General features: G+C 73.4%; 33 protein-coding genes. 10 read left to right on the forward strand and 23 right to left on the reverse strand.

Annotated features, from left to right (window positions below; translation table 11 throughout):
- The first annotated feature begins 399 nt into the window (after positions 1–399).
- The 3 genes from ettA to ACZ4EF_RS15955 are packed head-to-tail and all read left to right on the forward strand — an operon-like array spanning position 400 to position 3,180.
- Positions 400–2,064, forward strand: coding sequence for an energy-dependent translational throttle protein EttA (gene ettA, locus ACZ4EF_RS15945; protein WP_355337137.1), 1,665 nt, complete (start codon positions 400–402; stop codon positions 2,062–2,064).
- 16 nt (positions 2,065–2,080) lie between these two features.
- Positions 2,081–2,500: an acyl-CoA thioesterase gene (locus ACZ4EF_RS15950; RefSeq protein ID WP_355337139.1), complete on the forward strand. Its 420-nt coding sequence runs from the start codon at positions 2,081–2,083 to the stop codon at positions 2,498–2,500.
- Complete coding sequence (locus ACZ4EF_RS15955; RefSeq protein ID WP_467347201.1) at positions 2,497–3,180, forward strand: DUF8010 domain-containing protein; 684 nt, start codon at positions 2,497–2,499, stop codon at positions 3,178–3,180. Before ACZ4EF_RS15950 ends, ACZ4EF_RS15955 begins: the two co-directional genes overlap by 4 nt.
- A 151-nt stretch (positions 3,181–3,331) precedes the next feature.
- Here ACZ4EF_RS15955 and ACZ4EF_RS15960 read toward each other — a convergent pair whose 3' ends face one another.
- From ACZ4EF_RS15960 to ACZ4EF_RS15975, 4 genes are all read right to left on the reverse strand, one after another.
- Positions 3,332–4,384 carry an ABC transporter ATP-binding protein gene (locus tag ACZ4EF_RS15960; protein ID WP_467504924.1) on the reverse strand — a complete coding sequence of 351 codons (1,053 nt, stop codon included), beginning with the start codon at positions 4,382–4,384 and terminating at the stop codon, positions 3,332–3,334.
- Entirely contained in the window at positions 4,381–7,137 is a 2,757-nt protein-coding gene (locus ACZ4EF_RS15965) for an FtsX-like permease family protein (protein WP_467504925.1), read from the reverse strand. The genes ACZ4EF_RS15960 and ACZ4EF_RS15965 overlap by 4 nt, the downstream gene beginning before the upstream one ends.
- A 217-nt stretch (positions 7,138–7,354) precedes the next feature.
- On the reverse strand, positions 7,355–10,873 hold the full coding sequence (locus ACZ4EF_RS15970; RefSeq protein WP_467504926.1) for an ABC transporter permease: 3,519 nt from the start codon (positions 10,871–10,873) through the stop codon (positions 7,355–7,357).
- Positions 10,874–11,005: 132 nt separating this feature from the next.
- Complete coding sequence (locus ACZ4EF_RS15975) at positions 11,006–11,410, reverse strand: globin (protein WP_355337149.1); 405 nt, start codon at positions 11,408–11,410, stop codon at positions 11,006–11,008.
- Positions 11,411–11,645: 235 nt separating this feature from the next.
- Here ACZ4EF_RS15975 and ACZ4EF_RS15980 point away from each other — a divergent pair, with 235 nt between their 5' ends.
- A complete protein-coding gene (locus ACZ4EF_RS15980; protein WP_467504972.1) occupies positions 11,646–12,716 on the forward strand; it encodes a methyltransferase domain-containing protein in 1,071 nt (356 codons plus the stop codon).
- A gap of 91 nt (positions 12,717–12,807) precedes the next feature.
- Here ACZ4EF_RS15980 and ACZ4EF_RS15985 read toward each other — a convergent pair whose 3' ends face one another.
- From ACZ4EF_RS15985 to ACZ4EF_RS16055, 15 genes are all read right to left on the reverse strand, one after another.
- Complete coding sequence (locus ACZ4EF_RS15985; protein WP_467504928.1) at positions 12,808–13,524, reverse strand: N-acyl homoserine lactonase family protein; 717 nt, start codon at positions 13,522–13,524, stop codon at positions 12,808–12,810.
- On the reverse strand, positions 13,521–14,672 hold the full coding sequence (locus ACZ4EF_RS15990; RefSeq protein ID WP_467504930.1) for an FHA domain-containing protein: 1,152 nt from the start codon (positions 14,670–14,672) through the stop codon (positions 13,521–13,523). Before ACZ4EF_RS15990 ends, ACZ4EF_RS15985 begins: the two co-directional genes overlap by 4 nt.
- 106 nt (positions 14,673–14,778) lie before the next feature.
- Complete coding sequence (locus ACZ4EF_RS15995) at positions 14,779–16,125, reverse strand: vWA domain-containing protein (protein ID WP_355337155.1); 1,347 nt, start codon at positions 16,123–16,125, stop codon at positions 14,779–14,781.
- A gap of 14 nt (positions 16,126–16,139) precedes the next feature.
- The gene (locus tag ACZ4EF_RS16000; RefSeq protein WP_467504933.1) at positions 16,140–17,783 is read right to left on the reverse strand and encodes a PP2C family serine/threonine-protein phosphatase; all 1,644 of its coding nucleotides are present in this window, start codon (positions 17,781–17,783) and stop codon (positions 16,140–16,142) included.
- 14 nt (positions 17,784–17,797) lie between these two features.
- Positions 17,798–20,413 carry a serine/threonine-protein kinase gene (locus tag ACZ4EF_RS16005; protein WP_355337159.1) on the reverse strand — a complete coding sequence of 872 codons (2,616 nt, stop codon included), beginning with the start codon at positions 20,411–20,413 and terminating at the stop codon, positions 17,798–17,800.
- 139 nt (positions 20,414–20,552) lie between these two features.
- Complete coding sequence (locus tag ACZ4EF_RS16010; RefSeq protein ID WP_355337161.1) at positions 20,553–21,848, reverse strand: hypothetical protein; 1,296 nt, start codon at positions 21,846–21,848, stop codon at positions 20,553–20,555.
- A 57-nt stretch (positions 21,849–21,905) separates the two neighbouring features.
- Positions 21,906–22,880, reverse strand: a complete 975-nt coding sequence (locus ACZ4EF_RS16015; protein ID WP_402712350.1) for a glutamate ABC transporter substrate-binding protein — start codon at positions 22,878–22,880, stop codon at positions 21,906–21,908.
- Between the two features lie 107 nt (positions 22,881–22,987).
- Positions 22,988–24,394: a hypothetical protein gene (locus tag ACZ4EF_RS16020; RefSeq protein ID WP_467504935.1), complete on the reverse strand. Its 1,407-nt coding sequence runs from the start codon at positions 24,392–24,394 to the stop codon at positions 22,988–22,990.
- Positions 24,395–24,595: 201 nt separating this feature from the next.
- On the reverse strand, positions 24,596–25,618 hold the full coding sequence (locus ACZ4EF_RS16025) for an N-acetylglucosamine kinase (RefSeq protein WP_355337163.1): 1,023 nt from the start codon (positions 25,616–25,618) through the stop codon (positions 24,596–24,598).
- Complete coding sequence (locus tag ACZ4EF_RS16030) at positions 25,615–26,877, reverse strand: 6-phospho-beta-glucosidase (protein ID WP_467504938.1); 1,263 nt, start codon at positions 26,875–26,877, stop codon at positions 25,615–25,617. The genes ACZ4EF_RS16025 and ACZ4EF_RS16030 overlap by 4 nt, the downstream gene beginning before the upstream one ends.
- Positions 26,874–27,788, reverse strand: coding sequence for a carbohydrate ABC transporter permease (locus ACZ4EF_RS16035; protein WP_391160398.1), 915 nt, complete (start codon positions 27,786–27,788; stop codon positions 26,874–26,876). The genes ACZ4EF_RS16030 and ACZ4EF_RS16035 overlap by 4 nt, the downstream gene beginning before the upstream one ends.
- A 2-nt stretch (positions 27,789–27,790) precedes the next feature.
- Entirely contained in the window at positions 27,791–28,741 is a 951-nt protein-coding gene (locus tag ACZ4EF_RS16040) for a carbohydrate ABC transporter permease (protein ID WP_355337169.1), read from the reverse strand.
- Positions 28,741–30,072 carry an ABC transporter substrate-binding protein gene (locus ACZ4EF_RS16045; RefSeq protein WP_391160396.1) on the reverse strand — a complete coding sequence of 444 codons (1,332 nt, stop codon included), beginning with the start codon at positions 30,070–30,072 and terminating at the stop codon, positions 28,741–28,743. The genes ACZ4EF_RS16040 and ACZ4EF_RS16045 overlap by 1 nt, the downstream gene beginning before the upstream one ends.
- A gap of 264 nt (positions 30,073–30,336) precedes the next feature.
- A complete protein-coding gene (locus tag ACZ4EF_RS16050; protein ID WP_355337173.1) occupies positions 30,337–31,572 on the reverse strand; it encodes an ROK family transcriptional regulator in 1,236 nt (411 codons plus the stop codon).
- Between the two features lie 170 nt (positions 31,573–31,742).
- Entirely contained in the window at positions 31,743–32,810 is a 1,068-nt protein-coding gene (locus tag ACZ4EF_RS16055; protein WP_391046747.1) for a mechanosensitive ion channel family protein, read from the reverse strand.
- Between the two features lie 232 nt (positions 32,811–33,042).
- Between ACZ4EF_RS16055 and ACZ4EF_RS16060 the strand changes: the two genes are divergently transcribed.
- Positions 33,043–33,579 carry an HNH endonuclease gene (locus ACZ4EF_RS16060; RefSeq protein WP_075016193.1) on the forward strand — a complete coding sequence of 179 codons (537 nt, stop codon included), beginning with the start codon at positions 33,043–33,045 and terminating at the stop codon, positions 33,577–33,579.
- Positions 33,580–33,714: 135 nt separating this feature from the next.
- On the opposite strand, the gene ACZ4EF_RS16065 is transcribed toward ACZ4EF_RS16060, so the two are convergent.
- Positions 33,715–37,218, reverse strand: coding sequence for a beta-N-acetylglucosaminidase domain-containing protein (locus ACZ4EF_RS16065; protein WP_467504942.1), 3,504 nt, complete (start codon positions 37,216–37,218; stop codon positions 33,715–33,717).
- Between the two features lie 373 nt (positions 37,219–37,591).
- On the opposite strand from ACZ4EF_RS16065, the gene malQ reads away from it, so the two are divergent.
- Together malQ and ACZ4EF_RS16075 are read left to right on the forward strand one after the other, a co-directional pair.
- Positions 37,592–39,805, forward strand: a complete 2,214-nt coding sequence (gene malQ / locus ACZ4EF_RS16070) for a 4-alpha-glucanotransferase (protein ID WP_467504944.1) — start codon at positions 37,592–37,594, stop codon at positions 39,803–39,805.
- Positions 39,806–39,853: 48 nt separating this feature from the next.
- On the forward strand, positions 39,854–40,105 hold the full coding sequence (locus ACZ4EF_RS16075) for a hypothetical protein (protein ID WP_188282296.1): 252 nt from the start codon (positions 39,854–39,856) through the stop codon (positions 40,103–40,105).
- Positions 40,106–40,291: 186 nt separating this feature from the next.
- Here the strand turns inward: ACZ4EF_RS16075 and ACZ4EF_RS16080 are convergent, their stop codons facing one another.
- Positions 40,292–40,807, reverse strand: a complete 516-nt coding sequence (locus tag ACZ4EF_RS16080; RefSeq protein ID WP_355337179.1) for a MarR family winged helix-turn-helix transcriptional regulator — start codon at positions 40,805–40,807, stop codon at positions 40,292–40,294.
- Between the two features lie 137 nt (positions 40,808–40,944).
- Between ACZ4EF_RS16080 and ACZ4EF_RS16085 the strand changes: the two genes are divergently transcribed.
- Complete coding sequence (locus tag ACZ4EF_RS16085) at positions 40,945–42,273, forward strand: MFS transporter (protein ID WP_467504946.1); 1,329 nt, start codon at positions 40,945–40,947, stop codon at positions 42,271–42,273.
- Between the two features lie 242 nt (positions 42,274–42,515).
- Here ACZ4EF_RS16085 and pepN read toward each other — a convergent pair whose 3' ends face one another.
- Positions 42,516–45,089 carry an aminopeptidase N gene (gene pepN / locus ACZ4EF_RS16090; RefSeq protein WP_355337183.1) on the reverse strand — a complete coding sequence of 858 codons (2,574 nt, stop codon included), beginning with the start codon at positions 45,087–45,089 and terminating at the stop codon, positions 42,516–42,518.
- A gap of 416 nt (positions 45,090–45,505) precedes the next feature.
- A complete protein-coding gene (locus tag ACZ4EF_RS16095; RefSeq protein ID WP_467504948.1) occupies positions 45,506–45,805 on the reverse strand; it encodes a hypothetical protein in 300 nt (99 codons plus the stop codon).
- Between the two features lie 588 nt (positions 45,806–46,393).
- Here ACZ4EF_RS16095 and ACZ4EF_RS16100 point away from each other — a divergent pair.
- Together ACZ4EF_RS16100 and ACZ4EF_RS16105 are read left to right on the forward strand one after the other, a co-directional pair.
- Complete coding sequence (locus ACZ4EF_RS16100) at positions 46,394–47,260, forward strand: ABC transporter ATP-binding protein (protein ID WP_467504950.1); 867 nt, start codon at positions 46,394–46,396, stop codon at positions 47,258–47,260.
- Positions 47,257–49,845 carry an ABC transporter permease gene (locus ACZ4EF_RS16105; RefSeq protein WP_467504952.1) on the forward strand — a complete coding sequence of 863 codons (2,589 nt, stop codon included), beginning with the start codon at positions 47,257–47,259 and terminating at the stop codon, positions 49,843–49,845. Before ACZ4EF_RS16100 ends, ACZ4EF_RS16105 begins: the two co-directional genes overlap by 4 nt.
- The last annotated feature ends 214 nt before the right edge of the window (positions 49,846–50,059 follow it).

A 50,059-nucleotide genomic window follows, 5' to 3' on the forward strand; every position in this document is an offset into this window, starting at 1 on the left:
CACACACAACCCCCCCCCCCCCCCCCCTCCCCCCCCCCCCCCCCCCCCCCCGCCCCCCCCCCCCCCCCCCCCCCCCCCCCCCCCCCCCCCCCCACACCCGCCCCCGTCCGGTCCGCGCCGCCTACCGCGACGCTCGCGCGAAGATCGGCTTCCGCCGGCGCTCAGCAGGCACGCGAGACGTACACGACGTACACGTGGTCAGAACCTTCTTCGTCAGCGTGCTGATACTGGGCGGCGTCGTGCTGACCCACCGGGAGGCCAAGCGCCGGGCGGCCGCCGGGCGGGGGCGGGGGAGGGACCCGTTCGCACGGATGGGTGGACGTACGGCAAGATGGGGTGTATCTGCCCTCACGCGGCGGTGCCGCACTGTGGCCCTACTCGATTGCCGGACGGTTTCTCTTGGCTGAGTTCATTTACACCATGCGCAAGGCCCGCAAGGCCCACGGCGACAAGGTGATCCTCGACGACGTGACGCTGAGCTTCCTGCCGGGAGCGAAGATCGGCGTCGTCGGGCCGAACGGCGCCGGTAAGTCGACCGTCCTGAAGATCATGGCGGGCCTGGAGCAGCCGTCGAACGGTGACGCGTTCCTGTCGCCCGGCTTCTCGGTGGGGATGCTGCTCCAGGAGCCGCAGCTCGACGAGTCCAAGACCGTGCTGGAGAACGTGCAGGACGGCGCCGCCGACACCATGGCGAAGCTCACGCGGTTCAACGAGATCGCCGAGCTGATGGCGACCGACTACTCCGACGCGCTGCTGGACGAGATGGGCAAGCTCCAGGAGCAGCTCGACCACGCCAACGGCTGGGACCTGGACGCGCAGCTCGAACAGGCCATGGACGCGCTGGGCTGCCCGCCCGGCGACTGGCAGGTCACCACGCTCTCCGGCGGCGAGAAGCGCCGCGTCGCGCTCTGCAAGCTGCTGCTCGAAGCGCCCGACCTGCTGCTCCTCGACGAGCCCACCAACCACCTGGACGCCGAGTCGGTGAACTGGCTGGAGCAGCACCTGGCGCAGTACGCCGGCACCGTCGTCGCCGTCACCCACGACCGGTACTTCCTGGACAACGTGGCCCAGTGGATCCTGGAGCTGGACCGCGGCCGGGCGCACCCCTACGAGGGCAACTACTCCACGTACCTGGAGAAGAAGGCGGCCCGCCTGAAGGTCGAGGGGCAGAAGGACGCCAAGCGCGCCAAGCGCCTCAAGGAAGAGCTGGAGTGGGTCCGCTCCAACGCCAAGGGCCGTCAGGTGAAGTCCAAGGCCCGCCTGGCCCGTTACGAGGAAATGGCCGCCGAGGCCGACAAGGTGCGGAAGCTGGACTTCGAGGAGATCCAGATCCCGCCGGGCCCGCGCCTGGGATCCATCGTGGTCGAGGTCAACAACCTCTCCAAGGCGTTCGGCGACAAGGTGCTGATCGACGACCTGTCGTTCACGCTCCCGCGCAACGGCATCGTCGGCGTCATCGGCCCGAACGGCGCGGGCAAGACCACGCTGTTCAAGATGATCCAGGGCCTGGAGACCCCGGACTCCGGCTCCATCAAGGTCGGCGAGACGGTCAAGATCTCCTACGTCGACCAGAGCCGCGCCAACATCGACCCCAAGAAGACGCTGTGGGCCGTCGTCTCCGACGAGCTGGACTACATCAACGTCGGCCAGGTCGAAATGCCGTCCCGCGCCTACGTCTCGGCCTTCGGCTTCAAGGGCCCGGACCAGCAGAAGCCCGCGGGCGTGCTCTCCGGCGGTGAGCGCAACCGCCTCAACCTGGCGCTCACCCTCAAGGAGGGCGGCAATCTGCTGCTCCTCGACGAGCCCACCAACGACCTCGACGTCGAGACCCTGTCGTCGCTGGAGAACGCCCTGCTGGAGTTCCCCGGCGCGGCCGTCGTGATCTCCCACGACCGGTGGTTCCTCGACCGGGTGGCGACGCACATCCTGGCGTACGAGGGCGAGAGCCGCTGGTACTGGTTCGAGGGCAACTTCGAGTCGTACGAGAAGAACAAGGTGGAGCGGCTCGGCGCCGACGCGGCCCGGCCGCACCGCGCCACGTACAAGAAGCTGACCCGCGGCTGAGGGCACGGTATCTGTGATGGCACGGCACATCTTCCTCTGCCCGCTGCGCTGGGCGGACATGGACGCCTTCGGGCACGTCAACAACGTGGTCTTCCTGCGGTATCTGGAAGAGGCGCGGATCGACTTCATGTTCCGGCTGGCGCCGGGCGAGGGAAGCGTGTCGTTCACCGGCGGGTCCGTCGTGGCCCGCCACGAGATCGACTACCTGCGTCCGCTGGTGCACCGGCACGAGCCGGTCACCGTCGAGACGTGGGTCTCGGACATCAGCGCGGCGTCGCTGACCGTCCACTACGAGGTCAAGGACGGCGAGACGGTGTACGTGCGGGCCTCCACGGTCGTCGTCCCGTACAACCTCGCCGCCGGACGGCCGCGGCGGATCACCGCGGAGGAGAAGCTGTTCCTCCAGCGGTATCTGGACGGGGCCGTCACCGTATGACCGCTCCCGCGCGGTCGACGCTGACGCTGGCGCGAGCGGGGGAGGCGGCCGATCTGGCCGCCTTCCTCGGCCGGCTGATCCGCTGGGACAAGGCGGCGGTCGTACGGCTCAGGTCCGCCGAAGGGGAGGCCGCCCTCGGGGTCTTCGGCCACCCGCCCTTCGGGGGCGTCCTCGCGGTCCGCACCGCGGCGCTGGCCGAGGACGGGGTCGGGGCGTCGGTCGACGCGACCGTGTCGGCCGGGCAGCTCCTCGACGCCGTGCCTCCGCCGGAGGGGGGCGAGTTGGTGCTGCCCGGGTCCGTCACCGGGCCCTCCTGGGCCGGGCTGCTGCCGCCGCGCGGCGGCTGGCTTCGGGTCACCGAGGTCGACGGTGACGCCGTGCGGGCGGCTGCCGCCCGTGTGATCGGGGAATTCCGTACGCGTACGGAGGAGTTGGGCGAGGCCGGGCGTACGCGGGCCGGACTCGACGCGCTCGCCGAGGAGTTGTGGGCTCGGCCGCTTCCCGGTACCGGCTTGCCCTTGCGGGCGGTGCACGCCGCCCATGCCCTCGGGTTTCTGCGGGGAGCCGAGGACGCCGTGCTTCTGTCGGCCGGGCCCTGGCTGCGGCTGCGCACCGCGCTCGGTTCCGTGGCCGTACGCGCTGCCGCGCCGGCCTCCGGTCTGACCGTCACTCCGGCCTAGGGCCTGACCCTCTTTTTCCCACCCGCCCACCCGTGCAGATGCTTCCACCCCTGCGGGTGCCGCCCGCGGGCCCCACCCGCCGTCGGGGCGGGCCGTGCCGCGTTCGGCCCCCATTGGTGCTCCCCGTCGCGTGTGCGGGTGTGGGTGACCGTCAGCCGTCCTGGGGCTCCTCCGTCCGCTGAGGGGGTTGGGAGGGGTCGGGCCAGAGGGAGATGTGGTCGGGTTCGAGTTCGAGGAGGACGCGGGAGCGGATGGAGAGGGAGTCGGTGTAGTCGCGGGGGAGTTGGAGGCGGCCGGCGCGGTCGACGGTGGCGTATTCGCGGGCCACGACGGACTCCTGGCCGTGTTCGTCGACCTCGGTGTGGCGGACGACCTCGGATGCGGTACGGCCGTCGCGGATGGCGACGGTGCGGCGGACGGCGTTGGCGACGGCGTGGTCGTGGGTGACGACCACGACCGTGGTGCCCAACTCCTCATTGGCGGTGCGGAAAGAGGTGAAGACCTGCTCGGCGGTGGCGGAGTCGAGTTCGCCGGTGGGCTCGTCGGCGAGGACGACGGACGGGCTGTTCGCCAGGGCGACGGCGATGGCGGCGCGCTGCTGCTCGCCGCCGGACATCTGGCCGGGGTGCCGGTCGTGGCAGTAGCCGACGCCGAGCATGCCGAGCAGTTCGGTGGCCCGCGCGGTGCGCTGCCGCTTCGTGCGCAGCCCGCCGGTGCGGCCGGCGAGCTGCATCGGCAGGACGACGTTCTGCGCGGCGGTGAGGTACGGCAGCAGATTGCGGCCGGTCTGCTGCCAGACGAACCCCACCACCTCCCTGCGGTACCGCAGCCGCGACGCGGCGTCCATCGCCAGCAGGTCGTAGCCGCCGACGGACGCGGCGCCCGCGGTCGGCACGTCGAGCCCGGCCAGGATGTTGAGCAGCGTGGACTTCCCGCTGCCCGACGCGCCGACCAGGGCCATCAACTCGCCCTTCCCGACGAGCAGATCGAGCCCCTGGAGGGCCTGCACCTCCACCCCGTCCGCGGTGAAGATCCGCACCAGCCGGTCACAACTGATCAGCGCGTCCTTGCCGTACGCGGGCCGCTCCCGCCGCTCGGCGACCGCCCGCTCCAGATCCGCGAGACTGCTGACGGGAGCGCGGTCAGGTCCCGTCACCGGACCCGGCACCGCTCCGCGCACCTCGCCGCCCGCTTCGCTCGTCATACCCGGTCCCCCACTCTCAACTCCGCGCTCTCCCGCCGCCGTCCGCTCACCCACACCTGGATCAGCAGCACCGCACAGGCCAGTATCAGCAGCCCCGCCGACGGCAGGGCAAGGGACCATGGATCGGCCCGCAGGCCGAGCCCGAAGTCGGCCGGTTCCACGCCCTGTTCGCCGCCGCCGAAGGTGAGCGCCCGCAGATCGACGCCCGGTCCGAGCAGCGGGACCACCGCCAGGCCCACCAGGACACCGCCGACGGCGGCGAGCAGCGTCTGCGGCAGCATCTCCAGCAGGACCAGCCGCCGTGACTGCCGCCGCGTCATGCCCATGGTGCGCAACCTGGCCAGCAGCGTGGCCCGTTGCGGCGCGGCCTGGAGCAGCGACAGCAGCAGGGCCAGCGCGCTGAAGGCGGCGCCCGCCGCGACCGCCGCCAGATAGATCGAGCGCGCGCCGCGCTGCAAGGGGAAGTCGCCCAGCCGGGAACGCTGTTCGGCGCGCGTCAGCACCGTCACGAAGGACGCGGGCTCCTTGGCGACCGCGCGCAGCGCCCCGCCGTCGATGTGACTGCCCGGCGCGTTCATCGCCAGCAGCACCGTAGGACCGCTGTACTGGCTGTACGCGGCCAGGTCCGGGTGTCTGGCGGCCAGTTGCGCCGCGGAGACGATCACGAACTCGGCGCCGGGCGCGGCCGGGGTGCTGGTCAGGACGGCCGCGGTCCTGACGGTGACGGCGCCGACGGCGGCGTCCACCCGGGCCGTTCCGTCGCCGAGCAGCGAGGCGAGACCGGGGCTGAGCACGGCGGGCAGCGTCCCCCGCCCCGGATCGTGGTCGAACGCGCGCGCGGGGAAGGCGGGCAGCCCGATGTCGTGGGTCAGTCGCGCGTACGCGGCAGGGTCGACGATCACGAGCGAGTAGGACTGGCCGAAGGGCGCGGTCGGGCTGTTCGGCTCGACGCGGGCGGTGACGACCCGGCCGACGCCGGGCACCTTCTTCCGTACCTCGTCGGGCAGTTGGCGGGGGAGCCCGAAGCGGGAGTCGACCCGCGCGTCCGCGCCGACCAGGACGCTCGCCGCCCGGTCCCTGCCGTGGTCGATACCGGCCAGCACCGAGCCGCCGAAGGACGCCACGGTCAGGGCCACCAGCAGCGCCAGCAGCGGCAGTTGGCTGGTGGCGGGGGAGCGGCCCGCGCGCGCCAGGCCCAGATGGGTGACCGCGCCGGGCAGCCGGGCCGCGGGGCGCGCCAACAGCCGTAGCGGCAGCGGATACAGGCGCAGCAGCACCAGCGCCGCCGCGACGGCGACCAGCACGGGGGCCGCCGCCAGATACGGGTCGCCGCCGCTGTCGGTGCCGCGCCGCCGCAGGGTCAGTACGGCGCCCACGACCAGGACGGTGACGGTCAGTTCCGCGACCAGTCTGCGGCGCGACGGCCGGGCAGCGGTGACGTCCTCGCGGCCCGCCGCGTGTGGCCGCCGGGCCGCCGCCACGGCCCGGACCGGCAGCGCCAGCGCGGCGACCGCGGTGACCGCCGCGCCCAGCAGCAGCGACGTGCCGTAGCGCGAGGCCGGCAGCGCCAGCAGCGCCAGGGCGACGCCCAGGGCGCCGCCCGGCACGGCGGCGGCCGTCGTCTCGCCGAGCAGCCGCCGGAAGACGCCGCGCAGGGCGGCGCCGCGTGAGCGCAGCAACGCGATCTCACCGCGCCGCCGCTCGGCGGCGAGGCCGCCCGCCATCAGCAGCACCGCGAACGCCGTCGTGCCGACGCCGACCGCCGCGATCAGCACCAGCGGCGACACCGCCCGCCGGTCGTCGGAGTAGCCGTCCAGCACGGTGCCGAGGCCGCCGGTGAGCCGGATGTCGGGGTCGGTGGCCTGTTGCAGGGCCACCGAGTCGGGCCCCGCGTTGAAGGACGCCAACTGCCTTTGCAGCGCGGGCACATCGTGCGCGGCCAGGCCGTCGGTGGCCAGCGGGTGGTGCCAGTACCGGGTCACCAGCGTGCCCAGCAGCGGCATCGAGCGCGCGGCCGTACGGTCGACGAGCAGCGAGAAGTGCCAGTACGTCTTGGGCTCGCTGCCCGGCGGGGTCGGCGGCGCGGACAGCTGCGGGGTCAGCAGGTCGCTGTTCTCGGTCCAGAAGTCGTCGGCGGGGTCACGGGGTGCGACGATGCCCGAGATCCGGACGGTCAGCGCGGTCGCGGTGCGGCCGTGCAGGTGCACGGTCTGACCGACCGTGAGACGCATGACCTCGGCGGTGCGTACGGTGACGGCGGCCTCGACCGACAGCGGCGCCGGAACGCCCCCGTCCGGCGCGGGAGCCGGCAGCCGCCCGGCGACCAGGCGCCCGTGCCCGGCCAGTCCCGCCTGCGCCACCAGGCTGGCGGCCGGGAAGAGTTCGGAGGTACGGGGCAGCCCCTGGTCGGGCACCGGCGCCTCCGAGGCGCGCACCCCGATGACGGACCGGTCCTTCCGCAGCCGCAGCGGCGGCTTCGCCATCCGCTGGAAGACCGTCTCCACATGGTCGACGGCGGTGGGGTCCAGCAGCTCGGTCGTCGTGAACTCGGGCCTGTAGGGGCCGGTCAGGCTGACACCGCGGTCGATCGGCGCCGCGTCCCGGACGGCCTGCCGCAGCGCGGTGTCCTCGTAGCGGTCCACCGCGCGGGGGAGCGCCGCGGCGAGGAAGGCGGTGACCAGGACCAGGACGGCCGTCGCGAGCGCGGCGGCGGGCGCGGACCGCAGCCTGACCCGTACCCAGGAGGTGTCCACGCGCGCGCCACCGTCAGCACCGGGCACCGGCGTGCCGACAGAAGCCCGCCCCGAAGCCGGCCCTGAAGCCCGGTCCGGAACCCGCCGCCCCGAAGCCCGCTCCGAGGACCGTTCCCGAGCCCGGTCCGGAGCCCGCCGCCCCGAGGCCCGTTCCGAAGAACCCCCCGACGCGCCCTCCGAAATACCCCCGCCCTCACGCGAGTTGTCGTCCGGCATCTCAGTCCTCCCCCTGCCGCCGCAGCGCCGCCGCCGGATCGCCGCGGCGCACCGCGGTGGCGAGGACGACGACCAGCGGCGCGATCAGGACGACGCCCAGCAGTTCGGCCAGCGGCCCCGCGGGCATCTCGACCAGCAGATCGGGGACGGGCCGGGCGGCCTGCGAAGTGAGCACGACCAGCGGGGTGATCAGCCGGGTCAGCAGCGCGCCCAGCACCACGCCCACGACGAGCGAGATCAGCACGAGCGTCCCCTGTTCCGCGGCGATCATCCGGGCCAACTGGCGGCGCGGGGTGCCCAGGGCGCGCAGCACCGCGAATTCGCCGTTGCGCTCCCTGATCGCGCCGACCGCGCTGACCGCGAAGCCGACCGCGGCCAGTACGGCCGCGGCGATCACCGCGGCGGGCAGCGCCGACTGCGGTCCCGCGCCCAGCGGATCGGCCCGCAGATCCGCCGCGGTCTCGTCCCGTACGAGCACCACGTCGACGTCGGTTCGGGCGCGCAACGCGGCGGCGACCCGCGCGGTCGTGCCGGGCCCGGTGGCCAGCCACCACTCGGTGGGCTCCATGGAACGCGCGTCCTGCGACTCCAACAGCCGGTCGACGGACCGGAGATCGAGCAGCAGGGCGCCCGCGTCCAGGTCCTCACGGCTCTGCGTGTCCTGCGTACCGTCCGCGGCGGCGGCGCTCCGGTCCGCCGTGCCGGGGATCGCGCGGACGGCGGCCGTGACGCGGGCGACGATGTCCACACCGTTGAGCTGGAGCCGGACGGTGCCGCCGACCTTCGCGCCGACCGCCTTGAGGTACGAGTCGGTGGCGACGGCCGGGAGTTCGGGCGGCACGAGCGATTCGACGCGGGTGCGTACGGTGGCGGTCGGCGGCGCCTGCCAGCTGTCCGGGACCACCTCCGTGGAACCGGTGGCGTACTCCAGGCCGAACAGCGCGGGGCCGGCCAGCACGGGCGGTTCGGCGGACGGCGGCACCGCACCGGGATCGCCCGCCAGGCTCGGGTCGTCGAAGTCCGCCCGCGCGTCCCACGAAGCGGCGCCCCGCTCCGTACCGGTACCCGCCGCGCTCAGCGCCTCGCCGCCGCCGTCCGGCCCGACGACCCGCGCGGAGGAGATCGTCAGTCGGTGCGTCTCTTTCACGCCCGGCAGCGAGAAGACGGTGTCGATCCGGGTCAGCCGCAGCGGTCCCGCAGGCCCGCCGCCCGCCGTGCCCGCCGCAGAGGCCAGGTCCAGGGTGAGCCGGTGCGGGGCGCCGTCCGGTGGCAGGTCGCCCAGCTCGAACTCGTACACCACACCCGTGGCGTCCGTCAGCGCGGCGGTCAGGTGGTCGGGGCCGTTGGCGGACGCGATCGGGCGGCCGTGCCGGTCCACCGCCCGCAGTGAGGCGGTGAACTCCACCCGGCGCGCGTCACCGGGGACGGCGAACCCGCCCGAATCCCCAGCGGCCCCGCCCGAATCCCCTGCGCTCCCGGCGGCCCGGCCCGAATCCCCAGCAGCCCGGCCCGAATCCCCGGCGCTCCCAGTGGCCCGGCCCGAATCCCCGCCACTCCCCGCGGCCCCGCCCTTCTCTCCCGCCCTCAGCGGCGCGAGCAGCTCCGCGACCGGCCGCCCCGCCGTGAGGTCGGAGCGGAACCGCATCGCCCTGCCCGCCTGCTCGGTGTCGATGGCCAGGACCGTCGCGTGCCGCTGCTGGGTCAGCAGCACCTCGTCGCGGGCCGCGGGGGCCACCGCGGTGATGCCCGGCACCTTCGCGTAGATCCCGGCCTGCCCGAACGGCGGGGTCGTCATCCCGGTGACCCTGATGTCGGAGCCGACGGTGAAGTCCGCCTGGTCGCGCTGCGAACGGTCCCAGCTCGCGCCCTGCCCGATCGCGAACATCCCCATCGCCACGGCCAGCACCAGCAGCAGCACCGCGCTCGCGCCGCGTCGCGGACGGCGGGCGAACTGCCAGCCCGCCAGGGCCGGCGCGAGCCCGCGACCGCGCGCCGCCCGCCGCTCACCGAGCCCGGCCGCCAGCGGCAGCAGCCGCAGCACCAGCACCGTGCCCGCCAGCAGGCACAGCGCGGGCGCGGCCACCAGGACCGGGTCCACGCCGAGACCGCCCGCGCCGTCGGCGCTCAGCACGCCGCCGCCGGACGCCCGGCGCTGCAACTGCCAGTACGCGACCCCGGCGACCACCAGCAGCCCGACGTCCGCCCCGGCCTGGAGGGCGCCCGGCAGCGCGCCCCGCCGGGACCGTGCCGCGCGCCCGGCCGTGAAGGAGCCGCCGCCGCGCACCGCGGGCACGATCACCGCGAAGGCGCAGGCCAGCGCCGCGCACACGGCCACGAGCCAGGCCGCGCCGCCACTGCCGCCGCCGAGTGTGACGCCGGTACGGGCCAGCGCGCCGGTCCCCGCCAGGAGTCGCGTGACGGGACCGGCGAGCAGCGGCGCGATCAGCGCGGCGGGCACCGCCAGCAGCAGCGCCTCCCCGGCCGCCAGCCGGGCCACCCGCGAGCGGGAGCCGCCGCGGGCCCGCAGCAGCGCGGTCTCCCCGGCCCGCTCCTCGGCCAGCAGTTGCGCGACCAGCAGCAGTGCGAAGCCCGCCAGGATGACGAGCTGGAGCGCGCCGATCAGCAGCGTCGAACGGGTCACCAGCAGGCTGCGGCGCAGCCCGTCGAGCAGTGTCGGCAGCTCGCTCGACACCTGCGCGGAGCCGGTCGGCTTCGCGTCATGGAGGTCGGCGACGGCCGCTTTCGCGCTGCGCTCCAGCGCGTCCATCCGGCCCACGCCCACGCCGCCGAAGTCCGCCGTGCCCTGCCAGGACATCTCGGCGGGCGCCACCCGCCCCGAGCCGAAGGTGCCGCCGTCCACGAGCATCGGCCCGTAGGTGGTGAACGACAGCGTGTGGATGCCGCGTCCGTGCAGCGGGTCCAGGTGCCAGTACGGCGCGGCGGGGTCGGCGGGGCGGTAGAGGCCGGTCACGCGGATGCGCAGCGGCGGCCCGCCGAGCCGGTCGGTGAGCGTGAGGACGCTGCCGGTGCGCACGGTGAGCGCCTGGGCCGCGACCACCGGCATGGCGACCCGCACCTCGGCGGAGCCCTTGGCCGCGGGCGTCGGCCAGGCGCCCTCGGTGATCGTGACGCGCGAGCGGTCGAAGGTGGCCAGCAGCGTCAGATCCGGGTCCCCGCCCTTCGGCGACCCGGCGGGGCGCAGCGCGAACGGCAGCCCGTACGGGCCCGACCTGGTGCTCGACCTGACCGTGGCCGGGAGCCCGTCGAAGGCGTCGGGCACGATGCGCCGTACGGCCGAATCCAGCCCGTCCCGCGTCGGCCCGCTGACCGATGCCTGCACCTCGACCGTCGACCGGTCCGCGGCCTGGTGCTGGAGGGTGCGGCGCAGCGCCGCGTCGCCGATCGCGCCGGTGAAGGCGGTGAAGGTGGCCAGCACGGAGGTGGTGAGGACCACCGTGAGCAGCGCGGCGGCGAGCAGCAACCGGTGCGCGCGGACGCGCAGCAGCACGAAACCGGTCACCGGCGAGCCCCCGTCCTGTCGCTGACCGGATGGTCTCAAAGGGGGAGGGCGTGGTGAACGGTGCCGGAGGTTGTCGGAATACGATCGTGACCGACCGTTGAGCGGACGATTCTCCTCCGCTCAGGGCCGTTTTTAGCCGGGGGTGTTGACCATCGACGCGGCGGCGTACGTCAGGTAGTCCCACAACTGCTGTTCGTGCGCGGGTTCAAGGCCCAACTCGTCGACCGCCGCCCGCATATGGCGCAGCCACGCGTCGTGCGCCGCCTTGTTCACCTCGAAGGGCGCGTGCCGCATCCGCAGCCGCGGGTGGCCGCGCTCGTCGCTGTACGTGCGGGGACCGCCCCAGTACTGCATGAGGAAGAGCCGCAGCCGGTCCTCCGCCGGGCCGAGATCCTCCTCGGGGTACATCGCCCGCAGTTCGGGATCGCCCGCCACCCCCTGATAGAAGACGTGCACCAGACGGCGGAAGGTTTCCTCGCCGCCGACCAGCTCGTAGAACGTCTGCTGCTGCACCGTGCCGCGCGGGATCTCATTCACACCCCCATGGTCGCAGAAGGACCGGCCGAGTACCGGAGTCGTAGGACCGGGCCCGCGGGCGCACGATGGAGGCATGGCCGACACAGACGCGGAAGCGGGCACGGAGGGTACGGACACGGGTGCGGACGGTACGACCTCGGATACGGATACGGATACGGATACAGCTACGGTCGCGGATACGGGTACGGGCGCGGCCGGGCGGTACCGGGCCGCGGCCTCCGCGCTGCGCACCCGCATGGTCCGCCGCATCGTCGCGGGCGGCGGCCTCACCGACCCGGCCTGGCGGGCCGCCTTCGCCGAGGTGCCGCGCCACCTGTTCGTACCCGACTACCAGCGCTCGGCGCACGGCGGCGGGCAGGACCGGCTCACCGCCGCCGACCCCGACCCGCGCCACCGGCTGCGCTGGCTCGCGGGCAGCTACGCCGACCGGCCGATCGCCACCGACGTGGTGGACGGCGAACTGCTCTCCTCCAGCAGCCAGCCCTCGCTGATGGCCCTGATGTGCGAAGCGCTCGACGTGGCGGACGGCCACCGCGTCCTGGAGATCGGCGCCGGAACCGGCTACAACGCGGCGCTGCTGGCCCACCGGCTCGGCCCCGACGCCGTCACCACCATCGACCTGGACGAGCGGATCACCGCCGCCGCCCGCGCGCACCTGGCCGCGTACGGCACACCCGCCGCCCGCTCCATCACCGTCGTCACCGGCGACGGCGCGCTCGGCCACCCGGCCGGCGCCCCGTACGACCGGGTGATCGCGACCTGCGAACTGCCCGCGATCCCGGCGGCCTGGCTCGCCCAGTGCCGGCCGGGCGCCCGGATCCTCGCGCCCCTCGGGACCGGGCTGATCGCGCTCACCGTACGGAGCGCCACCGAGGCCGAAGGGCACTTCCTGGCCACCCCGGCCTTCTTCGTCCCGCTGCGCGGCCCCTCCACGACGGCCCCTGCGCCCGCCGCCGACGACGCGGCGCAGGCGGTACGGGCCACCCGCACACCGCCGCGGATCATCGGCAACGACCTCTTCCGCTTCCTGCTCACCCTCGTCGCGGGCCCGCTGGACCTCACCTGGTCGCCCGGGACCGGCACCGCCCGGCTGCTGGCCGCCGACGGCTCCACCGCCCGCGTCACCGCCGACGGCACGACCCGCGTCAGCGGCCCCCGCGACCTGTGGGCGCTCGCCGAGTCCGCGCACACCGTCTTCCGCGACCTCGGCCACCCGGCCAGGTCCCGCTTCGGCCTCACCGTCGACGGCCCCCGCCAGTGGACCTGGCTGGACGACCCGGCGGGCCCGTACCGCTGGCCGCTGTGAGCCGCGGCGGCCGGAAAAGCCCCTGCCCGCTGTGAGCCGCGGCGGCCGGAGAAGCCCCCGGCCGCTGTGAGCCGCGGCGGCCGAGAAGCCCTCAGCCGGACAGCGGCTCCCAGACCGCCGCGTCGTGCGCGAACAGAATCCGCCGCGGGTCGTACGCCAGCAGCCGCTCCACCCACGGGTCGGGCTCGGGCAGCGGCGCTCCCGCACCGTCGGCGGCGGCCAGGACCGCGCCCTGCGCGGCGGCGAAGTCGGACGCCGAGGTGTGCGTCTGACCGGCCAGGATCACCGTCCCGTCCGGCCTGCGGATCACCAGCGACTGGTGACCGACGGTGTGACCAGGCGTCGGCACAATCCACAGCCCCGGACGGATCTCCGCCTCACCGGTCAGCTCCTCGTAGCGGGCGCCGGGGAAGCCGACCAGATGCTCGGGCGTGTGGCCGCCGCCGCGCGCCACCGCCAGCTCGGCGTCCTGCACCAGCACCGGAGTGCCGGGGAAGAGCGGATTGCCGCCGATGTGGTCGAAGTGCAGATGGCAGTTGACCACCAGCGCGATGTCCGCGGTCGTCACCCCCGCCGCGGCGAGCGCGTCGGGCAGCGGACGGCGGTACGGGCGGTAGTGCGCGTCCGTCTCGGGGTCCGCGGTGCCGATCCCGGTGTCGAAGAGCAGGAGTTCGCCGTCGTGCTCGACCAGATAGCCGAGCGCGGGCTCCACCCGCGGCTTCCCGTCGGCGGTCTCGGAGCCCGGCCGGACGAACCGGCCCAGGTCGAGGCGGCGCAGGGCCGCTCCCGTACCGGACACCCGCGTCACGCCCGGCGGAGGGTGATCGTCGTCCACGCCCCCACGTGGACCCGGTCGCCCTCGAAGAGCGGGATCGGGGTGTACGGGCGGATCGCGTCCTCGCCCAGGTTGACCGTGGTGCCGTTGGTGGAGTCCTGGTCGACCACCGCCCAGGAGCCGTCCGGCTGCTGGACCAGCACGGCGTGCTGGTGGGAGACGCCCGGGTCCCCGGGGGGGCGGGACAGGTCGATGTCGGGGGCCTCACCGGTGCTCTGGCGGCGCCGTCCGATGGCGATCTGGTTGCCGATCAGGGGCAGTTGGATCTCCGGCGAGAACGCGGGGAAGTACAGGCCCTCCGCGTCCGGGCCGCTGCGGGCCATCATCGCGGTGAAGTACTCCCGGTCCGCGCCGATCACCGCGACCCACGCCGTACCGGCGGACGCCGCGGGCGGCTCGTGGCCGGACCCGGGGGAGACCGAGGGCCCGGACTGCTCACCGGACAGATACGGGTTCTGGAACGGAGGCGCCGCCGGCGAGGACGGCGCGTGCTCGGGGCCGCCGCCCTCGATCGGGCGGCGCGTGGCGGACGCGGGCGGAGCCGCCGACGCCTCGGTGGGCGTCGGCCGCGCGGCGGGCGGCTGCTCGGCGGAGACCTCCGGCTCCGCCACCGGAGCCGGACCCGTCCCCACCGCCTTCACCTGCGAGGACGGCGGGTCCAGCAGGAAGTCCCCGGAACCCGACGTCACCGACTGCGACGGCAGCGGCTCCGCCGGCCGGTTCACCTGCGAGGGGCGGGACCGCTGCGAGCCGTAGTCCGGATACGGCGGGAAACCGGACGCCGTCGGCGGCGGAACGGGCGGGGCGGGCGGCGCGACGAATGTGGTGGAGGTGTGCGTCTGGAAGTTGAAACGGCACTCCTCGCAGAACAGCGCCATCCCCTCCCGCGGCGTCCCGCACTGCGGGCACACCTCCGGCGCCGCCGGCCCGTCCGGCTCGTAGCCGCGCGACGACGCCCCCGGCGAGGTCGACACCGGCGAACTGGACGCCGACGCGGACGCGGACGCCGACGAGGACGGCGGCCGGGTCCCGTACGAGGACGACGGCACGGCGATCCGCATCCCGCAGACCTCGCACCAGTCGTCGGTCCCGGACTGATGGCCGTTCGGACAAGTCGGCATGGTGCTGGCTCCCCCTCCGCCCGCCGGGGGCGGGGTCACAATCCGTGCGAGCTGCTGACGGTTACGTCCTCACACGTTACGTCGTCACATGTCGCGACCGCACGGGTCACTTCTTCACACGCACGGTCTTCGTCGACCGGGTCTCCAGGGTCATCTCGTCCGCGTCGGCGACCCTGGCCTTCAGCCGCACCGTACCGCTCGCCGCGTCGACCACGTCCACGACCTTCGACAGCAGCTTCGCGGTGTCCTCGTTGCCCGACGCGCTCGCGAGCTGCACCGCGCGGCCCAGCTTCGCCGTCGCGCCGTCCATGTCACCGGACTTGCGGGCCTCCAGACCCTGCTGGATGACCTGCGCCAGCTCCGCCTGCCCGGTGTAGTGGGCGACCTGCGGGTTGATCCGGGTGGAGGCGGCCATGTCGTCCGTCCACACCGCGCGGACCAGGCCCTGCGACAGCACCTCGACGGTGCCGTCCGGCTGCGGCAGCACCAGCGACAGCCGCGCCGCCAGCATCTCCTGGCCGACTCCGGCCACCGGCACCCGCACGCACACGTGGTAGTCGCGGGACTCGTCGCCCCACGACCCGGTCGGGTAGTCGCCCGCGCGCGGACCGGCCTCGGTGCGCCGCGCGCTCAGGTCCTCCACGGTCGGCGCGACCTGCTTCACGAACGCGATCTCGGAGCCCTGCGGGGTCCACAGCCGCAGGCTGACGTCCGCGACCTCCTTGCCCATCGCGTTCTCCATCATCGCCTGGAAGTCCGCGGCGAGTCCGGCCGGATCGGCGACGATGTCGACCGAGCCGAGCATCGCCGAGGCGATCCCGGTCAGCTCTTTGACCTCCCAGTCGGTGCCGACACCGCGCGCGTCACAGGTGAAACGGCCCGTGCACGCGTCGAGGGTGGCCTGAAGGTCCTCCGGCTTCTCGTGCTCGTTGCGGCCGTCGGTGAGCAGGATGCCGTGCCGTATGGCCACGTCGGTGCTGGCCAGCAGCCGGTCGGCCAGCCGCAGCCAGGTGCCGATCGCGGTGCCGCCGCCCGCCGTCAGCTTGCGCAGCGCCTGCTTGGCCTGCGCACGGGTGGTCGGATCGGCCACCGCCAGCGTGCCGTTGGCCGGGTAGACCTCGCGCGCCTGGTGGGTGCCGCCGACCACCGCGAAGGCGACGCCGTCGCGGATGGTGTCGATCGCGACGGCCGTGGCGTCACGGGCGTTGCGCATCTTCGTCGGCGGATACTCCATCGAGCCCGAGCAGTCGACCATGATCACCACGCCCGCGCTGGGCGCCGCGCCCCCGGCGGCGGACGCCGGACCCGGCAGCGGCTGCCCGCCCGAGGTGCCGCCGCCGGTCGACGTCACGGTGACGATGGCGTTGACCTCGCGGCCGCCCTCGGGAAGGAACTCGTTCTGATAGATGTCGACCGAGAACTGCGGCACGTTCGACTTCGAGAATTTGGCCATCGGTACTGCGCTCCTTAAAGCCCGTTCACAGCCCCGCCCAGGCCCTCCGTGACCTGGGCGGGTGGGAATCCTGCCCGCGACACGGCGGCCGGGAACGGCAGCACCGCGACCGTTACGTTGTCGTGGCCGCCGCCGTCCAGCGCCACCCCGACCAGCGTCCGCGCGCTGTGCAGCGGGCGGGTCCTGGCGTCCGGCGGTACGACCTCGGCCATCTCGGCGGCCGACTCCGCGTAGTTCCACAGCCCGTCGGTGCACACCACGATGACACCGGGGCTCTCCGGCTGGAAGGCCGCCACATGCGGGTCGACCTCGACGGCGTCCGCGCCGAGCCAGCCGGTGATCGCGTGCGCCCGGTCGTCCGCGTACGCCTCCGCCTCGGTCATCAGACCGGCGGAGACCATCCTGGCCGCCCACGAGTCGTCCTCGGTGAGCCGGGCCGACGGGCGGTCGCGGTCGTCGGGGATCCAGTACGCGCGGCTGTCGCCGATCCAGCCGACGGTGAAGACCGGGCCGGTGACGACGGCGCTGACGCAGGTGCAGGCCGGTGCGTTGTGGTGCGGGACGCCGTCCTGGGTCTCCTCCTCGGCGAGCGCGCTCACCGCGTCGAAGGCCGCCATCAGCGCGCCGCGCATGGCCTCCTCGGCGGGGGCGCCGCGCTCCAGCGAGGCCAGCAGCGACTCGTTGCCCGCCACCGACGCGGCGGCCGACGCGTCGTCCGGGCGGTACGCGGTGGACACGCCGTCGCAGACCACCGCGGCGACCGCCGGGGTGCCGTCCGGCAGCGAGGTCGTGGACAGGGCGAAGGCGTCCTCGTTGCGGTGGTGCCGCAGCCCGCGGTCGCTCACCGCGGCCACGCCCTCCAACTCCTGCTCCTGGTGGTCCCGTTTGCGCGGCTGGGCATGCCCGCAGTGCTCGCAGTACCCGTCCGCGTCGACCCCGCCGAGGCCGCACGCCACGCACACCGTGCCGTTCTCCTCCGCCGGTTCCTCCTCGCGCGGATCCGACACCTTCGCACCGGCCAGCGGCACCCCGAGCGCGAGCGTGTCGCCGCCGCCGCCCGGCTGCGCCGCGGCCTGCGGGGGAGCGAGCAGGAACGCGTCGGTCGCGGGGCCTTCGCCTTCGGCTCCACCGCCGGGTTGCCCGGTGCCGCCGTGCCCGCCGCCGAGCTGACCCTCCTGGCCGCCGCCTGCGGCCTGCGGGCGCGCGCCGCCGTGCGGGTCGCCGCCCGCGCCCGCCGCTCCGGCAGCCGAAGGCGCGCCGCCTGCCGATCGGGTACCCGCCGTTCCGGCGGCCGGAGGCGCGGCGCCTGCCGATCGGTCACTCGCCGCTCCGGCGGCCGAAGGCGCGGCGCCCGCCGTAGCGCCAGCGGCGCCGGGCCCTTCACCGGGGGTCCCGGCAGCGGCGGCCGTGGAGCCGAGGCGGTCGCCGTCCGTGCCCGCGAGGCCGGCGGACGAGGGCGCGGCTCCCGCCGGACCGCCCGCGGCGCCGGGCGCTTCCGCGCCGGAAGGCGAGGCGGCGGACCCCGCCGTTGACGGGTCCGCGCCGGAGGCGCTGAGGCTGAGGTCCGCGCCGCAGTGTTCGCAGAAGCGGTCCTCCGCGTCCAGCGGCTCCGCACAGGAGGGGCACAGCGTCGTCGTGGAAGGCGGCGACTCGGGCATTGGCGGCATCTCGTTTACACCCACGTCCGGGGGCGGAAGCGGTTGGCGCGTTCCACCAGTTCGATCCTCGTACTGCCCTGCTGGGCGAGCCTGGCCAGCACCCGGTACGAGCGCTCCAGGCCGAACCGCAGGTCCCGCTCGTTCAGGGCGGAGCCCAGAACGGCCTTGTGCGGTCCGGCTGTTGACGGTACGCCCGGAGCGCCCGCCGGGAGGTCCCCGACACGGCCCGCCAGCACCCAGTCCAGTGCGCTGCCCAGCACCTCGGTGGCGAGCTGCTCGCGCCGGTCGGAGTCCAGGCCCTGCCGTTGCAGCTCCTCGACCTGGAGCCCGGCCGCCTGGAGGTCGGCCAGCAGCGGCTCCTGCGGCGATCTGTCCCGCAGCCTGGCCCTGATCGCCGCCACCCGCGCGGCGGTGAAGTGGATCGACGACTCGGGTACCGACTCCAGGACGCGTACCGCGCCCTGCCGGTCGCCGGAGGCCAGCAGCACCCGGCCGAGACCGAAGGCCGCGCTCACATAGCTCTGGTCGGTCGTCCACACCAGCCGGTAGTACTCGGCCGCGTTGTCCAACTGCCCCAGCACCTCGGCGCAGATGCCCAGCGCCAGCTTCGGCGCGGGCTCACCGGGGAACGCGTCGTAGACCGCGTCGAAGCTCAGCGCCGCCGTCTCGTGGTCGCCCGTGCACAGCGCCGCCAGGCCGCGGTGCCACACCACCCGCCAGTCGATGGCGTCGTCCTCGGCGTCGGCGAGCGTCGCCATCACCTGCTGGGCGCCGTCGAGGTCGGCCATCTCCAGCCGCGCCCGCAGCTCCCGCAGCCGCTTCTCCACCGAGTCCTGCGGCGCGGAGTGCAGCGCCGCCACCAGCTCGGCCGGGGCCGCGGCCGAAAGCCCGGCCAGGAAGCCCGCGTTGGGGTCGGCGGGGTCGACATGCGGTACGGGCAGCGCCAGTACGGCCGCGCCCGCGTTCAGCCGCGACACGGTGGGGCTGGTGGCGGGCGGCGGGCCCCAGTTGGGCAGCGGGGCGCCGATCACGGTCGGGCTGTACGCGCCGGGGCCGGGCACCGCGGGCAGCCCCGCGGGCTGGGCCGGGATGCTTCCGGCGGGCAGCGCGGGCGCCGACCCGTTGCCGCCGACCCGGTCGCGGCGCCGCGACGCCTTCTCCAGCGCGCGGTCGGCGCCGAGCGTCGAGGTGTCACCGGTCACCGGCCGTACCAACTCGGTGTCCACCACGCGCAGTTCGGGGCCGAAGAGGGTGGACAGCGCGGGCCGCGGGCGGCCGGTCTCCAGGGCGACGACCTCGCGCAGCACGCCCAGGAGCTGGTCGGACATCTCCTCGGCGGAGGAGAACCGCTTGTCCGGGTCCGGGTCGGTCGCGCGGACCAGCAGCCGGTAGAAGGACTCGTAGCGGGAGAAGACCTCGATGTTGCCCGGGTCGGGCAGGCTGTCCACGAAGACGTTCGTGTAGCCCTGGAAGTCGAAGGTCAGCACCGCGAGCGTCCGCGCCACCGTGTACAGGTCGGAGGCGACCGAGGGGCCGACCTCGGCGACCTCGGGCGCCTGGTAGCCGACCGTGCCGTATATCGCCGACTCGGTGTCGTCCATCCGCCGCACGGCGCCCATGTCGATGAGTTCGAGGCGGTCCTCGGTCTGGATGGCGTTGTCGACCTTGAAGTCGCAGTAGAGCAGATTGCGGCTGTGCAGGTGCCCCAGCGCGTCCAGCGCCTCGATGGCGTACGCGATGGCCTGCGCGACCGGCAGCGGCTCGCGCCTGCCGTCCGGCGTACGCCGCTCGTTGGCGATCTCCTTCATCGACTTGCCGCCGACGTACGCCATCACGATGTACCCGTCGAGGGTGCCGGTGCGCTGGTCGAGGTGCTCGACGAAGTTGTAGATCCGGACGATGTTGGGGTGCTCGATCTCGGCGAGGAAGCGCCGCTCGGAGACGGCCGCGGCCAGCGCGTCCTCGTCCCCGGTGTCGAGCAGGCCCTTGAGCACCACCCAGCGGTCGGACACCGCCCGGTCCACCGCCAGGTAGATCCAGCCGAGCCCGCCGTGCGCCAGGCAGCCCACCACGTCGTACTGGCCGTGCACGATGTCGCCGGGCCGCAGCTTGGGCGAGAACGAGTACGGGTGGCCGCACTTGCTGCAGTAGCCCTCGGTACGGCCGGGGCGGTCGCCGCGGCTGCGGCCGACGGGCGCGCCGCAGTCGCCCTTGCTGCAAAAGCGCTTGCGCTCGGGCACCTCGGGGTTCTCCAGCACCGCGGCGGCCGGGTCCGGCCGCGGCACCGTCGGCACCGACACCAGGCCCGCGCCGAGCTTGCCGCGGGTGGAGCCGCTGCTGGAACTGCGGCTGCTGCGCACCGACACCGAACGGCCGGTGGCGGTGCCGCTCAGCGACCGCGACAGCCGCCCGGAGACCGAACGGCGCGAGGCGCGGGAGGACGACTTGGAGGACCGCGAGGAGGAGTGCGACGAGGTCTGCGAGGACACCGAACGGCCGGAGCGGCCCGAGTCCGCGCCGCGCGCGCCGGGCACCGAGCCCGCCGCGCCCACCGGGCCCGCGCCGCCCTGCGCGGCCACCGGCAGCGGTGCGAGGCCGCAGGTGTCGCAGTACAGCTCGCCGCCTCCCATGTCCTCCAAGGTCCCGCCGCAACCGGGCCGTTGGCACTTGCTCACGGTGTTCCCCCTCAGCCTTTCCCCTGTCGCGCGTACGCCACGCGCGCCCTGTACGCAACGGTCCCGTCCGACGACGACATTCCGGCGGTCCCGGTCATACCGGCCCCCTGCTGTCCTGCGGCCCCGACGTCCGCGGCACGGTGACCTCCGCGACCGCCTGCTGATACCGCTGCACGGTGCGCTCGGCCGCGGCCAGGTCGCACGGCGCGCTCCACAGCAGACGGCGCGCCTGGTCGTACCGCTCGATCAGCAGCGGGTCCTCGGCCATCCCCAGCCGCGCCACCTTCGCGCGGTACGCGTCCAGTCTGCCGCGCAGCTCCGCCCTGACCGCCAGCGGCGCGGTCACCGCCGTCAGCGAGTCACGGGCCCGCAGCAGCTCCTCGTCCGCGCGCTCCTCCAGGCCGTCCAGCAGCGGGGACAGCCGGTGCCACTGCGAGCCGCGCCAGAACGCCTCGGCGGACGCGAGCTGTTCGTGCAGCGCCGCCGCCGGGCCGCTGACCGCGGGCACGTCGGACGCCAGGATCTTCGACAGCACCTCGACCCGGGCGCTGCGCGCCTCGGTCAGCGTGCGGTCGGCGCGCGACAGCACGTCACGCAGCCGCAGCAGCCGGTGCTCGGCGTCGTCCCGTACGTGCAGCACCGCCTCCACCTCGCGGCGGATCTGCTCCAGTTGGCGGCCCGCCTGCTCGTACCGCTCGGTGTCGGGGCGGCCGGGCGAGGGCGCGGCCCGCCAGAAGGCGAGCGGGTCGGAGACGGTACGGGCGCGCAGCACGCCCAAGTCGTCGATCAGACCGGCCAGTTCGTCGCCCGCCGGGTGCGTGCCCGGCCGTACGCCCACCGAGTCCGCCAGCGACTGGACCCGCCGGGTCTCTGCGGCCAGCAGGTCGATCCTGGCGGGCAGCGCCGACCACACGGAGTCGGCGGCGGCCACCGTCTCCATGGCCTGGTCGTACCAGCCGTTCATCCGCGCGAGCAACTGCTCCAGGCTGAACTTCTCGGTCAGTTTCGCCGGGCCGGTCAGCGACCTGGCGGCGTCCGGGGTGGCGGCCCCGGTGACGGTCACGCCCTCGCCGCGCAGCAGCTCGGTCAGCCGGACCAGTTCGGTCTGCGTCGGCCAGCGGCGCTTGGCCCGCAGCTCACGCGCGCTGTCCAACGCCTCGGTGTACGCCTCGAAATGCGCCCACAGCAGGGTGATCGCCGCGTCGGTCTCCGCCCAGCGCTCCTTGGTGACCCCGGTCAGCTCGGCGCCCTCCAGCAGACGGCGGCCCGAGTGGTCCTGGAGGGCGAGCAGCGAGGACTCGATCGCCTCGTGCTCGGTGCCGAGCCGCTCCAGGGCACGGTCGACCTCTTCCCGTCCCATGACCGGTCCGGTGGGTCCAGCGACCGCCATCACACCCTCTTTCCGCTGTCCGTGTGCGCTGTTGGTGCCCCCGACTGCGTCGCGCCGTTACTTGTAGTGGGCCTCCGGCGGGCCGGTGATCCCGGACAGGTGCTGGCCGAGCCAGCGGTGGTACTGCCGCATCCACTCGCTGTCGGCGCCGCCGCTGTACGTCGCCAGCACCTGGTTGACCTGCCGGATCAGGTCGGTGTCCGCCAGGTTCATCGCCACACCGTACGGCTCGGTGGTGACCGGTTTGCCGACCAGCCGCATCGACGGGTCCTGCGCGGCCTGGCCGGCCGCGAGCGCGTTGTCGGTGAACACCGCGTCCGCGAGGCCGAGTTGCACCCGCACCAGACAGTCGAGCTGGTTCGGCACCAGCATGATCTTCGCGCCGTGCGGGTCCGCCTGGAGCTTGGTCGCACCGGTCGAACCGGACGCGGTGCAGACCTTCTTGCCGCTCAGCGAGTCGTCGAAGCCGGTGACGGGGGAGCCCTCGGGCGCCAGAAGCTGCTGGCCCGCCATGAAGTAGGCGCTGGAGAAGGCGATCTGCTTGTCCTTCTCGGTCAGCCGGGAACACGTGATGCTCATCGTGCGCACCACCATGTCGACCTTGTGGGTCAGGATCATCGGGACGCGCTGGTCGGTCGGTATCGTCAGGTACTGCACCTGCGCGTTCTCGCCGAGGATGCTCTTCGCGATGGCCTTGACGATGGCGATGTCGAAGCCGGTGATCTCACCGGAGACCGGGTCGCGGTAACCCCACAGATAGCTGTTCTGGTCGACACCGACGATCAGCCGCTTGTTCCGCCTGATCCGCTCCACCGCCGCGCCGTCCCGCGTCCCGCCGTCGGGGTCGAGGCTCGTGACCGCGCCGGTGGCCGGGTCCAGGGCCGTCGCGGAGTTCTCGCACGCGTCGTCGGCCGCGTACTGCGCGTGCGTCACCGGCGCCCGCGGGGCGGTCCTGCCCGCGTCGGCGGCGGGAGCGGTGTCCGACGGCAGCAGCAGCGCGGCGCTCAGCGCCAGCGCGCACGCCGAGGCCATCCCCGCGACTCCGCCCCAGCCGCGCAGCCTGGCCCTGGCCCGCCTGCCGCGTCCTGGCCGTATCGCTTCCACAGTCCGCCTCACCCCGGGTTCGTTCCGCACGCTCATCACCGGTACTCCGACAGGCGGCGCCCGATGCCGAACACCGCGCCCGCCGCCGCCAGCACCGCGAGCACCGCCGCGCCGTACGGCAGCAGCGACAGCGCGCCGTGGCCGTTCCTCGCGGCCTGCTGGAACTCGTGCTGCTCCTGCGCGACGGCCTTCTCCAGACTGGAGTCGACCACGTCGAAGCACTGCCCGGTGGTCTCCGTGACCGTCTTGCCCTTGCTGTCCTTGCCGCCGATCACCTCGGCGACCGCTGTGGCGTAGTCACCGTTGTTGTCGCTCGCCCTGGCCACATCGTGCCTGCCGCGCCACGCCTGCACACCCTTGATCGCGGAATCGACCGGGGTGCGGCCCGCCGTGTTGTCGGCCAGCTTCAGCGCCTTCGCCAGCTCACCGCCCACGCCCTTGGGGTCCTTGCCCGCCAGCGTCTCCATGCCGCTCTGGAACGTCGCGTCGTACGCGCTGCCGGAACCGCGGGCCACCAGCGTCAGATTCTCGTCGCCGCGGGCCTGGAGCACCGCGATCCGCGCGCTGTTGAGCACCTTCATCGACTCCGCGCCGTGCGCGTCGGAGTTGTCGAGCTGCGTACGCGCCACCGTGTGTCCCACCACCAGCCACAGCAGGACCACCGCGCAGGCGGCGGACGCGGCGAGCATGCCGTGGTTGAACACCCGGTTGGTGCGCCGGTAGTGGCGGCGCTGCGCCCACACCAGGCCGCCGAGCGCCACGATGCCCAGCGCCCAGGAGGCGTAGGGCAGCGCCTTGGCGCCGGAGTAGTCGTCGTCCAGCCGCGCCGACTCCGCCTCGTACAGCTTCTTGGAGGCGTCGAGCAGCCCGCCGGGCTTGCGCATCTGCTCGTTGGCGAACCGCAGGTAGGCGCCGCCCAGCGGCAGGCCCTGCCGGTTGTTGGCCTGGGCGGTGGCCACCAGCTTGGTGTACCGCGGGAGCTGCTGGTTGAGCGAGGAGATCTGCGCGCTCGCCTCCGCGGACCCTTGCGTGTTCGCGGCGGCGTGCGTGATCAGCTCGGCCGCGGTGTCGATGTCCTTGTCGTAGCGGTCGGTGACCGAGCGCGGCTCCTGGCCGCCGACGAGGAAGCCGCCCGCCACCGTCGCGTCGGCGTCGGCGAGGCTGCGGTAGATCTCCGCCGCGTCCGCGCTCAGGGGCCCGCTGTGGTGGAGCACGCTGCCCGCGGCCGTCGTACGGTCGCTGACCTGCCAGGCCGTGACGGCGCCGAACGCCACGACCAGCAGGGCCAGTACGGCGCCGATGATCCGCAGCCGGCCCGGCTCCGTGGTGGCGGCGGCCTTGAGCTGATCCGTACGTTCCACCCAGGCCCGGCGGCGCTGCGCCGGTACCCCCGCCCGGTTCAGCCCGTTCGAACCCCCGCCCATCGTCGGCGTCTGCGTCACTCACCCTCCCCCGGGACCGACCACCGCGTCCGCGGAAGTCACGCTCTCAGCCAGCAGTATGGCCGCAGCCACCTGCATCCACCTAGCCAACCGGTGGATCTTGCCGCACGACCGCCTTGCCTGCTCCCCTAACCCCCCACACGCGTCAACGCCCTGTTCGGTTCCCGGGTGACCGGGAACCGAACAGGGCGGTGTGAGGCGTTACGCGTAGTGGGCCCGCAGTGCCGCGTGGGACCGCGGCGGGGCCGCCAGGTGGTCCAGACCCAGCAGGGCCGCGCCGAGGACGGGCGGCGCCGTCACGACGTGCGGCCGGGCCTTGGGGGCGCGGGCGGTGAGCCGTTCGGTCAGGGCGTCCATGAGATACGGATTCCTGGCCGCCATGACCCCGCCGCCCAGCACCACGTCGGCCTCCTCGTCCAGCAGGTCGAGTCTGGCCAGCGCCACCGTGGCCAGGGCCACGATCTCGTCGGCCTGCTGGTCGAGTATCGAGCGGGCGACCGCGTCCCCCGCGTCGGAGGTCGCGAACAGCACGGGCGTCAGCTCGTACTTGCGGGCCGCCGGAATCGTTTCCAGGTGCAGCGCCTCGATCAGCGCGTACATCGTGGGCAGTCCGAAGTGCGCGGGCAGTGTGGCCGCCAGCGCCGTCGGTCCGCCCCGGCCGTCCTCGGCGCGGGCGGCGTGGAACAGGGCCTCCTCGGCGAGACCCGAACCGCCGCCCCAGTCCCCGGAGATCTTGCCGATCGCCGGGAAACGGGCCGTCCTGCCGTCCGGCAGCATGCCCACGCAGTTGATGCCCGCGCCGCACACCACCGCCACCCCGCGGGGCGCGTCCACGCCCGCCCGCAGGATCGCGAAGGTGTCGTTGGCGACGCGCGTCGACCTCGCCCAGCCGCGCCCGTGCACCGCCGCTTCGAGCTGCTGCTCCTCGACCGGCAGGTCCGCGTTGGCCAGACAGGCCGAGGTGTGCTCCACCAGAGGCGTCCCCGTATCGGCGCTGTCGGAACCGTCCGCGGCACGCCGCAGGCCCGCGTCGGCCGCCGCGCGCTCCACGATGCGCGCGAGGGCGTCGACGGCTGCCCCGACGCCGACGACCGGCGGCTGGAAGCCGCCGCCGCGGGCGGCGCCGAGCACCGTTCCGTCGGCGGCGACCAGCGCCACGTCGGTCTTGCTGTTGCCCGCGTCGATGGCGAGGACGCCACCGGGGACGAGCGGTTCCCGGCTCACGCCCACGCCAAGTGCTCCCGGTTGTGCGCGACGAGACTGTCGGTGAGCGCCTCGGCGTACTCGTACTGGCCGATCAGCGGGTGCGACAGCAGCGCCTTGAACACCCGGTCCCGGCCGCCGCGCAGCGCGGCCTCGAGCGCCAGGTCCTCGTACGCCGTGACATTGGCGATCAGGCCCGCGTACAGCGGGTCGAGCGGCGCGACCGGCAGCGGCTTCGTGCCGTTCCCGTCGACCACCGCGGGCACCTCGATGACGGCGTCGTCGGCGAGGAACGGCAGCGTGCCGTTGTTGTACGTGTTCACCACCTGGACGTCGCCGGTGTTGCGCAGCAGCGAGGACGCCAGCGCCACCGCGGCCTCCGAGTAGAAGGCGCCGCCGCGCTTGGCCAGCAGCTCCGGCTTCTCGTCCAGCGCCGGGTCGCCGTACATCTCCAGCAACTGCTTCTCCATCGCGGCCACTTGGGAGGCCCGCGACGGCGCGGTCCGCAGTTCGCGCACCACTTCGTCGTGCGCGTAGTAGTAGCGCAGGTAGTACGAGGGGACGACGCCGAGCCGGTCCACGATCTCGCGCGGCAGGTGCAGGTCGGCGGCGATCGTGTCGCCGTGCTCCGCGAGCAGCTTGGGCAGCATGTCCTCGCCCTGCGGCCCGCCCAGGCGCACCCCGCGCTCCCACGTCAGGTGGTTGAGCCCGACGTGGTCCAGGTGCACCTGCTCCGGCGAGACGTCCAGCAGCTTGGCGAATTTGCGCTGGAAGCCGATCGCCACATTGCACAGTCCGACGGCCTTGTGCCCGGCCTGGAGCAGCGCCCGGGTCACGATGCCGACCGGGTTGGTGAAGTCGATGATCCACGCCTGCGGCGCGACCCTGCGCACCCGCTCGGCGATGTCGAGGACCACCGGGACCGTGCGCAGCGCCTTGGCGAGACCGCCCGCGCCGGTGGTCTCCTGGCCGACGCAGCCGCATTCGAGCGGCCACGTCTCGTCCTGGTTGCGCGCGGCCTGCCCGCCGATCCTGAGCTGGAGCAGCACGGCGTCCGCGCCGGCCACCCCCGACTCCAGGTCGGCGGTGGTGGTGATGGTGCCCGGATGGCCCTGCTTGGCGAAGATCCGCCGGGCGAGCCCGCCGACCAACTCCAGGCGGTCCGCGGCCGGGTCGACCAGCACCAGTTCCTCGATCGGCAGAGTGTCGCGCAACCGCGCGAATCCGTCGATGAGTTCGGGGGTGTACGTGGACCCGCCGCCCACGACTGCCAGTTTCATCCCTTGACTCCCGTCAGGGTCACGCCTTCGATGAAGGCCTTTTGCGCGAAGAAGAAGACCACGATCACCGGGGCCATCACGAGAACGGTGGCCGCCATGGTCAGATTCCAGTTGGTGTGGTGTGCGCCCTTGAAGGACTCCAGTCCGTAGCTGAGCGTCCAGGCCCCGGGGTTGGAGCTGGCGTAGATCTGCGGCCCGAAGTAGTCGTTCCAGCAGTAGAAGAACTGGAAGAGCGCCACCGCGGCCAGGGCCGGCCTGATCATCGGGACGATGACGGTGAGCAGCGTGCGCAGCTCACCGCAGCCGTCGACCTTGGCGGCCTCGGTGTACTCCTTGGGGATCGTCAGCAGGAACTGCCGCAGCAGGAAGATGGTGAACGCGTCACCGAAGGCCATCGGGATGATCAGCGGCCACAGGCTGCCGTCCATCCCCAACTGCTTGGTCCAGAACAGGTACATCGGGATGATGACCACCTGCGGCGGCAGCATCATCGTCGAGATCACCAGGACCATGACCAGATTACGGCCGCGGAAGCGGAACTTGGCGAGCGCGTACGCCACCGGCAGGGACGACACCACGGTCAGCACGGTGCCGCCGACCGCGTACACCAGCGTGTTGCGCCACCAGGTCAGGAAGCCCGGGGTGTCCCACACTGTGCGGAAGTTGGACCACTGCCAGTGGTCGGGCCACAGGTCGCGGGTGAGCGCCTGGTTGTCGCTCATCACCGCGGTGAGGAAGACGAAGACGAAGGGCAGCACGAAGAAGGCCGCCGCCGCGATGCCGAGCGAGTGCACGGCGATCCAGTGCAGGGTCTCCTTGCGGCGCGCCTTGCGCCGGGCGCGGAGGTCGGGGCCGCGGCCCGCGGCGGGGTCGCGGACGGCGCCGCCGGGCGCGATGGTCGCTTGGGTCATGATCAGTCCTCCGCCGACAGGAAGCCGTTGCGGCGGCGCAGCAGCAGCGCCGTGAACGCCATCGAGAGCACGAACAGCACGAGGGCGATGACGCACGCCGAGCCGTAGTCGAAGCGCTGGAAGCCGCGTTCGTAGACCAGTTGCGGCAGGGTGAGGGTCGACTTGTCGGGGTAGCCGGGCTCCACCTGCTGGCCGGAGTTGCCGATCACCCCGCTCGCGACCTTCCCCGCGACCAGCGGCTGTGTGTAGTACTGCATGGTCTGGATGACACCGGTGACCACCGCGAACATCACGATCGGCGAGATGTTCGGCAGCGTTACGAACCGGAAGCGGTGCCAGGGGCCCGCGCCGTCCAGCTCCGCCGCCTCGTACTGCTCCTTGGGCACGTCGAGCAGCGCGGCCATGAAGATCACCATCAGGTCGCCGATGCCCCACACGGCCAGCATGGTCAGCGCGGGCTTGGACCAGTGCGGATCGGTGAACCAGCCCGGGGTGGGCAGACCGAAGTCGCCCAGCAGGTGGTTGACCGGTCCCGTACCGGGGTTGAGCAGGAAGACGAACGCCATCGTCGCGGCGACCGGCGGGGCCAGGTACGGCAGGTAGAACGCCGTACGGAAGAAGCCCGCGCCCGTCTTGATCTTCGTGATGAGCAGGCCGATGCCGAGTCCGAACAGCACCCGCAGCGTCACCATCACGACGACCAGCCACAGCGTGTTGCGCAGCGCGGGCCAGAAGAACGGGTAGTCCGAGAAGACGTACGACCAGTTCTTGCCGCCCACCCAGGTCGGCGCGTTGATGCCGTTGTACTTCATGAACGAGAAGTAGACGGTGGAGACCAGCGGGTACACGAAGAAGACGCTGAACCCGATGATCCAGGGGGACAGGAAGGCCAGGGTGCGCAGCGCCGACTTGCGGCGCTTGGCCTTCAGCAGGGGATGGAGGGCGGCGGTCATCACTTGGCCTGCGCGATGTCCTTGTCGACCTGCGCGTCGACACCCTGGAGACCCTGCTCAAGGTCCTTGGACTTGCCGGACTCGTAGGCGTAGCCGAAGTCCTGGAGCGTGAGCTGGTACGCGCCGCCGTTGATGCTCGGCGGGGTGGTGGTGCTGTTCGGGTTCTGCGCGATGTCGATGAAGGTCTTGAAGCCGGGGTCGGCGTCGAGCTTCGGCGACTTCAGCGCGGCCAGCGTGGAGGGCACGTTGTGGATCGCGTTGGCGAAGGAGACGACCGCGTCGGTGTCGGTGGTCATGAACTTCACCAGCTCCCAGGCCGCGTTCTTCTTCGTGCTGGTGTTGGCGATGCCGATGATCGTGCCGGACAGGTAGCCCTTGCCGTACGTGCTCGCCTGGTCGTCGGGGACCGGGAAGGGCGCCACGCCGAGGTCGTTCATCCCGGCGTCCTTGGCCATGCCCAGCCGCCACTCGCCGTCCATGCCCATCGCGACCTGGCCGGTCAGCAGCGGGTTCTTCGCGCCGAATTCGTCACCGAAGGTGTTGCGGTACTTCTCCAGCTTGCCGAAGCCGCCCAGCGACTTGACCATGTCCTGCTGCCAGCCGAACATCTTCGCGAACCCGGGGTCCTTGGCCACCTGGGACTTGCCGCTCGCGTCGAAGTACTTCACACCCCACTGCGCGGCCAGGTGCGTGGTGGTGGACTCGTAGCCGTGGAAGTTCGGCATGAAGCCGAGCTGGCTGTACGAGTCGCCCTTGGACTTCGTCAGCTTGATCGCGTCGGCCTTGAACTCGCTCATGGTCTTGGGCGGCGCGCTGATCCCGGCGGCGGCGAACGCCTTCTTGTTGTAGTACAGCCCGTACGCGTCACCGAGCAGCGGCAGCGTGCAGCGGGTCCCGTTGAACTGGGTGTACTCCAGCATCGGCTTGGGGAACGTGGCGGCCGGGTCGATCTTCGACTTCGTCAGGAACGGGCCGAGGTCGGCCATCGAGCCGGAGGAGCAGAACTGGCCGACGTTGTCGGTGGTGAAGGAGGAGACGACGTCGGGGGCCTTCGAACCGCCCGCGCGCAGCGCCTGGTTGATCTTGTCGTCGGTGATGTTGCCCTGCACCTTGACGTGGATGTTGGGGTGGGCCTTCTCGAACCGGGCGACGTTGTCGTTGATGGCCTTCAGCTCGTTGGGCGCGGTCCAGCCGTGCCAGAACGTGATGGAGACGTCCTTGCTGGCGTCGTCGTCGGCCGAGCCGGAACTCTGGCCGGTACATGCGCTCGCGAGCAGCGATATCGCGGCGGTGGCCGCTACGGCGGCGGCTGCCTTCGTCAGACGGGACACTGCGCTTCCTCCGGGGGATCTTCGGGCCTTGCGGGCCTTTCAAGTACTGCTTTCAAGGACTGGTCGAGGGTGTGCTGAGGGCCTGTTGAGGGCGTGTTGAGGGTGTGCGGGACCACCGGAGCGGCGGGGTGTGCCGGTCCGCTGGATCTGCGGGGTACGCGGGTTCTGGGCTCTGGTGGTTCTGGCTGTGGCGGGTTCTGGCTGTGGCGGTTCTGGCTCTGGCTCGGGCGGTTCGGGGTGGCGGGGTCCGTTATCGGGGCGAGGTCAGCGCGAGGTGTCGAACACCTCGTCGCGGGTGGTGGCGAGCGCGCTCTCCAGCGCCCCGCTCAGTACGGGGTGGTCCTGGACCGTGCCGAGCACCAGATGCGGCCGGGGTACGGCCAGTTCGGCGAGTTCGGCCTGGACCAGGGCGCGCAGCGGTTCGCCGCCCGCCACGGTCACATCGCCCGACAGCACGATCATCGCCGGGTCGAGCACGGCGACCAGCGAGGCCAGACCGATGGCGGTGCCGGTGGCGAACCGGGCGAGCAGTTCGCCGTACGGGCCGCTGTCGGCGCCGGTCTCCTCGCTCGCGGTGTGCCGCAGCGCGGCCTCGGCGAGCAGTTCGGCGGCGGCGTCCTGCTGGGTGCCGGCCGGGACGTCGATGCCCAGTTCCCTGGCCAGCCGCAACACGGCGTTGCAGCCCGCGAGTTCCTGGAAGCCGCCGTTGTTGGCCTTGGTGACGTTGCGGACCAGCGGGGTGCCGGGCACCGGCAGGAAGCCGACCTCGCCCGCGCCGCCGGTCCAGCCGCGGTGCAGCCGGCCGCCGATGACGATGGCGGCGCCGATGCCCTCCTCGTTCCACAGCAGCACGAAGTCGTCGTGCTCGCGGGCGGCGCCGATCCGCTGTTCGGCGACGGCGGCGAGATTGACGTCGTTGTCGTACTCCAGCGGCATCGGCAGCGCGGCGGCCAGCTCGTCCAGCAGCGCGGGGGCGTGCCAGCCGGGCAGGTGGCTGGCGTAGCGCAGCCGTCCGGTGCTGGGGTCGAAGGCGCCGGGCGTGCCTATGACGATCCGGTGCAGGTCGGAGCGGTTCAGCCCGGCGGCCTTGGCCGCGCCGTCCACCGCCTGCACGACCTGCTCCACCGCGTTGCCCGCGGTGCGGCGGCGCGGGGTGAGCAGCTTGAAGGTGCCGACGGTACGGCCGGTGATGTCGGCGACCGCGGCCCTGATCCGCTCGGAGTTGACATCGAGTCCCGCCACGTACGCGGCGGCCGGATTGACCGAGTAGAGCTGGGCGTTGGGGCCGGGGCGGCCCGCCGTGGTGCCGGTGGCCTGGACCAGCCCCGCCGCCTCCAGGCGCGCCAGCAGCTGCGACGCGGTGGGCTTGGACAGTCCGGTCAGCTTGCCGATCCGGGTACGGGAGAGCGTGCCGTGCTCCAGCAGGAGGTCGAGTGCGGCGCGGTCGTTCATGGCGCGCAGTACGCGCGGCGTTCCAGGGGTGCCAGCCATGCGCGCCATCCTCCCTCAGTTCACTGTTAGGAAAGTTTCCTATTGGCAAAACGAAAGGTAGGCCCGCCATTGGCGGAGCGTCAAGGGGGGTCGACGGCAGGACGGCCAAGTCGTTATGAACGAAGCCCCCGGCGCCATCAGGGTGCCAGGGGCTTCGGCAAAGCGACAGGTGCCGGGGGTCAGCGCTCGCCGGAGGCGGGCGGCGGCACGGGCGCCGCGGGGCGCGCGTCCTCCACGGCGGTCTGCCGCCGCATCTCGGCCACCTCCGACGCGCCCTCGGGCACCGTCGCCTCGGTGACCTCCACCGTCGGCGTGCCGCCGGAGATCACGATGCCCGCCTCGTCGAACGCCCGCTTGATCCGCCAGCGCAGCTCACGGGCGACATCGGTGGCCCGCCCCGGCATCGTCTTGGCGTGCGTCTGGATCACCACGAAGTCCGTGCCGACCGACTCCAGGCCGAGGACCCGTACGGGCTCCCAGAGCATCTCGTCCCAGGGGTCCTCCTTGCCCATGTCCTCGCCGGTGGCCGCGATCACCTGGCGCGCCCGCTCCAGGTCCTCGCCCGCGCCGACCTGCACGTCCACCACGGCCGTCGCCCAGCCCTGGCTGAGGTTGCCGATCCGCTTGACCTCGCCGTTGCGCACGTACCAGATCTCGCCGTTGTCACCGCGCAGCTTGGTGACCCGCAGGCCCACCTCTATGACGGTGCCGCTGGCCACCCCCGCGTCGATCACGTCGCCGACGCCGTACTGGTCCTCCAGGATCATGAAGACGCCGGACAGGAAGTCCGTCACCAGATTGCGCGCGCCGAAGCCGATCGCGACCCCGGCGACCCCGGCGCTGGCCAGCAGCGGCGCCAGATTGATCTTGAGCACCGACAGCACGGTCAGCGCGGCCGTGCCCAGGATCAGGAAGGACGCCACACTGCGCAGCACCGAGCCGATCGCCTCGCTGCGCTGCTTGCGCCGCTCCGCGTTGACCAGCAGGCCGCCCAGCGCGGTGGAGGCCGCGGCCTCCGCGCCCCGGTTCATCCGGTCGATGAGTCTGCTGATCGTCCGCCGCACCACCGAGCGCAGCACGATCGCGATGGCGACGATCAACAAAATGCGCAGCCCCGCGCTCAGCCAGCTCGCCCAGTTCTCCTGTATCCAGCCGCCGGCCCGGTAGACCGACGAATCACGGTCTCCGGCGGCGAGCGGGAACAGGCGGGACGGTACGGCGGCGGCGGTGGACGTCGCGGTGGGCACTGCGGAACCTCCGGTGGGAAACAAGCCTCCACACTAACGGGACGACCGATGCCGTCTCGTTGCCGTGCGGGAGGAGGGGCAGGCCACGATCGTGGGGATGAACACAGGTGTGCTGCAAAACACCCTCGGTCCGTTACCCGGGCATGGTGGCGCCATGGGCCGCCTTCCGGAGAGACTTAGGCCAGATCGTCCCGGCGCGAGCCACGCGCCGCCGGCGTTAAAGGAGGCATCCGTGCCGCATGTCCTGGTCCTGAACGCGTCGTACGAGCCGCTCGGCGTCGTACCGCTCCGCCGTGCGCTTGTCCTCGTGCTCAACAACAAGGCCGTCTGCCTCGAGGAATCCGGCGCCTATCTGCACAGTGAGACACAGGCGCTGCCCGCGCCCAGTGTCGTGAAGCTCACCAAATTCGTGCGAGTCCCCTTTCGGGGCACCGTGCCGCTGACCCGTAGGGCGCTGTTCGCCCGCGACGGCGGCAAGTGCGCGTATTGCGGAGCCGCCGCCACCAGCGTCGACCACGTCATTCCGCGCAGCCGGGGCGGCCAGCACGCCTGGGAGAACGTGGTGGCCGCGTGCAGACGCTGCAATCACGTGAAGGCCGACCGCCATGTGGCGGAACTCGGCTGGCGGCTGCGTCATCAACCCGCCCCGCCGTCCGGGCTCGCCTGGCGGATCATCGGGACCGGACATAGGGACCCGCGCTGGTTGCCATACCTGCAACCGTTCGGCGCGGACGACGCCCTGGCCCGGATCGACGGCATATCAGCCTGAGATCCGGGCTTTCGTGCGTCTCGGGCGCTGTACGGCAACCGGGAGCACGTCCGGCGCGGCGCGGCGGTCCGTGACGGGCCGGGGGTGCCACGCAGTGACCGAAACGGGTCACTCCGTGGCACCCCGTCACCGCGATCAGTCCGCCACCGCGTACGCCTCGACGCCGAACAGCGAGTAGCCGAATTTGGTCGCCCGGCGCTCGCCCTGCACCCGCACGTACCGGGTGCCGTCCTGCGCGTCGAGCCACACCGTCTCGGTTCCGCCGCCGCCGTCGGTCACCGTGGCCGCCGTGTGCCAGGTCACTCCATCGGCGGAGGTCCGCACCTGATATCCGGCCGCGTACGCGTCCTGCCAGTGCAGGACGACCCTGCCGACCCGGGCCGGGGCCGCCAGCTCGACCTGCACCCAGGCGTGGTCGTCCACCGGCGAGGACCAGCGGGTCTCCGGATCGCCGTCGGCCACCGCTGAGGCCGGGAAGTCCGGGGTCTCGTCACCCGAGGACGTCGCCGCGCCGCCGCGCAGCAGATCGGGCCCCGCGGTCCGCACCCGCGCCCGTACGGTGATCCGCCGCTCCACGGTGCGGCCCGCCACGGTGATCCGCACCGGCAGGCTGTACGTGCCGGGCGCCGTACCCGCGGGCACCGACACGCTCAGCGGCACCGCTCCCGCCGCGCCCCGCCGCAGCGGGACCGACGCGGGCGCGGTCGCCGTCGCCCCGCCCTTCAGTGCGGCCACCGAGACCGCCGCCTTCTCGTCGCGCGGCAGCCCCGAGGCCACCGACGCCGTCACCGGGACGGCGGAGCCGCCGATCTCGGCGTCCACCTCCGGGTGGTCGAACGTGACCCGCGGCGCCCCGGCGAACCACGGCACCACCTCGTGCACCCCGGCGCCGTCCGACAGCCGTACCGCGTCGGCGACGACCCCCGCGGGCAGCTCCGTCCAGTCCGCGGTCAGGCTGCCGATCCGCTGCCAGCCGCCGCCCGGGGTGTGCACCTCCACGGCCGCGGGCGCCTTGGTCACCCGGCCGGTGGCCGTGCGGGTGGGCGGGCCCGTGTCCCGTACGGCGATCGGATGCGGGCCGAAGGGGGAACCCGCCATCGGCCCCGGCGCCGGATCGGCCGCGGCGGCGGGGGCACCCGACCCCGTACGCGCACCGGACGCGGCGATCGTCACGCTGTCCAGCAGCCGCGCGCCGCCGAAGTCCACCGTCAGCGCACCCGCGTCGGAATCCGCGGCGGTCGAGGTGGAGAGGTCGCCGTCCACCACGGCCGACGCGTCGTCGGGACCGCTGGCCGTCGGAGCCACCTCGCCGCTCACCGACACGGTGAACTCCCGCACCGTCACCGCCCCCGACTGCCCGTCGCTCGCGCGCAGCCGCACCTGGCGGGCGCGGGTGCCCGCGGGGAGCGTCGCCGAGATCACCGCCTGGTCGTGGTACTCGCCGACCCGGTGCCAGCCGGTGCCGTCGTCCGCGGACAGTTCGAGGACCGCGTCGTGCAGGAAGTCGTCGGAGCCGCTGCCGTCGCCCATCGCGATCCGCACCGAGCCGACCTGCTTGGCCGTCCCGAGATCGACCCCGAAGGAGTCGTCGGGCTGCGGGGGAGCGTTGCTCGACCACGCCGTGGAATTCTTGCCGTCCACCATCGCCGACGGGTCGGTGCCGCGCCCCGAGGCGAGCGTGGCCGTCGCGGTCCTGCCGTCCGCGCGCAGCCCCGACCAGGCGTCGCCGTCGTCGACCGCCCGCGACAGGAAGCCGTCGAGCACGTCCTCGCCGACCTTCGCCGTGCCCTGCGTCAGCGCCGCCCGGCCGCGGTCCAGCGACTGCCGGGCCTTCCAGGCCGCCGCGCCGTCGCCCGCCGCCTGCGCCACCAGCATGTCGACCGCGTGCCCGCCCGCCGTCCCGTACGCCGACAGCCGGTCCAGCCACGGCCGCACCTCGGCGCCGAAGGTGCCGTCGGCGAGCCCGCGCAGGGCGTGCGGCGCGCCGCTCATCACGGTGAAGGCCGACCGCAGCCGGGCCGCCGCCGCCGTCAGCCGGGCGCGGTCGCCGGAGTCCAGCGCGGCCCAGAACTCCTTGGTCAGCGGGCGCAGATACGCCGACTCGTCGCCGCCGAGCGCCGACGACGCCTCGTTCCCCGCCAGCGCGCGCAGCGCCGCACGGGCCGCCTGATCCGGCCCCGCCAGGTCGTCGATCGCCGCCTGCCAGGAGGCCGCCGGGTCGTAACCGCGCGGATTCCAGGCGAAGTCCGCCGCCGTGAACAGCGGGATACGGGACGCGGCGGGCTGCTGCATCGCGCTCGCCAGCACCCCCGCCGAGACCGTCGCCACCGCGGGCTGACGGCCGGTGTACGGGCCGAGGAAGAGCCTGCCCGGCGCGAAGTCGTTCACCGGGTAGTTGTCCACCGTCACCAGCGGGTGCTTCAACGCGGCGGCTGCGTCCGCCACTTGGGTGCCGGTGATCCGCGCGGGCAGCACCCCGACACCGGTCCAGGCGACCGTCACGTCCGGGCTCAGCGCCTTCGCCAGCGCCGTGCGGTACGGGGTCGTGCCGTCCTGGTAGTACTCCGTGGGCAGCAGCGACAGATCGGCGCTGCCGTAGCGCCGCGCCAGATACGCGGCCACCACGTTGGCGACCTTCGCCTGGGCGCGCGCCGCCGCGTCGGGCCCCGAGCCGAACTCCCGCGCGTCCGCGCCGCAGTGCCACTCGCTGTAGCTCACGTCCTGGAACTGCAATTGGAACGCCCGCACGCCCAGCGCCCACATCGCGTCCAGCTTCCGCTCCAGCGCCCGCTGGTCGGACTTCGACGAGAAGCACATCGCCTGTCCGGGGGCCACCGCCCACGCCAGCGTCACATGGTCCCGCGTCGCCCGCTCCGCCAGCGCCCTGAAGTCCGCGCGCCGGGCCGCCGGATAGGGGTCGCGCCACTGCGCCTGCCGGTACGGGTCGTCGCCCGGCGCGTACAGATAGCGGTTCTGCTTGGTCCTGGCCAGGAAGTCCAGTTGCGACAGCCGCTGGTACTGCGTCCACGGCACGCCGTAGTACCCCTCGGTCACCCCGCGCACCGCCGCCGTCGGCCAGTCGCGTACGACCACGCCCGCGAAGCCGCGCTCGCCGCCGCTGTCGCCGGTGACGAGCTGACGCAGCGTCTGCGCCGCGTGGAACAGGCCGTCCTCGCCCGCTCCGGCCAGCGCCACCGTGCCGCCGTCCACCGCGAGCCGGTAGCCGCCGGACGCCAAGTCGTCCTGCTCGGGGGCCTTGAGCGCGGTCAGCCGGGGCTGCGCCGCGTCGCCCGCGTAGACGGTCAGCCCGGACCCCGGCGTGTCCGACCTGCGGATCTCCTGGGCGCCCGCGCCGCGCAGCGCGTCCTCGATCACATCGAGCGCGTACGGGTCGGCGTCCGTGCCCGCGACCAGCGTCACCGTCCTCGTCACGCGCGCGAACTGCCCCTGCGCGCGCAGACTCTGAGGGCGCGGCCACACCGCCGGGGGCCGCGGGGAGGCCGCGGTGTCCGTCCTGGTCCCGGCGGGCGGTGTGCTCGGCGGCGCGGGAGCGGCGGTCGCGGCGGGCGACTGGGCCAGCCAGCCGCCGATGAACGTGGCCGCGATGGCTGCGGCGGAACTCCTCCGGAGGGCCTGCACGGTTCCTCCTTGCGGAGTGCTGCACCGACGACGGACGTCGAGCCCATCACTCCTCGCGGTGCGGTGTCAATGTGGCTGGAGTTTCCTCCGCTTTGCCGCCGGATTCCGTCCGCCTCCCGGTCGCCTCGCCGCCGCCTTCCGCCGCCTTCCGCCGCAGGCAGGGGGCGGGAGGGCCACGGGCGGCCCTTTCGGCGCGTCGCGGACGGGCCGCGGGCCGCCTTCCGGAACTCCCCTCGAACGAGCGGCGCGGCGCGCCTCCGGGTACAGCGCGCGGCGTCGGGGTAGGGGTCAGTGCGGCTCCCGGGACAAACCCGTGCGAGCGAGGACGCGTGACCGACCGATCAACCCCTTGACTGACGAATGCGGAGGCCCGATGGACCGGGTGCGGCTTGCCGGGCTCTATGGCGTGGACGTGACGTACCGGCCGGCACCCGGGCGGGAGGTCCCGGTGCCGGAGGAGACGGTCGTCGCCGTCCTCGCGGCGCTCGGCGTGGACGCCTCGACGCCCAGCGCGGTCAAGTCCGCCCTCACGGCGTACGAGACGCGCCGGGCCAACCGGCTGCTCCCGCCGTGCACGGTGCTCAGATCGGGCCGCGGCACACTCGCGCAGGCGCTGCGCGCACTGCCCGAGGACACCCGGCTCACCGTCGAGACCGAGACGGGCGAGGCGCTGGACCCCGCCGTGACGCCCCCGCCGGGGCGGTACGCGCTGCGCGCGGCCACCGCCGACGGACGTACCTCCAGAGGCGACCTGATCGTGGCGCCCGAGCGGCTGGCGGGCCCGACGGGACGCGCCTTCGGCTTCATGGCGCAGCTCTACTCCACGCTCTCGCAGCGCTCCTGGGGCATGGGCGACCTCGGTGACCTCGCCGACCTCGCCGCCTGGTCGGGACGGACGCTGGGCGCCGGATTCGTCCAGATCAACCCGCTGCACGCGGCCGTCCCCGGCCCGCCCACCGACCCCTCCCCGTACCGCCCGTCCTCCCGCCGCTTCCCCGACCCGGTGTACCTGCGGATCGAGGAGGTGCCGGAGTACGCGTACCTGTCCGGCGAGGCCAGGGAGAAGGCCGACGCGCTGTCCCGCAGGGCCGCCGCGCTGCGTGACACCGTGCTGCTCAAGGACGCGCTCATCGACCGGGACGCGGTCTGGGCGCTGAAGGCCGAGGCCCTGGAGCTGCTGCGCGAGGTGCCGCTGAGCCCCGGCCGCCGCGCCGCCTACGTCGACTTCCTCGCCGAGCAGGGCCAGGCCCTCGACGACCACGCCACCTGGTCCACCCTGGCCGAACTGCACGGCGCCGACTGGCACAAGTGGCCCGCGGGGCTGCGCGACCCGCGTTCGCCGCAGGTCGCGCGGGCCCGCAGCGAGCACATGGACCGGGTCGACTTCCACTGCTGGCTGAGCTGGCTGACCGACGCCCAACTCGGCGCCGCGCAGCGGTCCGCGCGGGACGCGGGCATGACCATCGGCGTCGTGCACGACCTGGCCGTGGGCGTGCACCCCGCCGGTTCCGACGCCTGGTCCATGCAGCACGTCCTGGCCACGGGCATGTCGGTGGGCGCACCGCCCGACGCCTTCAACTCCCGCGGCCAGGACTGGGGTCTGCCGCCCTGGCGCCCCGACGCGCTGGCCGCGACCGGCTACGCGCCGTACCGCGACCTCATCGCGCGGATGCTGCGGCACGCGGGCGGCCTGCGGATCGACCACGTCATGGGGCTGTTCCGGCTCTGGTGGGTGCCGGAGGGCCGCCCGCCGACCGAGGGCGCCTACGTCCGCTACGACGCGGAGGCGATGCTCGGCCTGCTGGCCCTGGAGGCGCACCGCGCGGGCGCGGTGGTGATCGGCGAGGACCTGGGCACCGTCGAGCCCGGCGTACGCGAGGAGTTGGCGGGCCGCGGCATCCTCGGCACCTCGGTGATGTGGTTCGAACGCGATTACGAGGGGACCGGGCCCGAGGGCGGCGACGGCCGTCCGCTGATGCCCGAGGCGTGGCGCGAGTCGTGCCTGGCGACCGTCACCACCCACGACCTGCCGAGCACGGCGGCCCGGCTCACCGGCGAACACGTCGAGCTGCGGCACCGGCTCGGGCTGCTGACCCGCCCGCTCGCGGAGGAGGAGGCGGCCGACGCCGCCGAGGTCGCGGAGTGGCTGGCGCTGCTCGGCCGGCTCGGGCTGCTGCCGGAGGGCGCGGTCGACGAGGAGGCGGTGGTGAAGGCCGTTCACCGCTTCCTGGCGCGTACGCCCGCGAGCATGGTCGGCATCTGGCTGCCGGACACGGTCGGCGACCGCCGCCCGCAGAATCTGCCCGGCACCTGGGACCAGTACCCGAACTGGCGGCTGCCCGTCGCCGACGCCGACGGCACCCCGCTCACCCTGGACCGGATCGCCGTCTCGCCGCGGCTGTACGCGCTCGTGGACGACGTACGGCAGGCGATGGCGGAGGCGGGGGACACGGCGGTCGCGGCGGCGGCCGGGAGCGCGGCGACCGCCGGGGCCGGGGCCGGGGCGGCCGACGAGGCCGGGAGCGGGCCGGCCGTCGTGGCCGGGGCCGGGGCGGCGGAACACCCGGAAGGCCCGGAACACCCGTAAGGACACCCCGGGCGCGCGGCCCGTGAGGGGCTTCACTACATTGAGGGCGTGGACAAGAAGCTCACCAAGAAGGCCGTGCGCGCCGGAGTCATCACCGCCGGTACGACGCTCATGCTGCTCATGTCGACCCCGGCGTTCGCGCTCGCCCGCGACGACGGCGACGACCCGGGTTCCGGCCTGAGCGTCATCGAGACGCTCAGCCTGTTCGTGCTCGCCCCGCTCGTCCTGTTCGGGGTCATCGCGGGTCTGGTCATGGTGACCGACAAGACCCGCAAGGAGCAGGAGCACCCGAAGCAGTAGCCGCGCACTCGGCCCTCGGGCCCCTTCGCCCCCTCGGCGCCGGACTTCCCGGCGCGCCAGGGGGCTTTGTGCTGCCCGCGCGGCGTCGGGCGCGCGGGCGCGTGACGGGTCCGCGGGTGGCGGGTCCGCGGGTGGCGGGTCCGCGCGTGACGGGTCCGCGCGTGGCGGGTTTGGGGGTGGCGGGTCTCAGCGCCGGGCGCCCGGTTCCGCCGACGCGGCCAGCAGCAGCCGCAGCAGGTCGGCGAGCTGTTCCGCCTGCGCCGGTTCGACGGCGTCGAGCGTCGCCTTCTGGAGGGCGAGCCCGGCGCCGACCGCCTGGTCGATCACCCGCAGCCCCTTCTCGGTGAGGGAGACGCGCAGGCCGCGGCGGTCGTTCGGATCGGGCGCGCGGTCCAGCAGCCCGGCCCGCTCCAGCTTGTCCAGCCGGCCGGTCATCCCGCCGGTGGTGAGCATCAGGGCGGCCGAGAGCTGCCGGGGCGAGAGGGTGTACGGCTCGCCGGAGCGGCGCAGCGTCGCCAGCACGTCGAACTCGCCGCGGCCGATGCCGTACCGCTGGTACTCCTTCTCCATCCGGTCGCCCATCAGGCGCGCGATCCGGTAGATCCGGCCGAAGACGGCCATCGGGAGCGTGTCGAGGTCCGGGCGCTCGGACTTCCACTGACCGGTGATGGCGTCGACGACGTCGAGGGGTTCCTGAGTCATGGCCTCAGTATCGGGGCGGGGTCGCTCGACGGCAAGAAAGTAGCTTACAAGTAAGTAGCTTAGTGCTAAGCTATCTTCTGTCGACCTGACCGGTCGGCCTTCGTTCGGAACCGGAACCGGGATCGGGGAGCTTCACCATGTCGCTGCCGCGTACGCGAGCCACCACCGCACGACCCGCCGCCGCCCGGATTCCGGGGGAGCGGGCCCTGCTCGGGGCGATGGGCGTCGACTCGGTCGGCTCCGGGATGTACATCCCCTTCAGCCTGGTCTTCTTCCACCACATCACCGGGCTCTCCTTCGCCGTGGTCGGCGCCGTCCTGACCGTCGTCGGACTCATCGGCATGGGCGCCCTGCCGCTCGCCGGGACCGCCGTCGACCGTTACGGCGCCCGCCGCGTCCAACTTCTGCTCTACGGGGTGCGCGGCGCCGGATTCGCGCTCTATCCCTTCGCGACCTCGCTGCCCGCCTTCGCTGTCGTGGCCCTCGGCACCGCTTTCGGCGACCGCGCCTTCCCCGCCGTCCAGCAGGCGTACATCGGCGAGGTCGCAAGCGGCCTCGACCGCGACCGCCTCCAGGCCGCCGCCCGCGCCCTGCGCAACGCCGGGCTCGGCGCCGGGGCGCTGCTCGCCTCGCTGGTCATCACCGTCGCCGGTGACCGCGGCTTCACCGCTGCCGCTTGGCTCAACGCGCTGAGCTTCGGCGTCGCCGCCCTGCTGATACGGAGTATCCGCGCCTCGCGGGTGCCGGACGGTTCCGCGACGGCCGAGCGGCCCGCCGCCGGTTACCGGCTCGTCCTCGCCGACCGGGCCTTCCTCGGCCTCACCGCCGCCAACTTCCTCACCGCGCTGGGCTATTCGGCCCTCGCCGTGCTCTTCCCGCTCTTCATCGCGGGCACCCTGAACGGCCCGCAGTCGCTGACCGGCGCGGCCTTCACCGTCAACACCGTGCTGTGCGCCGTCGGCGGCGTCCACGTCGCCCGGCGCGTCCGCGGGCGCGGCGCCCGCCGCACCCGGTCCGCCGCGCTCGGCGCGGTGATCTTCGCCGCCGCCTTCGTGGGGCTCGGGGTGTTCGGCACGGTACGGCCGCAAGCCGGATGGGCCGTCGCCGGTGGGGTGTTCGCGCTGGTGGCGCTCTACACGGTCGCCGAACTGGTGCACAATCCGTCCTCCAGCGCGCTCGCCGTCGCCGCCGCCCCCGAGGCTCTGCGCGGGCGCTACATGGCCACCTACCAGCTCTCCTGGTCCCTGGCCGCGACCCTCGCCCCTTCCCTCTTCACGGCCCTCTTCGCCGCCGACTCCCGGCTTCCCTGGGCCCTGCTCACCCTCACGGCGCTCTGCGCCGCCGCCCTTCTCCTCCGCCTCGAGCCCCGACTTCCCGCTGCCGCGGTCCGCCTCGCCCCCCTCCCGGCGCCCCCTTGCCCAGTGCCTCCCTGCCCGACGCCCACGGCCCCGGCCCTCGCGGCCTAGCCATGGGTTCACCTTGCGCGGGACGTGGTCTTTCGGGGCGCGGCCCCTGTGGGTTCACCTTGCGCAGGGCCTGGCTTTTAGGGGCGCGGGGAACTGCGCGACAAGCCCCCACCGGCGGGTGGTCCGGCGACAAGCGAACTGCCCCGCCGGGGCGGGTGGTGACCCGCAGGAGGGCGGCAGCCGCACCGGGGCCCCGGACCGCGAAGGCGGTCCGGGGCCCCGGTGGCAAGAAGGCCGGACGGTCAGCCGGCGGCGGCGGCGTCGGCAGCCTGGGCGCGCAGCGAACGCTCCACGCTGGAGCGGGACTCCACGACCAGGCGACGCAGCGCCGGGGCCGGATCGGCCGACGCCAGCCAGGCGTCGGTGGCGTCCAGGGTGGCCTGCGAGACCTGGAGGGCCGGGTAGAGGCCGACCACGATCTGCTGGGCCATCTCGTGGCTGCGCGAGTCCCACACGTCCTTCACCGTCGCGAAGTACCGCTCGGTGTACGGCGCCAGCAGCTCGCGCTGGTCGGTCTGCACGAAGCCGCCGATCACCGCCTCCTGCACGGCGTTCGGCAGCTTGTCGTCCTCCACGACAGAGGCCCAGACCGCCGCCTTGACCTCGGCGCTCGGCCGCGCCGCCCGTACCGCCGCGGCGTGCTGCTCGCCCGCCGAGGTCGGGTCGAGCGCCAGCTCCGCGTCGATCGCCTTCTCGTCCGCGCGGCCGGTCGCCGCGAGCCGGGACAGCAGCGCCCACCGCAGATCCGTGTCGACGGCCAGTCCCTCGTACGTCACCGTGCCGTCCAACAGCCCGGCCAGTACGTCCAGTTGGGCGTCGGTGCGGGCCGCGAGGGTGAACGCGCGTGCCCAGGCGAGCTGGTGGTCGCTGCCCGGCGCCGCCGTCCGCAGGTGCTCCAGCGCCGCCTCGGTCCACCGCGCCAGGCCCGTGTCGCGCCAGGCCGGGTCGGCGTACAGGTCGAGCGCCAGCTTCGCCTGCCGGTGCAGCGACTGCACCACACCGATGTCGGTCTCCTTGCCGATGCCCTGTAGCACCAGCTCCAGGTAGTCACGGGCGGCCAGTTCGCCGTCCCGCGTCATGTCCCAGGCCGACGCCCACACCAGCGCGCGCGGCAGCGACTCCGTGAAGTCCCCGACGTGGTCGCGGACCACGGCCAGCGACTGCTCGTCCAGCCGCACCTTCGCGTACGACAGGTCGTCGTCGTTGAGCAGGATGACGGCCGGGCGCGGCGTCCCCGCGGGGAACGGCACCTGCGTCGACTCGCCAACGACGTCCAGCTCGACGCGCTGGGTCCGTACCAGCTTGCCGTCCACCAGGTCGTACGCGCCGACCGCGATCCGGTGCGGGCGCAGCACGGCCTCGCCCTTCGCGCCGACGGGCAGCGCCGGGGCCTCCTGCCGTACCGCGAGCGAGGCAACCGTACCGTCCTCGGCCACCGTCACCTCCGGCCGCAGCACATTGATGCCCGCCGTCTCCAGCCACGCCTTCGACCAGGTCTTCAGGTCGCGCCCCGAGGTCTCCTCCAGCGCGCCGAGCAGATCCGCCAGCCGCGTGTTGCCCCACGCGTGCCGCTTGAAGTACGCCTGCACGCCCGCGAAGAACTCGTCCTCGCCCACGTACGCCACGAGCTGCTTCAGCACCGAGGCGCCCTTGGCGTACGTGATGCCGTCGAAGTTGACCAGCACGTCGTCCAGGTCGTTGATCTCCGCCATGATCGGGTGCGTGGACGGCAGTTGGTCCTGCCGGTACGCCCACGTCTTCATCGAGTTGGCGAAACTCGTCCACGAGTGCGGCCACTTCGAGCCCGGCGCGTACGCCTGGCAGGCGATCGAGGTGTACGTGGCGAACGACTCGTTCAGCCACAGGTCGTTCCACCACTCCATGGTGACCAGGTCGCCGAACCACATGTGCGCCAGCTCGTGCAGGATCGTCTCGGCCCGCGTCTCGTACGCGGCGTCCGTGACCTTCGACCGGAACACGTACTGGTCGCGGATCGTCACCGCGCCCGCGTTCTCCATCGCGCCCGCGTTGAACTCCGGCACGAAGAGCTGGTCGTACTTCGGGAAGGGGTACGCGTACGCGAACTTCTCCTCGAACCAGTCGAAGCCCTGCCGGGTGACCTCGAAGATCGCCTCGGCGTCCAGGTACTCCGCCAGCGAGGGACGGCAGTAGATGCCCAGCGGCACGCTGCGGCCGTTCCCCTCCCAACTGCTGTGCACCGACGCGTACGGGCCGACGATCAGGGCCGTGATGTACGACGAGATGCGCGGGGTCGGCGCGAACACCCACACGCCGTCCGCCGGGGGCTCGGGCGTCGGGGAGTTCGAGATCACCGTCCAGCCGGCCGGGGCCTGGACCGTGAAGGCGAAGCTCGCCTTCAGATCCGGCTGCTCGAAGCTGGCGAAGACGCGGCGGGCGTCCGGTACTTCGAACTGCGTGTACAAATATGCTTGCTTGTCGACCGGGTCGACGAACCGGTGCAGGCCCTCGCCGGTGTTGGTGTACGCGCAGTCCGCGACGACCCGCAGCTCGTTCTCGCCGGAGCGCAGGCCGGGCAGCGCGATCCGCGAGTCCTTGAACGCGGCTGCCGCGTCCAGGGGCTCGCCGTTGAGCACCACCTCGTGCACGAGGGGGGCGACCAGGTCGATGAACGTTTCCGCTCCCGCCTCGGCGGCCTCGAACCGTACGGTGGTCACCGACCGGAAGGTGCCGCCCTCCTGGGCGCCGCGCAGGTCCAGCTCGATGTCATAAGCGTCCACGGTGAGCAGGCGCGCACGCTCCTGCGCCTCCTCACGCGTGAGGTTCGTACCAGGCACGGTGGCCCACTCCTTCTCGTCAGATGAGACGCCCATCCTCGCACGGCACGTTTCCGTTCCACGGCTCGCCGCCAGGGCTTTGTCTTTTCCCGCCCCGCCCACCCGTGCGGGTGCTTTGTCGTCTGCGGGTGCCGCTTGTGCCTGGGTCGGTGCCGGTCCGGGGCACCTCCTCGAAATGCGGCTACCTGCTCCCGTGTATCCGGCACCCTCCCCGTCACCGCATTTCTGCGGGGGCACCCCGCCCCGTCCCCTCCCGGTACGTCGGCGTCCGCCTGCCGGTGGGGGTGGCCGGGGGGTGGGGTGGGCGTAGGTACGTCGACGTCCGGCGGTCCGGTGGGGGTGGCCGGGGGAGGGAGGTAGTGGGGGGTGAAGCCCGCGGTGGTCTCTCCGCTGTGGTGGCGGGGAACGGGGGTGGGCTATTGGATGGTGTCGGGAAGGTCTGAGGCAGCGGTGTCGGCTACAAGTTCGGCAAGCTCGAAGCGGTACTCGAATTGCTTCATGTAGCCCTCGACGCGGAGAACGTACGTCCGCTCGGAGCACTTGAACGCCTGCCTGCGCCGGGGTTTGCGGACATCGCGGTCGAAGGTGTTCACCAGGTTGAGGAAGACGCCCGGCGCTTCCTCATGGCTGGCCTCGAACTCGGTGAGGGTGTCAACCCGATAGGGCCCGTGAGGCGAACCGCCGACCGGACTTATCAGGACCATCCATCGGGCCACGCCAGCTCCTCGCCCATCGCATGAGAGTGATCAACACCCCCCATTCCACCCGACCCTGCCAACGATCACCAACGCCCCCCAGCCCCCAGCCGCCAGCAGCCCCTTGGCCCCCACCGACGCACCCGAGCCCACCCACCCCCCACGGCCAGGCGGACGCCGACGCACCCGAGCCCACCCACCCCCGCCCCGGCACCCCCACGGGCAGGCGGACGCCGACGTACCCGAGCCCACCCACCCCCCTCCACCACCCCCACCGGCGGGCGGACGCCGACGTACCGGGAGGGGACGGGCCGGGGTGCCCCCGCAGAAATGCGGTGACAAGAAGGGCACTGGATACCCACGACCAGGTAGCCGCATTTCGAGGAGGTGCCCCGGACCGGCACCGACCCAGGCACAGGCGGCACCCGCAGACGAAGAAAACACCCGCACGGGTGGGCGGGGTGGGAAAGACAAGACAACGGCGGCAGCCGTCACGCCGGGACGGGGGTTGTCCCCACCATGGGGACGCCAGGGGACGCCATGGTTCGGGAGAGCGCGGCTCCGTAGCGTCGAGAGGGTCGGGAAGCGAACTGAGCTGAGGGGAAAGAGATGGCGTCGCGGCGCGAACGCAAGCGGGCACAGAAGGCGGCGGACGCCGAAACGACAGGCACGCCGGCCACGGCGGACGCGGCGTACGCGCCGTACGCGGTGGAGCTGAGAGGAGTGCGGCGCACATACGGCCGCGGCGAGGCCGCGGTACACGCGCTGCGCGGCATCGATCTGGGGCTGCCCCGCGGCAGCTTCACGGCGGTGATGGGCCCCTCCGGCTCGGGGAAGAGCACGTTCCTCCAGTGCGCGGCCGGACTGGACAAGCCGAGCGCCGGGCAGGTGCTGCTGGGCGGGGTGGAGATCACCGCGCTGAGCGAGAAGCGGCTGACGGAGCTGCGGCGCAGCCGCATCGGGTTCGTGTTCCAGTCGTTCAATCTGCTGCCGTCGCTGACCGTGCAGCAGAACGTCCAGCTCCCGCAGCGCCTGGCGGGCGAGCGCCCCGACCGGCGCCGGGTGGCGGAGCTGCTGGCCCAGGTGGGCCTGGAAGGCCACGGAAGGCGCCGCCCCGGCCAGCTCTCCGGCGGGCAGCAGCAGCGCGTGGCCATCGCGCGGGCGCTGGTCACGGAGCCTGACGTGATCTTCGCGGACGAGCCGACGGGGGCGCTGGACACGGGGACGGCCCGCGAGGTGCTGGGGCTGCTGCGGCACGCGGTGAACGGGCTCGGCGCGACCGTGGTGATGGTGACGCACGACCCGGTGGCGGCGTCGTACGCGGACCGCGTGCTGTTCCTGGCGGACGGCTCGTTCGCTGACGAGCTGTGGCACCCCGAGCCGACGGCGGTCGCGGACCGGATGGTGGCGCTGACCCAGCGCGAGACCCAGCGCGAGACCGGGCGCGGCGCGGGACGGGTGGGGGCGGCGGCATGAACGGCCTGGCCCGCGCCTCCGTGCGCTTCAGGCCCGCGTCCTTCGTGGGCACCTTCGTCGCGCTGCTGTTCGCGTCCGCCGTCATCACGGCGTGCGGCAGCATGCTCCAGACCGGGATCACGGCGCATGTGAAGCCGGTGCGGTACGCGGCCACGCCCGTCGTGGTGGCGGCCGACCCGTCGGCGCGGATCACCACGGGGCACGGCGACGACGCCGACAGCGACGCGGCGTCGCTGCCGGACCAGCCCCGCGTGGACACGGCGCTCGCCGACCGCATCGCCCGCGCGCCGGGCGTGTCGGCGGCCGTACCCGACACGGCCTTCCCGGTGCAGTCGAAGACGCTGCCGCCGCTGACCGGCCGCGACTGGTCGGCCCACGCGATCGACGCGAGCACGGTGGTGCGGGGGCGGGCACCTGGTACGGGCGAGGTCGCCCTGTCGGCGGCCACCGCCCGGGCGGCGCACGTCGGCGTCGGCGACACCCTCACGCTGACCGCCCCGACGGGCGCGACCACGTACAAGGTCTCGGGCCTGACCGACACGGAGACCAGCACCGGCGCCGGCGCGAAAGACGGCACCAAGGCAAGCGCTACAACAAGCGCCTCGGCCGGCGCCTCGGCCTACTTCGCCGACCCCGTCGCCGACCGCCTGTCGGGGCACCCGGGCCGCACCGACGCCATCGCCGTGCTGCCCGCCAAGGGCGTGAGCACGGACGAGCTGGCCCGGCAGGTGGAGGCCGCGGTCAAGGGCGCCCCCGGCGACCCGGCGAAGGTGCGCACCGGCGACGGCCGCGGTCTCGCCGAGCACCCGGAGCTGGCCGAGGGCAAGGAGATGCTGACGGCGATCGGCGCCTCGTTCGGCGGGATCGCCACGGCGACGGCCGTGTTCGTGGTGATGGGCACCGTCGCGCTGGCGATCGGCCAGCGCGGCCGGGAGATCGCGCTGCTGCGCGCCGTCGGCGCGACCCCGCGGCAGATCCGCCGCACCGTGGCGACCGAGGCGATGCTGGTGGCGCCGATCGCGGGCGCCGCGGGCATCCTGCCCGGCGTGGCGCTGGCCCGCTGGTGGGTGAGGCAGCTCGTCCACCGGGACGCCGTCCCGGCCGGGGTGACGCTCAGCACCGGCTGGATCCCGATGGTGAGCGCGGTCGGCGCGGGCCTGCTCGCGGCGCTGGCCGCCGGATATCTGGCCGCCCGCCGCCCGTCGAAGGCCCGGCCGAGCCAGGCGCTCGGCGAGGCCGCGGTGGAGCGCCGCAGGCCCGGCGTCATCAGGACCGTGCTCGGCGCGGCGGCCGTCGCGGGCGGCTGCGTCCTGGCCGCCGTCGCCGCGCACACCACGGGCGAGGACGCCGCGAACGTCGCCCTCGGCATCGTCTTCTGCTTCATGGTCGGCGTGGCCTTCCTCGGGCCCGTCGTGGCCTGGGCCGCCGCCGCGCTGCTCGGCCTGCCGCTGCGCGCGGGCGGCGCCGCCTCGCAGCTCGCCGCCGCCAACAGCCGGGCCAACGCCCGCAGGCTGGCCTCCGCGATCACCCCGATCGTGCTGGTCACCGCCTTCTGCGGCACGCTCCTGTGCATGCAGGGCTCGCTCAAGCACGAGGCGGCCCACCAGATCAAGGACGGCGTCGTCGCCGACCAGGTGCTCGGCTCGTCCGGCGCGGGGGTGCCCGCCGACACCGCGCAGCGCGCCGCGAAGGTGCCCGGCGTGGACGGCGCGGTCGGCGTCCTGCGCAGCGGCGCGCTCTACCGGGCTTCCGGCTCGCTCAACTCCGCGTCCCTGCTGGGCGTTTCCGGAGACCCGGGCAAGCTGCCCGACGTCCTCCAACTGGGCCTCAAGACCGGCTCGTTGAGCGCGCTGACCGGTGACGGCCGGACGGTCGCCGTGGATTCGCTGCTCGCCGGTACGGCGAAGGTGAAGGTCGGCGACCGGATCCCGCTGTGGCTCGGCGACGGCACCCGGGTGCGGCCCACGGTCGTGGCGACGTACGAACGCGGCCTGGGCATCGGTCAGTTGCTGATGCCGCGCACGGCGGTCGCCGACCACGCGCGGACGGCGTACGACACGCAGGTGCTGGTGCACGACGCGCCCGGCGCGGACCGTACGGCCGTCGCGCGGGACCTGTCGCGGCTGGGCGTCGCCGGGCTCACGGTCACCGACCGCGCCGGGTACCGCCAGCAGGCCGACAAGGAGCTGGAGTTGAACGCCTGGGCGAACAGCGTCATGGCCGCCGTCCTCGGCGGATTCGCCGCGGTCGCCGCCGCGAACACGCTGGTGATGACGGTGCTGGACCGACGCCGCGAGGTCGCGCTGCTGCGGCTGGCGGGCACCACGCGCCGCCAGGTGCTCGGCATGGTCCGCCTGGAGGCGCTGCTGGTCGCCGCGGCCGGGTTGCTGATCGGCGGTGCCATCGCGTGGATCACCCTCGTCCCGATCGCCCGCGGTCTGACCGGCGCGAGCCCGTACATCCCGCCGGGCACGGCTCTCGGCCTCGCGGGCGCCGCGACGGTCATCGGCCTGCTCTCCACCGCCCTTCCGGCCCGCGCGCTGCTGCGCGCCAACCCGGCGGCGGCGGGCGCGGCCCGCGAATAGCCCACCGGACACGGTGAGTTGAACGCGTTCGGTGCACGCGGACAGGGCGGCCGTCAGGAGACGGCCGCCCTGTTCACGTACGTACCGGGGGTGGGGGGGGGGGGGGGGGGGGGGGGGGGGGGGGGGAAGGAGGGGAGGGGGGGGGGGGGGGGGGGGGGTTGTGGTGCGCGCGGCCGCCGGGGCGGCGGGGTGGGGGTGTGGGGGCGGGGCGACG

This window comes from Streptomyces sp. NPDC025721 (assembly GCF_055558595.1).

Coding starts and splice junctions, on each gene's coding strand:
- ACZ4EF_RS16100 (WP_467504950.1), top strand. CDS start 46,394: ATGGCGTCGCGGCGCGAACGCAAGCGGGCACAGAAGGCGGCGGACGCC.
- ACZ4EF_RS16035 (WP_391160398.1), bottom strand. CDS start 27,788: ATGACCCAAGCGACCATCGCGCCCGGCGGCGCCGTCCGCGACCCCGCC.
- ACZ4EF_RS16080 (WP_355337179.1), bottom strand. CDS start 40,807: ATGACTCAGGAACCCCTCGACGTCGTCGACGCCATCACCGGTCAGTGG.
- ACZ4EF_RS15980 (WP_467504972.1), top strand. CDS start 11,646: ATGGTCCGCCGCATCGTCGCGGGCGGCGGCCTCACCGACCCGGCCTGG.
- ACZ4EF_RS16085 (WP_467504946.1), top strand. CDS start 40,945: ATGTCGCTGCCGCGTACGCGAGCCACCACCGCACGACCCGCCGCCGCC.
- ACZ4EF_RS16000 (WP_467504933.1), bottom strand. CDS start 17,783: ATGCCCGAGTCGCCGCCTTCCACGACGACGCTGTGCCCCTCCTGTGCG.
- ACZ4EF_RS16050 (WP_355337173.1), bottom strand. CDS start 31,572: ATGGCGCGCATGGCTGGCACCCCTGGAACGCCGCGCGTACTGCGCGCC.
- ACZ4EF_RS16105 (WP_467504952.1), top strand. CDS start 47,257: ATGAACGGCCTGGCCCGCGCCTCCGTGCGCTTCAGGCCCGCGTCCTTC.
- ACZ4EF_RS15950 (WP_355337139.1), top strand. CDS start 2,081: ATGGCACGGCACATCTTCCTCTGCCCGCTGCGCTGGGCGGACATGGAC.
- ACZ4EF_RS15960 (WP_467504924.1), bottom strand. CDS start 4,384: ATGACGAGCGAAGCGGGCGGCGAGGTGCGCGGAGCGGTGCCGGGTCCG.
- ACZ4EF_RS15995 (WP_355337155.1), bottom strand. CDS start 16,125: ATGGCCAAATTCTCGAAGTCGAACGTGCCGCAGTTCTCGGTCGACATC.
- ACZ4EF_RS16030 (WP_467504938.1), bottom strand. CDS start 26,877: ATGAAACTGGCAGTCGTGGGCGGCGGGTCCACGTACACCCCCGAACTC.
- ACZ4EF_RS16015 (WP_402712350.1), bottom strand. CDS start 22,880: ATGGCCTCGGCGTGCGCGCTGGCGCTGAGCGCCGCGCTGCTGCTGCCG.
- malQ (WP_467504944.1), top strand. CDS start 37,592: ATGGACCGGGTGCGGCTTGCCGGGCTCTATGGCGTGGACGTGACGTAC.
- ACZ4EF_RS16040 (WP_355337169.1), bottom strand. CDS start 28,741: ATGACCGCCGCCCTCCATCCCCTGCTGAAGGCCAAGCGCCGCAAGTCG.
- ACZ4EF_RS15955 (WP_467347201.1), top strand. CDS start 2,497: ATGACCGCTCCCGCGCGGTCGACGCTGACGCTGGCGCGAGCGGGGGAG.
- ACZ4EF_RS16005 (WP_355337159.1), bottom strand. CDS start 20,413: ATGGGAGGCGGCGAGCTGTACTGCGACACCTGCGGCCTCGCACCGCTG.
- ACZ4EF_RS16010 (WP_355337161.1), bottom strand. CDS start 21,848: ATGGCGGTCGCTGGACCCACCGGACCGGTCATGGGACGGGAAGAGGTC.
- ACZ4EF_RS15990 (WP_467504930.1), bottom strand. CDS start 14,672: ATGCCGACTTGTCCGAACGGCCATCAGTCCGGGACCGACGACTGGTGC.